The following is a 57671-nucleotide window of genomic DNA, read 5'->3' as shown; positions in this document are numbered from 1 at the left end:
CCGATGACTGGCCGGGCATCGAATGCGCGGTATCGAACCCTACCTTCGAGCTATGGCTGATTCTGCATCGTAAGCTTGAACGACGGGCATTGCTCAATGAGGAAGCCGAAGATGAGCGGCACCGGCTCGACGGCAGCAAAGGCAAAAGCCTTGACGGCGTGGCAGGGAAGACTCATTATGACGGTGATTGGTATGTCGAGCATGCGGAGACGGCATGCCGGCACGCCTTGAAGCTGGACCAACAGCATGAGGGTGTCAACCGTTTTCCTGAGAACAATCCCTCTTCGTCCATGGTGCATCTGATGCGCGCACTCGGTTTGGGCCACTGAAGACAGTGCAAGGCAACGGCGAAGCCGGGGACCGTTGGCTGGCGGGTGTGGTGGAGGAGCGGATGTGACGGGGGCGGGCATGACGGGGAGCGGGTAGCCCCCTTGCGATATAGTCGGAAACGGTTTGTGATGTCGCGTGCCCGTTTGGGCGCGTCCACAGGCAGGAGGAGCGAGTGAAGAGCAGTGGTCCGGGCTTCAGCGGCCGTCATGCCGGTTTCTTCACCGCGGCGTGAGTGTTTCCAAGGATTTCGGTATGCGAATTGCGATGATCGGCCATAAGCGCATCCCATCGCGCGAGGGTGGCATTGAGATCGTGGTGGACGAGCTGTCCACCCGTATGGCGGCACGCGGCGAACAGGTCGTCGTGTACAACCGCAAGGGCCACAACGTGGCCGGCGAGGAGTTCGACAACCAGTCGAACGAAAGCGACAAGCCGTATGTGTACAAGGGCGTGAAGGTCATCCCCGTCACGACGATCGACGCGAAGGGTCTGGCGGCGCTCACGTCGTCGTTCTTCGCCACGCTCAAGGCAATCAAGGCGCGCCCCGACGTGATTCACTACCATGCGGAGGGCCCGTGCGTGCCGCTGCGCCTCGCGCACTGGTTCGGCATCCGCACGGTCGCGACGATCCACGGCCTCGACTGGCAGCGTGCGAAGTGGGGCAAATTCGCATCCACGTATCTGAAGTTGGGCGAGCGCACGGCCGCGAAATGCGCCGATGAGGTGATCGTGCTCAGCCGCAACGTGCAACAGTACTTCAAGGACACGTACGGTCGCGACGTGCGGTTCGTGCCGAACGGCATCGAGCGCAACGAGCAGGTCCCGGCGGACGCGATCACGCGCAAGTACGGTCTCGAGAAGGACGGCTACGTGCTGTTCCTCGGCCGCATCGTGCCGGAGAAGGGCGTGCACTACCTGATCGACGCGTTCAGGCGCCTCGACACGGACAAGAAGCTGGTCATCGCCGGCGGCGCGTCCGATTCCGCCGAATACTACGAGTCCATCAAGGCCGCCGCTGCCGCCGATTCGCGCATCGTGCTCACCGGATTCACGCAGGGCGAGGAACTGGCGGAGCTCTACAGCAACGCCTACGTGTACGTGCTGCCCTCCGATCTGGAAGGCATGCCGATGAGCCTCCTCGAGGCGATGAGCTACGGCAACTGCTGCCTGACCTCCGACATCCCGGAGTGCGCGGAAGTGGTCGGCGACCATGCGGTGACGTTCCGCAAGGGCGACACGGACGATCTGGCCGACAAGCTCGGCGACCTCATCGCGCACCCGGATCGCGTGGTCGGGTTCAAGGCCGGCGCGGCCGACTACATCACCGGCAAGTACAGCTGGGACAAGGTGGTCGACCAGACCCTCGCCCTGTACCGTGGGGAGGAGAAGCGATGAGGATTCTGCTTGTCAACAAGTACTTCTACCGCAAGGGCGGTGCCGAAACGTACTTCTTCGCGCTCGCCGAAGGCCTGAAGGCGCTCGGCCACGAGGTCGCGTTCTTCTCCATGCGGCATCCGAACAACGAGCCGAGCTACTGGAGCAAGTACTTCGTCTCCGAGAAGGACTACGTGGGCAAGATCTCCGCGTTCCAGCAGGCGAAGGAGGCGGCCACGCTCGTCTACTCCTTCGAGTCGAAGCGCAAGTTCGAGGCGCTGCTCGAGGAGTTCAAGCCGGACGTCATCCACATGAACAACGTGCATCGCCAGCTGACGCTGTCCATCCTCGACGCCCCGTACCTGAAGAAGCACCATGTGCCGGTCGTGTACACGGCGCACGACTACATCCTGCTGTGCCCCGCCTACACGATGGTCGACGGCCACGGCAAGGTGTGCGACCGGTGCCTGGACCGCCGTTTCTTCCACGCGGTGGAGAACACGTGCGTGAAGGGCTCGAAGGCGAAGAGCGGCCTCGCGTTTCTCGAAGCCGAGTTCCTGAAGATGCACCACAGCTACGACAAGATCGACAAGATCATCGCGCCGAGCGAGTTCATGAAGAGCAAGCTTGACGAGGGCGGCTACGCCGGCCGCACCGTGGCCTTCCAGAACTTCCTGACCGAGAGCCGGATGGCGATGGCCCACAAGGTGACGAACACCGGCAAGTTCGACACGGTCGAACCGTACTTCCTGTTCTTCGGCCGCCTCTCCCAGGAGAAAGGCATCCTCACCTTGGTGAAGGCCTTCCTACAGGCAGCCGGCCTGCGCCCCCTGTCAGGGGGAGCTGTCCCGCAAAACGGGACTGAGGGGGTCCAGACCATCCCCGGGAACTGGAAACTCCACATCGTGGGCGACGGCCCCGAGCGCGCCACCATCGAGAACCTCGTCAGGCAGGCCGGACCGGAGGCGGAGAGCCGCATCAAGCTGCTCGGCTACAAGACCGGCGAGGACCTCCAGCGCGAGGTCGGCAACGCCCGCTTCAGCGTGCTGTGCTCCGAATGGCGCGAGAACATGCCGTACTCCGGCTTGGAATCGCTGGCCGCGCAGACTCCGGTGATCGGCGCGAACATCGGCGGCATCCCCGAGCTCGTCGTCGAAGGCGATACCGGATTCCGCTTCGAAAGCGGCGACCGCGACGACCTGAGCGCGGCGCTGGTGAAGTCCGCACAGGTGAATGCCGCACGATATCAGGATATGCAGCGAAAATGTGGTCAATACGTCGATGAGCGTTGTCAGCAGAATGATTACATCAGGACTCTTGTCCGCCTGTATAACGATATCAAGAGCGAATAAAATCTGGATTTGGTGACAAACATGACGATGTCGACTGTAGATTCAGCGTCAATACCTTCACAGCATGTGAAGGCGAAGCTGCGAAATGCGGATATTTTTGAGAAATCAACATTTGCGTTCTTTATCATTACCTTTGTGTTGAAAGCTCTTACTGACGGGTTTTTTGTCACACAGGGAATGAAGGGTGCGATTACTGATAGTAAGTACCTGACTATGGGAGCTACTATCTTTTTTGGTCTCATCTACATGATACAGCATAAAAAGAATCGTGTCTTTTGGAACGAATTCCGTAAGCTGATTACTGTTGCCCTATGTTTCATGATGGCCACGTTGGTCTTGGTTATTGCTAAAGACCATTTCGTTCAATGGCAAATAAGAGACATTCTCAATCTTATTACGCCTATGATATTCGCGTATATCGTATTGAATGTCTTATCGTTTGAACAGCTGTTTCATGGAATGAAGATTGCGTTGATTTTCTCTGTTATCGGATATATCACGCAGCTGGTATTGCGCGGCGTTACATTCAGCGATATTTTTGCTTCCAATTTCTCCGATTCCAGTTCCCCACTGGAATCTAATGATTTTTCCGCTATTGCAATCATGCTCTGCTTCTTTTTCTGCTATTACAGAAGTAGCCAGTGGATTACGGTGTTGTCTACACTGTTCGCCATTGCGACGTTTAAACGAACTGCCATCATTTTTGCGATAATAGCGTTTTTCTTTCCGGTACTATTTAATCGTGATGCGCGTCTGCCAAAGTGGTTTAGTCCGATTGCTAAAATAGTATTTTTCGCTATTGCAATGTTTTACTTTTATCTGATGCTTCCCACTTCAACGTCTTTGCAGTCAGCTTTGCACTTGGACATTTCGGAAATGACGATGGGGCGGTCGGACTTCCTTGCCAGCCTGCTGAATGACGGTTATCAAACCTTTGGATTTGGATCAGTAGAAGGAACATTGGGTCATAGTTTGGAAATGGCGTTTGTTCGTATGACTTTCGAGCTAAGCCCGATTGCAGTTCTTCTTTTCATTAATAATTATTGGAATATAACGGGCCGGAACCTGTATTGCTCGCTGTTAATGATTTTTAATTTTCTTAATCTTACTACGGCTGACTCCATCAGTGCAATGTTCGCTTGGGCTGTTTGCTACATTTTCATTGGAATGGTGCTATACGCCAGAGGAGAATCGGTTGAAGAAGCAAAACGGTCCAAATTGTTTGCACGATGGCAACGTGATTATTAATTACTGTGTGTTTCAAAGCATTCAACAACACAACGAGATAGGAAATTTGTTATGAATACAGGAGCAAGCAAGATTCAAAAGGCATTCATCACAATCTGTACGGATGATAAATATTTGCCGGGTGTGGTAGCGCTAAATCGATCATTGCAGTCGGTCAGGTCTGCATATCCCCTTATTGTGCTGACTACAGCTAACATGTCCGAATCAGGGGTCCAAGCGCTGCGAAGCGAGTCCATTCAGATATTGACGGCTAAAGATATTGTTCCAAGTGAGTATATTCGTGAGCTCAATATCAAGAATGGTTCTCCTAATTGGAGTAATACGTTCTTCAAGCTCAGGATTTTCGGTCTAACTCAATTTGATACTCTGGTGTATCTTGACTCGGATATGATTGTATTGAGGAATATCGATCATCTGTTCGATAAACCCCATATGAGCGCAGTGGCGGCGGGCCATCATTTCAATTCGTCATGGAATCAGTTGAACTCTGGCCTTATGGTATTCAAACCTTCTAGCTACTTGGAGCGTGATCTCGTAAATCTCATAGAAGGAAAGCCTTCTTCCGATATGCTCAATGGTCAGGGCATTGGTGATCAGGATATCATCAATCACTACTTCAAAGATTGGAAGAACCAGGATAATCTTCATCTTCCTGAAACGTACAATCAGTTCATTAGCCTTATTCCGGAGTATCTAAGGAAAGGATACCTAAAGTCCCCAAAGGAGATTTATGTTGTGCACTTTGTGGGTAAGGTGAAGCCTTGGAATTATACGACTAGCGATTACGTCCACATTCTGTTGCGGGCGATTCGTTGGTTCTCTTTTGCGGAGTTCTCTATTGTAAGAGAATTTAAGAAGCTTGAGCGGAATTAAGCATTTGAATGTGTGGTGGATTGAATTATGTTTTCTATGCAAAAAGTTCTGCCTCGTTTGCTTCCGCGTATTCCGGGAAATGGATTGTTGTATCGCATTATGAGGAACGGGGCGGCCCATTCCTCTCCTCTGTCTTATGATGCTGCGGTGCGCGAGAAGTTGTCGAGTATTCATCCACGTTCTTCGTATGTTCCCGACACTTCCGATCATGGAGATCGAACTGTAAGCTACGATGTGTCCTTAGTGGTGCCTTGCTACAACATTGGAAAGTATATTGATGAATGTTTGTCATCGGTTTTTAATCAAATTACGGATTATTCGGTAGAGGTTATTGCCGTTGATGATGGTTCCACTGATGATACTCATGAGAAATTGAATAATTGGAAAAATCTCCATGACAATCTTATCGTCATCAGCCAAATCAATGGTGGGGCGGCATCTGCACGAAATACGGGATTGAATCATATACATGGCCGTAATGTCATGTTCCTGGACCCGGACGATATGCTTGCGCCGAACGCTATTGATCTGTTGATGAAAGCCATTGATTCATCGGGAGCCGATTATGTGTCCGGGTCCTACATCAGGGTAAACGAATCGGGCAAGACGATTTCAAAGCCGTACCAAATTGGAAGTTGCGGCATGCCTTGGGGTCGTATGTATCGTGCCTCCGTATGGCGTAACCTTCGTTTTCTTGAGGGGTACTGGTTTGAAGATACGTTGCAGGCGTATTGCATAGTTCCCTTTTACTCTGAGCAACGACAGCCTCTCGCCCAGACACTCTATCGGATTCGGAAGGACTCCGCATCGCATGATACCGCGAAACAGAGTAAGTCGGCGGATGCCTATTGGGTGGTCGAAGCGACTCTAGAGCAATGTCGTATGTTGGGATTGCATATAGGTCAGACACTGTACGAGCAGACTATCGGGCAGTTTGGAGCCCTGGCGGCGAGCCGCATCACGGGATGGAGCGAAGCTGATCGTAGGACCTTCTTCCTTGCTTGCTCCAATCTTATCAATTCCGCTCCCGAGTTCTCCGGTTTATCCACAAAGAGATCTCTCGTATGGCAGGATATAGAGAAGGCTTTACGCACTCGTAATTATCGTCTTTGGAAGCTTGCTTGTTACTTTGCCTATATTGGAAGATAATTATCTAGGTAGTATATATACCAGATTATTTGACGGAGAAAGAGAAGAAAGATAATATTATGGCGAAACATGAACAGATGATTTCACCGCAAAAATCTGTGAGCAGACATTATAACGATTTGGACGGTTTCCGATCTATTGCCGCGTTCGCAATTGTCATCATGCATGTCATGCTTCGTGGACAGTACCGTATCGATTCCAGCAACGGAAACGATATTATGTCCGTCATCCAGGCTTTCGTGAATCCTCTGGGAACTTTTGTCACATTGTTCTTCATCATCAGCGGTTTTGGCCTATGCTGCGGATACTACAATCGAATCAAGAACGCTGAAATCACTCCTGAACGTTTCTATACTAAAAGAATAGCCAAGCTTTTACCGTTCTTTGCGCTTCTCGTGCTGCTGGATATCATTGGTACAGGCGGGAAAGACTCCCTCTGGGAAGCCTTCGCCGATGTGACCATGGTATTTAACCTGCTGCCCGATTTGAATATCGAAGTCATCGGTGTAGGCTGGGCGCTTGGTGTCATATTCCTTTTCTACTTCTTGTTCCCGTTCTTCGTATACACCATCAGCACCAAGCGACGTGCGTGGGCAACATTCGCCATCTCCATTGCGCTCAGTCTCTCCTGTGTGTTCTATTTCCACAAGACCAACGGCAATCTGGATGACCGCCGATTCATCTATCAAGCGATGTTCTTTGTCGCCGGTGGACTGCTGTTCCTCTACAAGGATCGTATCGAATCAATGAGCAGGCCGGCAAGAATCTTCACTCTGGTGATTGCTCTTGCCGCTTTGCCTCTGCTGTACGTCAGTGGTCCTGCGTGGACGTCCAATCTTAAGCAACTTGTACTGTGGGTTCCTTGGATGGTGTTCGCAATTGCATCCGACCATAAGATTTTCAGTAATCGGATTGCAAAATTCTTCAGTGGAATCAGCTTCGAAATCTATCTCTCGCACTTGTTTATCTTCCAAGTGCTCAATATGTTGCATCTTACACATCTCACGGGAAACCCAGCAATTGACTATCTTATGACCCTTGCTCTAGTAATCGTGGGTGTAACCTGTTTTGCACTTCTGGCAAAGAAAGCCATCGACTACGCTTGGTCTTTGTGGCGTAGGCGTTCTTAAGCCATCAAATCGTTGGTTAGAAGTATCAATATCAAGATAGCAGAAAGTAATGGTGTCCGATGAAAGTTCTGTTTGTCAATCCTATTGTTTACACGCCTGAGAATGCTTCTATTCCTAAGGTCGACACCATCACCAGCACAATGAGTTATGACCTCTGTCTCGCTTTCCAGCGTGCCGGAATAGATATGACTCTGGTCGCCGCCGATGAGTGGAAGCCGACTAAACAGACTATTTTCCCTTTTGATGTTGTATGGTTGAAGAGCTATTGGAAAAAGTTCTTTCCCATTCATCGTATTCCTGTCAATCTTGGCTTGATCCGCTATCTGAAGCATAGTGATGCCGATCTTGTCATCACTAGCGAAGTCTTTTCCATCGATTCATTGATTTGCTCGATTTTCGCGAAGAAAAAAACCATCATTTGGCATGAAATGGCCAAACATAACCGTATGGGTGGTGGCATGTTGTCTCGATTCTGGTACAACGTGATTCCCAAATTATTCATGCGCAAGGTACTGGTGGTTGGACGAAGCAAGGAAGCTCGGACTTTCATCTCCCGTTATTGTCGACGAGTCAGCGAGACCGTAATCGGACACGGCGTCAACCTTGACGTATTCCGTACGGCTTCGCGCAAGACGAATACGTTCTGTGTAGTCTCCCAGCTCATTGATCGCAAACGCATTGACGGCATCATCAGGGCTTTCGATGCTTATGTACGTCGCTATAATGCAGGTTGCAAGCTGTATATCATCGGTGACGGCAATCGTCGTGCGGACTTGGAGAAGCTGTCACGGTCGCTCGGATTGGATGACCATATCGAATTCATGGGGCAATTGGAACATGACAAGTTGCAACGTTACCTGAGCGAGGCTAAGGCAATGTTGGTCAATACCGCGAAAGACAACAGCATGCTGTCTATCGTGGAATCGATTGCCAGCGCCACCCCCGTGATCACTACCTCAGTGCCATTGAATGCTGAGGAAATACGCAGTCATGAACTCGGCATCGTCAAGGATGGGTGGAACGAGGATGATTTGGCAGCACTGGACGCCCATCTGGATGACTTCGTGGAGCGTTGCAAGACGTACCGCAAGACGTTGTCCACGGATTATAAGGTGCGACAGTTCATGAAACTGTATGACGAGAACATTCGGCCTCAGGGAAAGTAAGCATTCGGAAGCTGGATATCATGGTGGAATACGAAATCGGACGGAATGGAGATGAGTTGACCGGTCCAAGTAAACCTTTGGTGAGTGTGGTCATTCCTGTATACAACACCAGGCCGGATGACCTTCGTACTTGTTTCGACTCGTTGTCGCAGGCGAAAGATGCTCGCTTGGAAATCGTGGCAGTCGATGATGGTTCACATGTCAAAACGGCGAACCTATTGGATGAGATCGCCGCCGGATGCCCCAACGCGGTGCGTGTGATTCACAAGACCAACGGTGGACAAAGCTCGGCTCGTAACCGTGGAATAGCAGAGGCCCGGGGAGAGTACATCGAATTCGTCGATAGTGACGATTACGTGGACTGGGACGCTCAGCAACGGGTTCTGGAAGTATTGGGAGAGCATAAGCCCGATATCCTGCAGATCAACGTCGTGGGTATGACCGAAGCCGGTGTGTATTTTTGGCCGCCGAAGCACGGGACCGGTGAGTATCGGGAGATCGACAAACGTGAGATCATGACGGAATGCGCCGCAATGTGGGCGCAGCTGGTGAAACGTGAACTGTTCGAGACCAGCGGAATCGATCTGTGCGAAGGAATCCACATTGGCGAAGATTTCGCCTCCATTCTTTCTTTAACGGTGGCGGCGGAGAATGCTGCGGCGCTCGATGTGGATTTGTACTACTTCATCGACCATGATTCAAGCATCACGCATGTTCCACATCCGGAGATGTTGCTGGACATTACGGAGGCTATGGATTTTGTCCTGTTGCATGCTGGCGATTCGATATCGCAATATCATGATGAAATCGAATATCAGGCAATAAAACAGGTCAGGTACGCTGGAATCGTCCGAGCTCTGGATTGGGAAGGATTGCATTCTCCTGCGATACCGAAACTAATTGAATATATGAAGGAAAAATTCCCTTCATGGGAAGATAACCCATATTATCAGCGGGTAGCTGCTTCCCAGCTGAAGTACCGTCTTATTATTGATGGTCATTATATTCTTTATTCTATTCTTCATAGAGGGCTACATATGGTCACTCGTGTAAGAAGCATTATTCGATCCATTGTACGATAATGATTATTTGAGGTGTGTATGCAAAAGAAGACTGTATTCGTTGATTGTTTCCTCTCGCACAATCTAGGGGATGATTTATTTCTTTTTACTCTGTTATCGCGTTATCCTGATGTATGTTTTCAGGTTTATGCTGATTCGTCGTATCGGTATCTCATTGAACGCTTCCCTAATCTGAAATTGATTACTCCCGACAGTGCGGCCAACGGCCAGGGGGGCACTCTTGCGAAGGCTAAACTTGCGCGTGAGTCGATGAACAGGCGGCTTGGCCTGATTGCATCTGCCGATGCCATGGTAACTATTGGCGGATCCATTTATATGGAGTCGAGGCAGAAAGGGATTAAAGATGCCCTGCAGAGGCTGTACCGTTCGCATAAGGATATTTCTTATGCGAAAGCGGCCGGGCATTATTTTATTCTTGGCGCGAATTTTGGCCCCTATTATTCTCATCATTATTTAGATTCATATCGTAGGTTTTTTGACTCGTACTGCGATGATGTATGTTTCCGTGAAACTTATTCCGCGGCGTTGTTCCCGGACGTCAAGTGCGTGCGGAGCGCTCCGGATGTGTTGTTCACCGCAGCTCTTCCGGTTGCGACCAAGCACAAGCAGGTCCTCTTTTCGGTTGTCGACTTGGAGAATAAAGGTAAGTTCGGCGCATTATGTGGCCGTAAAGGCCAGTACGAGGATTGGTTGCTTCGCTCCATAAGAGAGTGTTCGCAGGCGGGCTATGATGTCGTCTTGGCCTCATTCTCCGCTCCTGAAGGGGACGACAATGCCGTGAGACGATTGGCTGAGGAATCCTCACGACGGGGCGTTAATGTGCGTTCATTGTTCTACACGGATAATATGAATGAGCTTCTTGCGGAACTGGCGGCCTCCGAGATCGTCGTCGGTACCCGCTTCCACGCCACGATCCTGGGACTCGTCGCCGGTGCGCGCGTGTTGCCCATCATGTACAGCGACAAGACGAAGCACGTCCTCACCGACATCGGTTTCGACATGGCCGACGCGGTCGACCTGAAGCGCACCACCGACGACGAACTCGCCGCCGTGTCACCCGTGCGCGACGCGGTCGCCTTCGACGTGCACGACGTGATCGCCGCCGCTCAGGGCCAGTTCGCCGCGCTAGACGCCTTCCTCAGCGAGCGTGGCGACCATCGGGCCTGAGCAGTGAAAGAGCAGCAAGAGACAGGAAACGGAAGATGAACGATAACGTGCAAGACCGGCCGTATGTGACGGTGATGGTCCCCGTGTACAACGGAGAGAACTTCCTCAAGCAGGCGGTGGACTCCGTCCTGAGCCAGCCGTGCCGCGACTTCGAGGTGCTGATCCTCGACGACGGCTCGAAGGACCGCACCCGCGAGATCGGCGAGGCGTACGCCGCACAGGACGACCGGGTGCGCTTCTTCACCCACGAGAACGTCGGACTCGGCCAGAACCGCAATCTCGGCTACCCTCATGTGCGAGGCAAGTGGATCATCTTCCTCGACCACGACGATGTGATGTTCCCCGGCGTGTACACCGAGGAGCTGCACCATGCCCTGGAACAGTGCGAATCCGCGGGCGTCGAGATGATCGTCAACTCCCGGGTGCGCGGCAACGAGCAGCTCGGCGACCTCCGTTTCGACCGCATCCCGACCAACGGCGTGTTCCCCACCCATGACCAGGTCTCCTGGAAAATCCCCTACGAGCTGGCGACCAACATCTATTCGGCCGATCTGGTGCTGCGCAACGACATCACCTTCGCCACCACGCGCCCGGAGATGGAATCGATCTTCCGCCACCAGTGCGCGTATCTGGCGAACCGCGTCATGTTCTGCAACCAGGGGTTCATCGAGATCCGCAGGGCCAGCGGCAGCCAGATCACCAACAACTGGAACCAGATGAAGATGCGCGCGGTCCGTCTCGCCGAATACTCCAAGCTGCCCGCATGGCACAAGGCCCACGGCGACGATCCCGCGGCCGTGAACAAGGCCTACGAGATGCTCAGCGGCACCATCGTCGATTTCTTCGACGCGGCCGCACGCGCGGGGATGTCCCGCGCGGACATCGACAAGACGCTCGCCGACAACGCGGTGCGCGATGACGTGCTGCAGCCTCGCGCGGAGTACACCAAGGCCGCCAACGGCGTGATTCACCATTACCGGGACGGAAACATCAGCCGTATTAAGGTGGATGCCATCCTCAGGGGCGTTGCCCGCGTTGCGAAAAGAAAGTTCGCGGCATCCGATACGGAGCGCGGCGCTGACCAGCAGTGGACCGACGCGCAATTCGACGAGGCAGTGAAACGATACCCCTCGGCCATCCTCGGCCTGCTGGGGGAGACAGAGGAAAGGAAGTAACATGTCCGTGCTTTCCGGAGCGAAATCACTGATCAAGCGATCACTCAACGCCGTGCAGGCGCCTCGCAACCGCAAGGAGTTCCTGTCCTCCCTGCACAACGACGAGAGCAAGCCGGCGATTCTCCTGGCGAACACCGCCGCATACAGGAACCTCGGCGACCACGCCATCACGATGGGAGAGTACGCGTTCTTCGACCACTACTTCCCCGGGTACCGGATCATCGAGATCACGGCGCCCCAGTGGCGCGACATGAACGGTCTGGACATCAAGGCCGCCATGCCGAACGTCGAAGCGGTGTTCCTCCACGGCGGCGGCTACATGGGAACCCTCTGGGGCGGCAACGAGGAGGACAACGCCATGAGCCAGATCGCCCATGCCGGAGACCTCCCGTGCGTCTACTTCCCCCAGACCGTGTTCTACGCGGGCGACTCGGCGGCCGCCAGCCTGAAGGGGCGGCAGGAGTTCTACCAGGCGCACGACAACACCTTCTTCTGCATGCGAGACCGTCGCAGCTACGATTTCATGCATAAGGAGTTCGGCTTCGCCGAGCGTCGGACGATCTACACGCCCGACATCGCGCTGTTCCTGGACGACCCCATCGAGCAGCGGGAACGCGACGGTGTGACCCTGTGCTTCCGCCACGACGAGGAGAAGGTCTCCGACGACGCCTCGCTGAAGCATATCGTCGCGCTTCTCGACGAACGGGGACTGTCCCACCACTACACGGACACGGTCGCCGACCACTCGTTCCCGCTCACGCAGCGCGAGGACGAGGTCCGCGACAAGCTCCGCGAGTTCAAGAGCTCGCAGCTCGTCATCACCGACCGTCTCCACGCGATGGTGTTCTGCGCGATCACGCACACGCCGTGCATCGCCTTCAACAACATCAACGGCAAGGTCGAAGGCGTGAACCAGTGGATCAAGGATCTGGACTACGTGAGGCTGACGGTCCCTGAGGCCGTCACTGGCGATCTCATCAGCGAGCTCGTCCGATTCGACACCTCGAGCTTCCCGACCAACCGACAGCTGCTGCAGCAAACCTATGACGACATGGCCCGGAGCATCGCCGAATTCACCGGGCTGCACATGCAGGCGCAGGGGGAGTGACGGTATTGAACAAGTACAAGAATCTCCTGCTCAACACCGGCCTGTTCGCGTTCAGCCAGTTCGCCACCAAGCTCATCACGTTCTTCCTGGTACCGCTGTACACGTACTACATGACGACGGAGCAGTTCGGTGTGACGGATATGTCGTCCACGGTCGTTGCGCTGCTGTTGCCATTGGCCACGCTGTCGGCCTCGGACGCGGTGCTTCGATTCGCAATCGATGACCGTCAGCATCAGGACCGATACATTTCCCTCGGCGTCGGGCTGATTATCCTCAGCGTCATCGTGGTGGCGGCATTGCTCCCGTTGCTCGACTTGCCGTTCTTCGGAGGCCTAGGCGACTACAAGCTTCTTTTCCTACTGTGCTACGTGGTAAGCGCCGCCCAGTACTTCTTCGGTCTGCTCGCCCGTGCGCTGAACGAACTGAAGCTCATCCCCGTCGCCTCGATCGTCTCGACGCTCGTCACCGGCGGCCTCGCCGTCCTGCTGATTGCGAAGATGGGCTACGCGACGGAAGGCTTCTTCTGGTCGCTGATCATCGGCAACTTGTGCGGTGCCTTGACCTTCATCCTGCTCGGCAGGCAGTTCAAGCACGTCCGGCTGATCTTCCATAAGGCGGACGTCGAACTGCTCAAGAAGATGCTCGCGTATTCGATCCCGATGATCCCCAATGCATTGTTCTGGTGGATCGGCGTCAGCATCAATCGATTCTTCATCACCGGCATGATCGGCATCGGCGCGTCGGGCCTGTTCGCCGCAGCGCAGAAGATCCCGAACCTGCTGAACACCTTCTCGGGCATCTTCCAGCAGGCGTGGCAGCTGTCGGCGTTCCAGGAGTTCAAGAAGAAGGACATCTCGGGCTTCTTCGCCACGGTGTTCAAGCTGTACCACAGCGGCATCGCCGTGGTCAGCACGGTCATCATCGTCCTCGCGCAGTGGTTCGCGTCCTTCATGCTGCAGAAGGACTTCTACTATGCGTGGCCGATGATTTCCATCATGATCCTCGCCTTCTACTTCAACATTCTCAACGCGTACTACGGCACGGTCTACACGTCCGCGATGAAGACGAAGCATCTGATGACCACCACCGTGGCCGGAGCCGTGAGCAGCGTGCTGTGCACATGGTTGCTGATCCCCGTCGCCGGCATCTACGGTGCCGGCGTCGCGATGGTCATCAGCAACGCGCTGGTCCTCGTGCTGCGCGTGATTACTGCGAAGAAGATCCTCGCCTTCAAGGTGGATTGGCCGGTGGTGATTCTGACGATGGTGTTGCTGATCGCGCAGTCGGTCGTCAGCGTCATCCATTGGGATTCGTATCTGGTCGTCTCCGCCGTGTTCACCGTCGTGATTTGCGGTCTGCAGGTCTTCGCATGCCGTTCGGTCTTCGGCAAGGTGAAATCGATGCTCGTCAAGCGCAAGTAACGCAAAGAGCCGGCGGCGACGGTGGCTGGATATGAGGAGCGGGCAGTTCGCCCGCTCCACTCATATCCAGCCACCTGAATCAGCCGATCGGATTCCATAAATTCGGTCACGTCTGATACGGTTCCGCGCGATCAGGGGCCCGGTGCTTCCTGAACTGACAGGAAGCACTTTGCTTTCCGGCAAAGGCCGGACCTTGCCGAATGCGCAGATCGAGCAAAGTGTGCGATAGACTCTGTACTATGCCGGAGCAGAAGAAAGAACCCCGGTTCGGGGCGGTAGAGCGGTACGTTATCACGCTGATGGCCGCTGCGTTGCATGAGCGCAGAGCCGACCCCAAACCGTCGGATGCACCATGGGAACAGATCTATCAATTAACGGTCCGGCACTCCATCCAATCATTGACATTCCCCGCCTTGTCCGAAGACATGCTGGATGACATGCCACATGATATTGCCGCACGGTGGCGTAACGACGCGGACATGTCTTTGTTCCAGCAGGTCAGCTATGACGTGGATCGAGAGGCAATCCTCGCCGATTTTGCTAAAGCAGGACTCTCTTGGATTCCACTTAAAGGCATCATCGTGACAAGGTACTATCCGCAACCGGGCATGAGATCGATGTCGGATCAGGATTTGCTAATCGGGTATGTTGAAACGGATGCCCATGGTGGCTGGACAGCTCGAGGGGAAACGGGGAAACAGCGTAAGCATTGGAGAGATAAAGCACAGGACGTTGCCGGTCGAATCATGTTCGACCATGGGTATCACACCATTCCGGATGGTTCATTCGCCAAAACGCCACTGCATTTCGAGTTGCATAGGACGTTGATTTCGGCTGCGGAAATGAGCTACGGCGCGCATGAGACAGAAATCAATCATTATGCCAATCCGTGGAGGTTGGTACAGCAGGTGAAGAACTCTCAAAACGAGTTCGTACTGACGCCCGATGAAGAGTATATTTTTCACTTGGAACACATGCTCAAGCATTATCGCAATTCGGGATTTGGATTACGATTTCTCGCGGACCAGTACCTTTACTGTGTGAAATTCGCAGAGGTTGTCAATTCGCCGAGAACGCATGACAAGTTGGCGGCTCTTGGACTGACTGATTTTGAGCGTGACGTTCGTGAGCTGTCCATCGCGCTTATGGACCAGCCTGATTCATGGGACCGGTTGGTCTCTGCTGATGGGCTGTCCTTGTTCGAGGACGTATTGGCTGGAGGCACTTACGGCTCATTCGAGCACCGATTCAGCCAGGCACTTAAACGTCAAGGGGAGAGAAAATCCTTGTTCCAATACTGGCGTGGACGATTGTTCCCATCCAAGGCATGGGTGGAAGAGTACTTTCCGCAATGGTCCCGTAATGTGCTCACTCGTACGATGCTTGTTTTCTATCGTATGTTCCGTGGCGTAATCAAATATCCACAAAGAACGTGGGAGGAGATTAAGACAACCGTACATGCGTGGAGTCTCCATTCGCGCCGATGATTCGCTACGAATTCGGAGAGTTGTGCGGTTTAGAACGGCGTCCTTGTGTGAATGAGTTCATAGACTCGCGACCCCTCCATAACACGATCTCCTGTGGCAACCCAGACGAGCAGGGGCAGGGCGTAGAACGCGTAGCCTTCGAATTGGATGTAGAGGTAGGCGGTCAGCACGAGCCAGCAGATCGTGGTCTTGCTCCAGACGTGGAGACGGGTGACGTGGCGGATGACGAGCCAGATGAGGGAGGCGAACCCGATGAGGCCGAATTCGGTGAGGAAACTCGTGTAGGCGCTCATCGTGGAGGTGTCGTTCGGGCTCCAGTTCTTCCACACCCACCAGGGGACCTTCGCGTCAGGACCGTTGAGCAACGCATACGAGGCGGTCACGCCCATGCGGCTCGCTTCGGCGATATTGCCCGCGCCGAAGCCGGTGAATAGATTGACAGGATGCTGGAGCAGCGCGATGAGCGGCGACAATGATTGCGACAGCCGGGCGGATGAGGAGGCGTCGCCGGCCACTGGGCCCTGCACGAGTATCGAACGGATGCGCCCGTTCGCCAGCGCTACCGTCATTCCCACGATGATTATCGCGGCAAACATGCCCCATGCGCGTCTGGCCTGCGTCTTGTCGCAGAAATCCGTGGATTCGACGATGGCGACGATCAGGGCCACGCCCGTGTCGATGATGATGCGCACGCCCGCGTGCATGAGGATGCTGCCGAGCGCGAACACGATGATGAGATCGCGCAGACGCGTGACATAGACGCGGTCACGGCCGCGCATCATCCACATGAGCGGCAGCAGCACGCCATACAGGTGCATGCCGATATAGCTCGGCTCGGCGAACAGGAACTGCGGGCGGTTCCCTCCCCACGGCGAATCGGCGGTGATATACTGCCGCGCCATCACATGGCTGAACAGCGCGCGGGCGGGCGTGACGTCCAACTGGATGGCGAGGAACTGCACGACTCCCACGGCGAACGCCACCCAGTAGGCGGCGATGAGCAGATGGATCATCGGCCGCCAGTCCAGCCGTTTGACGCGCACGGCGATCTCCAGCGACGTCAGACAAGCCAACGCGCCGCAGACGCCGAGCAGCGACCACGCCGTCGGCAACGGATGGAACGCAATCGTCAGCCACCCCACCAGCGACAGGACGATCAGGAACAGCGGGAACAGGAAGAACACGCGGAACCTGCGGTACGCCTGCGGAATCAGCTTCCAGTTCAACGCCGCATACAGCAGGAACAGCCACGGGCTGATCGGCGTCCAGAACGGCATATAGCCGCCGACCACCGTGCCATCCACCGGCAGCAGCGCGATCGCCGCATAGAACACGTAATCGGAACGGTCGGCCACATCGAGCCGGCGGACGAAGGCCGGGAGTTTCAGATTGATGCCATGACTGTCAAACACACCCGCCATCATGCGACGGTCCCAAGACGGAGGGGAGTCTTGGCTTCGCTAGGATGGAACCAGATCCGTGATGAATGGAGGCGCAGCATGGCGGACAGGTATCGGGTGCTGATGTGCCGCGACCATCCGGTCCTGGAATACGAGTATTTCGAGACCGGCGGCTACGCGCTGCGTGCGGTGGAGGTGTTCGACGAGCGACGCGTCCCCTTGGGCATGTACGTCGACGGCAGGCCGGAGCCGGACGGCGAATCGATCACCTCGTGGTGGCGGGGACGCGGCATTCCCGTGACGCGTGACGGTCTTCGCTCCCTGCTGGCCGTCGGCGGCATCGAGCCCACGGGTGACATGCTGGACCGTTCGATGGGACTGAGTCTGTCCGACCAATACTGGGTAAGGCCCGACGGACGTGACGATCTCGCATGGTCGGACGTGAACTTCTTCCACAACGATTTTGACGAACGGCTCGGCAAAGCCCTGTTTCTCGGCCATTCGTCGCGCATCGGCGACGTGAACACGCCGGACATCACCAGCGCCGGCGACCTGCCGAAACGATGGGTCATCGGCGACGACGGTGTCAGGCAGCTGGTCAAGGCGGGGCGTACCGGGCAGGAGCCGGACAACGAACGCATCGCATACGAGGTGGCGTCGCTGCTGGGCATCGACCACATCGAATACCGCGTCGGACGAGCGGAGGGCAGACGCGTATCGGTCTGCGACGAAATGCTCTCCGACAGCGAGGAGCTTATCGCCGGCGGACAGATCAGGAATATCTTCCGTGAGGGGCGCAATGACGAGCGGAAGACCATCTGGCTTGACACATGCGAGCGGCTTGGAGTATCGCGTGAGACCGAAGAGCATGCCACCGACGATTTCCTGTTCCTCGATTTTCTGTTGCGCAACACTGACCGGCATTACAACAATTTCGGCCTCATCCGCGACGTCGAGACGTTCGCGATACGGCCGGCCCCCATCTTCGACAGTGGGGATAGCCTCTGGAATGGCATGGAGCCTGAGTCGATGTCGAACGACGACTACGTCGCGAAACCATTCTGGATCGACGATTGGGGTGACAGACCCAACGCATACCGGCAATTGGAATCGATCCGCAATTGGGATAGATACGATCTGACCGCGCTGGACACGGTGCCGGACCTCATCCGTGACCAGCTCGCCACGAACGTGAGAATGTCACCGGTCGTCATCGACGCGATCTGCAAGGCGATGGTGGAGAGGATCCGGCTCATCCGTAATGTCCCGTTGGGACAATAGACGGCGTTTCCGACGCGGATTCCGGAGGGCTATTGTCCCAAAACGCGGTTTTGGGACAATAGCACAGGTTTACCGGACCTGCACAGTCGCTCAGGCGGCCTTTTTGCGGCCGCGGCGCTTCATCGTGCCGGCGACGGCCTTGGCGGCGTCGAAGACGGCGGCCTTGTCGTTCGGGTAGAACTCGCCGACGACCTGCTGGTAGGCGACCTCGCCTTCTGGGGCCTCGGGCAGTTCGAAGAACGCGGAGACCGCGGCGAGCGGGGCCTTGTCCTTCACGTTCACGGACGCGGTCTGCTTGCCTTCCGGCTTGCTGAACTTCACCGCGTTGTCCGCCTTGGCGGTGGTGGGGACGATCGCCACCTGCTTCGTCTTCTCGTTGACGAGCACCTTGACGTGCGCCGGGAAGCCGAGCACCTGGGCAGTGGCCTTGTTGAAGCGCACCGCATTGGCGGTGACCGTCATCGTGATCTTGCCGACCGGCTTGACCAGCTGGACTTCCTCAAAACCCTGAAGAACGGATGCCATATGATCTCCTTAATTCATTCAGATAAAAACCGATGATGATTTGGTTATCGTCTCATATTGTAGCGAATAAGAATGGGATTAATCACCTATTTCCTGATAATTCATATAGCAATGTTGCAGGTGAATTGCAGATCGCCGATATGCCGGAAAACACGAATCAGCAGCACGACGAGGTGAGACGATACGTCGTTGCATTGATGGCGGCAGCACTGCATGGGCCCACGCCGATGCGAAACCCGATACGGTACCGTGATTTGACGTGTACCGGCTGGTCGTGCGCCATTCGGTGCAGGCCATGACCTTCCAGGCGCTGACCGAGGAAGCGCTATCCGCGATGCCGAAACGGATTGACCGGATTCCTGCCGGTGTTCCATCGCCTGCGCAAGAACCTGCGCGGGCATCCGGGAAGCCTGCGGCGTGAACTGGGCGCGATATGGCGCAGGAAGGATTAGCGTTCGCCCCTGCGGTTATACTGCCTTGAAGGTTCACATGAATGCGACGTCAATCCGCGCTTACGGTCTCTGTGGCCGTCTGGAAGCGGGACAATAGGAAGTACGAAGTAGGAGAGACCGTGACATCGGATACCCTCGAACAGAATGAAGTGGCCGTGGCGGAACAGCGCCCGGCCGTGGACAACACCGCCGGTCACGGAAGCACGATCCAGAACTCCGGCATGACCATCCTCGACCTCTTGCGGGCGATCCGCAAGCACTGGTTCGTCGCCGTGCTCGTCTTCGTGATCACCGTGGGCGCCGTCGCGGGCTACACGTTCACCCGCACGAAGATGTACACGGCCACCGCCCAGCTGTTCGCCAGCTACAACAGCATCGCCGCGGACGCCAACCTCAACAACGTGGGCGTGCAGTCCACGGCCGGCACCTATATTGCCAGCCAGCTCAAGAGCTACCCGAACCTCGTGAAGACCGGTGCGGTGCTGCAGCCGGTCGTCGACGCGCAGCATGACGATTCACTGAGCGTCGGTCGTCTGTCCGGCATGGTGTCCGCCAACAACCCGGAGGACACCTACATGCTGAGTGTGTCCGTCACCAGTGCCGATCCGCAGCAGGCCGCCACTCTCGCCAACGGCGTGGCCAAATCCCTGTCCGATGTGGTCGCCTCCGAGCTGTACTCCTCCGGCGACAATTCCATCGTCAAATTGTCGGTCGTGCAGCGTGCCAACGTGCCGGGCGCTCCGAGTTCGCCGAACACCAAGCTGAACCTCGCCGCCGGTGCCGTCATCGGTCTGGTGCTCGCCCTCATCGCCGCCGTGCTGCGTGACCTGCTCGCCCGCCGCATCCAGGACATCTCCGATCTCCAGGCCGTCGCGCAGGACGCGACCGTCGTCGGCGTGATTCCGAAGGACGAATCCCTCAACGAGACGAAGCCGATCGTCGTGACCAAGCCGGACGGCGCGATCGCCGAGGAGTTCCGCCGCATCCGCACCAATCTCTCGTTCACCACGTCGAAGTCCGGCGACAAGGGCCGCCTCATCGTCGTCACCTCGTCCATGCCGTCCGAAGGCAAGACGACCGTCTCGTGCAACCTCGCCGCCACGCTCGCTGAGAACGGCGCCGCCGTGCTGCTCATCGACGCCGACCTGCGACGCCCGACCGTCGCCAAGCGACTCGGTCTCGAAGGCAACGTGGGCCTCGCCCACGTGCTGTCCAACCAGGCGACCGTCAGGGACGTGGTCCAGCGCTACTGGAAGCCGAACCTGCACGTCCTGCCCGCCGGCCCGCGTATCCAGAACGCCTCCGTGCTGCTCAACTCCGCCATCATGCACGATCTCATCAAGCAGGCCGTGCAGCAGTACGATTACGTGATCATCGACACCTCGCCGATGAGCGTCGCCAACGACGCCGCCGTGTTCGGCCAGCAGGGCAATGGCGTCGTGCTTGTCTCCGGCAAGGGCGTCGCCGTCAAGCGAGCCCTGCGCGGCACCATCACCGAGCTCGGCGAACTCGACGTGCCGATCCTCGGCTTCGTGTTCAACCTCGCCGACCGCAAGAAGAACGGCGGCTACGGCACGTACTACTACTACGGCTCCTACTACCGCTACGGCCAGTACGGCTACGGCTATGGCGACGACGGGAAGAAGGGCAAGAAGCGCAGGAAGGGCAAGAAGGAGTCGGCCGAATCCAAGCCGATTCTCGTGCAGCCGCTGTCCGAGCCGCTCGCCGACCAGCAGCCGGCTTCGCCCGCCAAGCAGGCCCACGACAGGCAGGCGCGCCAGCCGAAGCGCAAGTGAGCGGTTCGCGCCGATAATGGCTGATGACGACTGAGGGGTTGGAATCCGAACCAGGATTCCAACCCCTCAGTCATATTCATATTCGGACCGCGCGGCCACGTGGGATGGCCTGATGATGATCAATCCAACGCGGCGGCGATGCGCTTCAACAGGCGCACAATCATGTTGTGCGCCTCCACGAACGCCGCAAGGCCCTGTCCCTGCGGATCGGCGACGTCGCCGGCCTTCGGCAGCTGCGGACGCAGCAGGCCCGCGTTGGCGACCACCGACTCGGCCCGCTCCTCGAACGTCCCGCCTTCGATCCAGCCTTCTTTTTGGGCCGCCTCGCACAGGTTCGCGAAATCGGTGATCAGGAACGTGCGGCGCGCCTTCACCGGCGCCTCCAGCGCGATGTCGCCGCGTTGGCGTTCCTCGAAGCACAGGATCAGGTCGGCGGCACCCGCGATCTGCGGCGAGATGCGGCGGGAACGGAACGTGGCGATCCGATCCTCGTCGATATGGTCGCGACGCATCAGATCGGCCGCATCACGCGACAACACGTGATCGTGCAGACCACGCGTGCCGGCCGATGCGAATTCGAGCGAAGGGTCGGTGAGGAAATGCGGCGCGAGCAGTTCGGCCATCGCCGAACGCGAGACATTGCCGGTGCAGACGAACAGAATACGCATGGAATCCATCGTAGGAGCGTAGTCGGGACAATACCGTGGCAATGAGCACGTACCCGCCACGGGTGAGCCTCACGATACAGTGGCGTTGTGACTGAAATCGACGAACTGAGCATCGACCCGGAGCATGGGCGCGACGATGAGGCGCGCGACGCCGAACACCATAATCCCCGCTATCTGAAGCACCGCGAGAAGCGTGTCCTGCGTGACACACTGCTCGTCATCGTGGCGGTCGTGCTGTCCGCGATCATCCTCGTCGGCGCGTATTTCGCCGTCTCCGCGGCCATCGTCGCCAAGGAAGTGAAATCGGCCGCCGCCAGCGTGTCCGACGTGCGCGGCCTGAACATCGCCGAGGATGGCGCCGCGTCGAAGCTCGACGGCGCCGTCGACGAACTGCAACGGCACGTGGACGCCGCCTACGCGCACACGTCGAACCCGATCTGGGCGATGATGGCGCACCTGCCGCGTTACGGCGGCGACGTCCAGGCCATCCGCTCCACCGTGGACGCGCTGCACACCGTCGCCGACGACGCGCTGCCGCTCCTCGCCGACGCGGCGGACGACGTGAACCCGGGCACGGTCAGCGTGGCCGACGGCAAGATCAGCGTGCCCGGGCTCGACACGGCCGCGCCGAAGCTCGCCAAGGCGAACGGCTACGTGCTCAAAGCGAACAGCGAGCTCCAGTCCATCGACGGCGTGACGCTGGGCGCGCTGCAACACCAGCTGGACCCGGCGCGCGAATCGTTCCTCTCGTTCGCGAAAATCAGCGATTCCCTGGCGCGCGGCGCGCAGGTCCTGTCCGGCATGCTGGGTTCCGGCGACTCCGGCTCCGGTTCCGGCGATGGCGGCTCGCGCAACTATCTGATTCTCGCGCAGAACAACGCGGAGATCCGCGCCACCGGTGGCATCGCCGGCTCGCTGGGACTCGTGACCGTGCGCGACGGCGCCATCACGATGCACGACTTCGTGCCCGCCTCCGAATTCGACTCGCGCAAGGACCCGATCGTGAGCCTCACCGACGACGAGAAGAGGGTCTACGGCGACCGTCTCGGCGAGTTCATGCAGGACGTGAACTTCACCCCCGACTTCGCGCGTGTGGGCGAACTTTCGGCCGCCATGTGGAAGGACAAGTACGGCGACCAGGTGGACGGCGTCATCGCCGTCGATCCGGTGCTCCTGCAGAAACTGCTCTCCGTCACCGGTTCGGTGGAGGTCTCGCGCGGCGACTACAAGGCCACGCTCGACGGGACGCACACCGTGTCCATCCTCCTGAGCGACGTCTACCGCAATCTGCACGATGGCGACGACCAGGACGCGTTCTTCTCCGACGCCGCCAAAGCGGCGTTCGGCAAGGTGATGCACTCGTCCGGCACGAACGCCGTCGCGCTCGCCAAGCAGGCCGTCACGGCGGCGAACGACGGGCATCTGTACGTGTGGAGCGCGGACAAGGACGAACAGAAGCTGCTCGCCGGGACCACGGTGGGCGGCACGCTCGTCACCAAGGACTCCGGTTCGTACCTCGACATCGAGGGCGCGGCGCCGAAGCAGGTGATCGGCGTGTACTACAACGACGCGATGGCCTCGAAGATGGACTGGTACCTCCGTCGCGACGTGAAGGACAAGCTCGTCAAGACCTATGAGAACGGCAGCGAGGAGCATGAGATCACAATCACGATGACCAACACGCTCGACGCCTCGCAGGTGGATTCGCTGCCCTCCTATGTGATCGGCTCGCTGGAGAACGGCGCCGAGAAGGGGCACATCCAGTTCATCACCTACCTGTACGCGCCTGCCGGCGGCGGCATCCCCTCCTATGCGGCCGGCTCCGACAAGGCCAAGGGCGACGTCTACGCGCTGCACGACGGGCTCACCGTGATCGGCAAGCAGGTGAGTCTCGCGCCGGGGGAGAGCACCACGATCACCGCGACCGTGGTGACCGCGCCGGGTTCGGTCTCCGGCCAGACCGTGGTGCGGCAGACGCCGCTGGTGAAGTAGGGGAGTACCGGCGCGGGCCGGCTTCCGGCTGGCTGCCTACTGGAGGGCCTCCAGGGCGAGGAGCGTACCCGCGCCGCCGAGGCAGACGATGATGAGCAGGACCATGTCCAGACGGAACAGGAACCGTTCGCGACGGTGACGGCGCCTGATCCGCTGGATATGCTCCTTGCTCATGCGCTTGCCGTGATGATGCTCCTTCGGGGCTTCGACGGCCGTCAGCGGCACACTCTCGTCGATGGCCTCGAGGTCGATGATGCTGGTGTCTGGGGTGTCTGTGCGGTCCGTCACATTCGCGGCTGATTTCGTCTCGTCGGACATCGATGCTCCTTGCCGAATTATCGGTGGTTCCGGTCTCCGTTTCGGCATCGGCTGAAACCGGTATCAAAAATCTCATTATTCGAAAACCCTGTGCAGGCGTTGTGCTGACGCGCCTGCGGGGTTCGCTTCCATCATGTTACCCGGTTGTTAACCTGAACCCATACCGTTTTGTCAACCCGCGTGCTAGGGTGGCAACCAGTGGGAGAAGGAACGAGACGATCTCCCATCCGATAACAGAAGACTTGAAGATGTAATGCGCAAAGGGGATTTGCGCACTGGAAGGAAAACAGAGATGAAGAAGATTACCGCCATCGTCACGGCGTTCGCCGCAATGCTGCTCTCCGTGTTCGCCCTCGCACCGACCGCCATGGCCGCCGACTACTCCGCGACCATCACTCCGGGCACCTCCGAAGGCGTCGCCACCATCACCGTGACCATCGACGAGGCCACCGCGCAGAAGTACCCGTACGTCGCCATCGCCTACGACAACACGCAGATCTCCTCCGTGACCGCGGCCGCCTACGTGCACACGAACTGGGAAGAGGTCACGTCCACGTTCTCGAAGGACGGCTCCAACTTCGTCAAGACCTACAAGGTCGCCACGCTGAACTGCAAGGACGCCAAGATTTCCGTGCTTGGCTCCAAGGATGCTTCGGACGGCGATGACGTCACGCTCCAGACCAAGACCGTGTCCTTCGCGAACACCTGCACCACCGGTTCCAACAAGAACGTCGCCGTCTCCGGCACCGCCGGCTCCTCCCGTCGCACCACCGCCCAGACCGGCACCGTCGTCATGCCGTACATCATCGCCCTCGGCCTGATGGTCGCCGCCGGCGTCGCCCTGTTCGCCGTGCGCAAGGGCAACGCCCGCTGAATCGGGTAGATGGATGGACGGGCTGCGGCCCGCCGCAATCATTGAGAATCCTCCGCTCCTCACGGGGCGGGGGATTTTTCGTATAATGAGGGCGTTGCACTACGGGTGTCAGGCGTCGAAAGGAACAAATCATATGCGCATCAAACAAGGATTCGTCATGCGTGACGTGGCCGGACAGACCGTCATCATCGCGACGGGGGAGGCCTCGAAGACGTTCCAGGGCATGATCCGCGTGAATGGGACCGGCAAGACCGTCTGGCAGGGGCTCGCGGACGGACTCGACGTCGCCGGCATCGTCGACAAGGTGACCGGCGAATACGCAATTGACCGCGAGACCGCCACCGCCGACGTGAACGCGTTCGTCGACCAGATGCGCGCCAACGGCTTCCTCGACGAGTGATGCGGATGACGGATATGGCGGGCGTGGCCGTCGATACGGACATTGAAGGCGTATTGCGGCGCGAGGTCGTGTTCGTGAGCACCACGGTGGGCGTGAGCATGCTGCCGATGCTGCGCAACCGGCGCGACACCATCGTCGTGCGGCCCTTGGCGGCCGGCGAGCGGCTGCGCGTCGGCGACGTGCCGCTCTACCGGGCCGGCGGACGGTACGTGCTGCACCGCGTGATCGGCGTGCACGACGGCTGGTACGCGATTCGCGGCGACAACTGCATCACCACCGAACACGTGCGCGACGAGCAGGTGCTCGGGCGGCTGGAGGAGTTCTACAGGGGCGCACGGCACGTGGTGTGCGATGGTGCTCGCGGGTCGCGCTGGTATGGCGTGTATTGGCGCACGTGGCTGGCCCTGTGGCCGCTACGGCACTGCTGGAAGGCGCTGCGCTGGCGCGCAGGACGCGTGGCGCGTGCGCTCGGGTGGAAGAAGGCGTAACGTAATAGGCCCCCTCGTCAGAGGGGGCCAAGGCGCTTGCGCGATCAGTAGCTGTGGTGGGACTGCCAGTAGGTGTAGGCGCCGGTGATGCCGCCGTAGCGGCCGTTGCAGTAGCTCACGAACCACTTGAACTGGGTCTGGTAGTTGTCGGCCCAGTCGGAGCCGGCGGAGGCCATCTTCGAGCCGGGCAGGGCCTGCGGCAGGCCGTACGCGCCGGAGGAGGCGTTCGTGGCGTGCGGGTTCCAGCCGGACTCGTGGTTGATGATGTACACGGCGGCCGTGAAGTCGGCCTCGGTGTAGCCGTTCGACAGCAGCCAGTCATGCGCCCAAGTCTGCATCTCCGAAGCGGGCACGGTGGTGCCGAGCGAGTTGGAGGAGGAATCGCCGGAGCTCGACGAGGAGCCGGTGCTGGTGGAGCCGGTGCCGACGAGCACGATCTTGTCGGTCGGGGCCTCCTTCACATAGGAGGCGAACACGTTCGAGGAGACGATCTTGCCGCCCGCGCGGGTGACGAGGCTCGTGGTCTCCATCGTGCCGACCTTGCCTTCCTGCTGGACCTTCTCCTGGCCCTTCGGCAGCGCGTCGGTCTCCTTCTTCACCGTGTTGAACGCGATGTCGCTGTCGCTGGTCTCCAGCGTGGCGCCCGCGCGTTCGATGGTGATGACGGTGGATTCGGTGACCTTCGTGTTCAGCGAGGGGGAGACCGTGTCATCCGGGTCGAGCACGATGTCGCCAGCTTCGAGCACGGACTTCACGTCGGTGAAATCGTCGCCGAGGACGGTGCGCGACTTGCCGTTGATCTTGACGGTCACATAGGACGTGTTGCCGTTGAGGTCGCCACGCGCGCCTCCACGGGACACGCCGAGCGCGTTGCTGTCCGTGGCGGAGAATTCGGTGACGGCGGCGGGCTTGTTCGCCTGCTGGTAGAAGTTCCTGGACACGACGCCGGCACCCGCAAGCATGCCCACCGCCGCGACGATGGCCGCGATACGCGTCCACTGGCGCTTGCTCAGGGACTTCAGGGTGGGCGTCTTCTTGCGATGATTCGCCATATTGCTCCTTAAATATTCGAGGCGCCACGCGGTGGTCGGCACAGCGTGCGCGGCGCTCACTAATCCACCAGTCTAGCGTCCAATCCGAACATTGGACAGTGGTCGGGTGAACGGCCGGTGGCGTCGCGGCGTTTTTATTAGGCAACATGACCAATTGTGATGGTGGTGGGAATTAGACAGATTGTCTAGCATAAAGTCAGCGTCATCGCAAGGAGGTCATCATGACGAACGACAACCGGAATCCGGATCCGAACGCGAATGTGAACGCGGGCGACGGCCCCTACGGCGCGCCGCGCGCGGGACAGGGCGGCGACCCGTACGCCAATCCGTATGCGGACCAGTCGAACAATCCCTATGCGGGGCAGGGCGGACCAGCCGGTGGCACAGGCTCGGCTGGCGGCTGGAACGCCGACCCGGCTGGCGGCTGGAACGGGCGGCCGGTCGATCCGTTCAAACTCATCGAAACCATGCTGCCGCAGCACGCGAAGAACTGGGTGCGCGGATTCTACGGCGTGATCGGCGTGGCCGCCATTGTGCTCGGCGCGGCCCTGCTGCTCTGGCCCGGCATCACGTTGAAGGTCGCGGCCGTCCTGCTCGGCGTCTACCTCGTGGTCTCCGGACTCGTGCGCGTCGTCGTCGCCATCGTCGAACTCGGACTACCGAGCGGATGGCGCGTGCTCGACATCCTCGTCGGCGTGCTGCTCACCATCGGCGGCCTGCTCATGCTCAAGAACGCGGCCGTCTCCGGACAGGCGCTCGCCCTGCTCGCCACGATGACCGTCGGCATCGGCTGGATGCTCGAAGGCTTCATGGCGCTCGTCGAATCGTGGAGGCTGCCCAGCTCCGGATGGGCCGTGCTCTACGCGATCGTCTCCATCATCGCCGGCTTCGTCGTGCTCATGTCCCCGGTGAGCTCCACCGTCTGGCTCGTCGTCTTCGCCGGCTGCGCCCTGGTGGTCATGGGCATCTCCGCCCTGGTGCGCGCCTTCACCTTCGGCCGCCTCCCGAAGCGGTGAGGTGATAGTTCGATGACTCCCGTAGTCTTGGCCATGCTTTGTACGGCCAAGACTACGCGATCGCGAGTTGCTTGTGGGCGATTGTTTCCAGATGGTCCGTCAACGCCCGGACGTCATCGGCGGAGCACCCCCATTGACGGACCAAGGCAAATGGTTCGCAGTCGAACAACGCTGTGGCGAGGTCCGTTCTCCTTTCGGCGATGATTCTGCGGTTGCATGGATTGAACAGCAGTGTATAGCCGCGATAGTCGCCGATATTTCGCAATTCAGTCATGGAATCGGACATATCCGAACATCTCCTGCCAAGCTACGATGATTTCCGGAGCGACCGATTCAAGGAACTCGATGATTCCCTGCTGCTCCTTCGTCGTCATATCAGGACTTTGCTTGGCGATTCGTACCGTGCCGTCCTGCAGAATCCAGAATTTCGCGGATGATGGCGACTGCTTGCCTCTGGCGACGTGGACGTGAATCGGCTCGTTGCTTTCATTCGCCCAGAAGTAGACAAGGAATCCTCGGATTCTATACAGCCCAGGCATGTTGGATACCGCCTTCGCGTGCATAGCGCATGATTGATTTCATGCCGCGGACGGTGCTGACGAGAAATCCGTTGGTCTCCCGCTGACTGAATCCCGTATTGGCTGGAATCGTGCCGTCCGGAATCTTGATTTCGGCGTGCTTGTCCCCGTTGTCGAAGAATACGAGCACGCTGCCGTCGGGCTGGACATCGGAATGTGTGACGCGCGTGCCATCGCCCGTCTCATAATAATCGTATATCCGCATGATGAGCTCCCGTCTTTCTTCATTGTAAATCGTGTGCTGGGTAATGGGGAGGCGCGTGAACCCCCTCAGTCGCGCTTTGCGCGACAGCTCCCCCTGAAGGGGGAGCAGAGGGAGAGGGGTGTGAACAGCTCCCCTGAAGGGGGCGCGAAGGGGAAGGGGTGTGGGCGGTTCGCCTGCGGGGTACAAGAGGGTTGTGGATTGACGAGGCGGCGCACTATCGTGAGGAACAGTCTCGACAGGGCGTTCCCGCCCATCGGAACCTAGGTAGAAAGATTCTGGAAGTCTCATGATCGAACTGAAGACCCCTCGCGAAATCGAGGAGATGAAGCCCGCCGGCCGCTTCGTCGGCTCCATCCTGCGCGAACTCAAGGAATACACGAAGGTCGGCACCAACCTGCTCGACATCGACGAATTCGTGCACAAGAAGATCGTCGACCGCAAGGGCGCCGAATCCTGCTACGTGGACTACGCGCCCGACTTCGGCACCGGCCCGTTCGCCCACTACATCTGCACCTCCGTCAACGACGCGGTGCTCCACGGCGTGCCCTACGACTACAACCTCAAGGACGGCGACCTCGTCTCCCTCGACCTCGCGATCAGCGTCGACGGCTGGGTGGGCGACTCGGCCATCAGCTTCGTGGTCGGCAAGGACAAGGACCCGGAGGACCTGCGCCTCATCAAGTGCACCGAGGAGGCGCTCGCCGCCGGCATCGAAGCGGCCCAGCCGGGCAATCGCCTCGGCGACGTGTCCAGCACGATCGGCGACATCGCGCGCGAATACGGCTACCCGATCAACCTCGAGTTCGGCGGCCACGGCGTCGGGCACATCATGCACGGCGATCCGCACGTGCCGAACGACGGCAAGGCGCGCCACGGCTACAAGCTGCGTCCGGGCCTCGTCATCGCCATCGAGCCGTGGTTCCTCAAGACCACCGACGAGATCTACCAGGATCCGAAGGACGGCTGGACCCTGCGCTCCGAGGACGGCTCCCGCGGCGCCCACAGCGAGCACACCATCGCCATCACCGAAAACGGCCCGGTGATCCTCACCACGAGGGAGTAGGGCGATACGGGTCTTCCGCGGCATGCGCCCCCTTTAGGGGGGAGCTGGTCCGCGGAGCGGGCCTGAGGGGGGGTGCTGCGTCTGGTTGTGGACGGGGTACCTCCTCAGTCGGCTTTTGGCCGACAGCTCCCCCTGAGAGGGGGGAGCGAGGGAAGTGGTATGCGCGAGGAGTGCGCATACCGTTTTGCGGGGCGCATTCCTTTTGTGTTCCGGGTATTGGGCAATGGGGCCTTGTGGAAACATGGGGCGGCTATGGTGGCCGGCAACATCGAACAGGAAGGGTCACCCATGGCAACAGCACAGCTGAACGTCGACGATAGCAAGTACACGCTGCCGGTCGTCGAGGCCACCGCCGGGCCGGACGGCATCGTCGTGTCCAAACTGCGCAACGACGGCTGGGTGACGCTCGACCCCGGCTTCCTCACCACCGCGCAATGCGAATCGAAGATCACGTACATCGACGGGCAGCACTCGATCCTGCGCTACCGCGGCTACCCGATCGAGCAACTGTGCGAGAACTCCGACTTCCTCGAGGTCGCGTGGCTGCTGCGCCACGGCGAACTGCCCAACAAGGAGCAGTACGAGAAGTTCGTCTCCGCGATCAACCATCGCACGATGGTGGGTGAGGACTTCCGCACGTTCATGGGCTCGTTCCCGCGCACCGCGCATCCGATGAGCGTGCTCGCCTCCGCGATCAACGCGCTCGCCACGTTCTACCCGGACACGACCGACATCACCGACTCCGACCAGCTCGACGAGTCGGCGATCATCATCATGGCGAAGGTGCGCACCATCGTGTCGTACATCTTCCGCCGCCGCCGTGACGAGCCGATGCTGTACCCGGACTACGCGCGCGGCTACGTGGACGACTTCCTGCGCATGTGCTTCGCCGTGCCGTACGAGCCGTTCGAATCCGACCCGCTGTACGTGCACGCGCTCGGCCGCCTGCTCATCATCCACGCCGACCACGAGCAGAACTGCTCCACGTCGGTCGTGCGCATCGCCGGCAGCGCGCACGCCAACCTGTATTCGGCGGTCGCGGCCGGTGTCAACGCGCTGTCCGGACCGTTGCATGGCGGTGCGAACGAGGCCGTCCTGCGCCAGCTGAAGGCGATCCGCGATTCCGGCAAGTCGGTGCGCGAGTTCGTCGAGGACGCCAAGCGCGACGGCCACCGCATCTCCGGACTCGGCCACCGCGTCTACAAGTCGTACGATCCGCGCGCGGCCATCGCCAAGACGTATCTCGAGAAGATCATGGACCGCGAGGACACGTCGAAGCTGCCGGCCGACGAACGCGCCCTGTTCGACGTGGCCACCGAGCTCGAGGACATCGCGCTGCACGACAACTACTTCGTCTCGCGCCATCTCTACCCGAACGTCGACTTCTACACGGGACTGATCTACCGGGCGATCGGATTCGACCCGGCCATGTTCACCACGCTGTTCGCGCTGGGCCGCATCCCCGGATGGATCGCCCAGTACCGCGAGATGCTCGCCGACCCGGCCACCAAGATCGGCCGCCCGCGCCAGGTGTACACCGGCGCCGTCAAGCGTGATTACATTCCGCTGGAAGAGCGGTAGGCGACGCGGTTTGCCTCCCTCTGACGGGACATCGTCTACAAACGCCGGAGGCGTTTGTAGACGATGTGCGAGCCGACAGGCGAGCTGATAGAAGGTCAGCCGCAGGCTGTCCGTGATTGCGGACGAGGTGTCATCGCGAAGCGATGACGGAGGGAGAGAATGAAGAGCGGCCGTAGGCCGCGGGAAAATCGCATCGGCCGAAGGCCGATTCCGTTTCCTCGCGGCCTGCGGCCGCTGTCTCTCCCCCCAGTCCGCTGACGCGGACAGCCCGACCGCAATCAAGGACAGCCTTCGGCTGACCTCACATAAGCTCGCTGTCGCTCGCCTTCGCCTACGGAGAGCCCACCGGGCTCTCCGCTTCACGGCTCAGCCCGTCAGAGGGGGCCGAGCAAGGCGTCAGTTCTTATGCAACTTGGCGTTGAGTTCGATGCCGGTCTTGCGGTAGCGCGCCTCGATGCGGCCGTTCACCGAGTTGCGGATGAACAGGATGTTGTCCTTGCCGGACAGGTCCGCGCCCTTGACGACCTCGAGCGGTTCGCCGGCGGCGGCCTTCGCCTTGTCCCAGATGGTGACCTTGGTGCCGGCGGTCACGTACAGGCCCGCCTCGACGACGCAGTTGTCGCCCAGGGAGATGCCGATGCCCGCGTTCGCGCCGAGCAGCGAGTGCTCGCCGATCGAATTGCGCAGCTTGCCGCCGCCGGACAGGGTGCCCATGATCGAGGCACCGCCGCCGATGTCGGAGCCGTTTCCGACGACCACGCCCTGCGAGACGCGGCCCTCGACCATCGAGACGCCGAGCGTGCCGGCGTTGAAGTTCACGAAGCCGGCGTGCATGACGGTGGTGCCCTCGGACAGGTGGGCGCCCAGGCGCACGCGGTCGGCGTCGCCGATGCGCACGCCGGACGGCACGACGTAGTCGATCATGCGCGGGAACTTGTCGACGCCCAGCACGTTGACCGAGGCGGCCGGGGCGGCGGCCGGCAGACCGGCGTTCGCGGCGAACGACTGGGCGGCCGCGGTGGCGGCGGCCTCGACGTCGGCCTTGCGGGCGTTGAAGTCCTCGACGGCGAACGGGCCGTAGTTGGTCCACACGACGTTGTTGAGCGCGCCGAAGATGCCGTCCAGGTTGAGTGTGTTCGGCTTGGCGAGGCGCATGCTCAGCAGGTGCAGCTTCAGGTAGGCGTCCTCGGCGTTGGCGATCGGGGCGTCCAGGTCGCTCACGGTGAACACCGGCACGCGGCGCACGCCGCGCGCGTCGGCCTCGTCGTGGGCGAGCACGCCGAAATCATGGTTCGGACGGTCCGCCTCGGCGGGGGCGGCACCGAGCGCGAGGCTCGGATACCACACGTCCAGGGTGTTGCCGGCGGCGTCGATGCTCGCCAGGCCCCAGCCGTACGCGGTGCGTTCATCAGTCATCTGCAATGCTCCTTACATACATCGGGATACAGGTTGCTTCCATGTCCACCTTAGCCTGCGCGCTCGTCGGGCGCGTGCCGTGCCCACGTGATGTTCCACGGGGTGTTTCACGCGCGCGCCGCATCCCGTTACGCCCGCGGCCGAGCGTGCCCCGCCGTTGACCAAGCGGTAGGGTACAATCGCGCACCGTGAATGACTATCGGCAGGATGAACGCGGCGATCGCGAGCGCCGCCGCCGCACCATGGTGCGCGCGGTGTGCATCGTCATAGCCGCGGCCATGCTGATCTCCTTGGTGGTTCCCGCCATCTACGCCGGTCTTTGACGTCCCGTCACGCGTGTTCCCCGCGTGACGTCCAGCCTCGCACGCCCTCGGCAGGTTCGCGGCCGCGGGGCATGCGGCGAAAGGCGCGTCGCGCATCCGCCGGACGGGGGAGGGGAGCACGAGGCCCGAGGACGGGCGGCACCCCAAGGTTTTTCAAAGGTACGAAACATAAGGTAGACAACGATGGCTGAATTTGACTATTCCCAGGCGATCGCCGACGTGCGCGCCAAGTACGACTCCATCGCCAAGGCGCTGGACGTGGACCGCATGAAGGCGGACATCGCCGAGCTCGAGCAGCAGGCGGCCGCCCCCGGTCTGTGGGACGATCCCGAGAACGCGCAGAAGGTGACGAGCAAGCTCTCCGCCGCCGAATCGCAGCTGAAGCGCCTCACCTCCGCCGGCTCGCGCATCGACGACGTGGAGACGCTCGTCGAGCTCGGCCGCGAGGAGGAGGACCAGGAGTCGCTCGACGAGGCGAAGACCGAGCTCGGCTCGATCGCCGACGACCTCGCCGCGATGGAGATCCAGACCCTGCTCGACGGCGAATACGACGAGCGTTCCGCCGTGGTGACGATCCGCTCCGGCGCGGGCGGCGTGGACGCGGCCGACTTCGCGCAGATGCTGCTGCGCATGTACCTGCGCTACTGCGAGCGCATGGGCTTCAAGGCGAAGGTGATGGACACCTCGTACGCCGAGGAGGCGGGCATCAAGTCCGCGACCTTCCAGGTGGACGCGCCGTACGCGTACGGCCGTCTGAGCGTCGAGGGCGGCACGCACCGCCTCGTGCGCATCTCCCCGTTCGACAACCAGGGCCGTCGCCAGACCAGCTTCGCCGCCGTCGAGGTGGTGCCGCTCGTCGAGGCGACCGACCACATCGACATCCCGGACACCGACATCCGCGTCGACACGTACTGCTCCTCCGGCCCCGGCGGCCAGGGCGTGAACACGACCTACTCGGCCGTGCGCATCACCCACCTTCCCACCGGCCTCGTCGTGACGATGCAGGACGAGCGCTCGCAGATCCAGAACCGCGCCGCCGCCATGGCCGTGCTTCAGTCCCGACTGCTCGTGCTGCGCCACGAGGAGGAGGCGAAGAAGAAGAAGGAGCTCGCCGGCGACATCAAGGCCAGCTGGGGCGACCAGATGCGCTCCTACGTGCTGCACCCGTACCAGATGGTCAAGGACCTGCGCACCGGCTACGAGACCAGCCAGACCCAGGCCGTCTTCGACGGCGATCTCGACGGCTTCATCCAGGCGGGCATCCGCTGGCGCCACGAGCAGCGCCGCGCCGCCAAGGAGGAGGCCGAGGCCTAACCCGGCCCCGGCCCCGCAAGGCCGCACCGGCCATACAGGCCGTACAAGGCTTACCAGGCTTCACAAGGAAAGCGAATCAATGGCACTCATCTCATTGGAGCATGTCAGCAAGATCTACCCGAAGGGCACCCGTCCCGCGCTCGACGACATCAACCTCGACATAGACCGCGGCGACTTCGTGTTCCTCGTGGGCGCGTCCGGCTCCGGCAAGACCACGCTGCTGAGCCTGCTGCTGCGCGAGGAGGAGGCCACGGACGGCGAGATCCGCGTGGCCGGCAACGACCTGCGCCGCATCTCCGACCGTCAGGTTCCGCAGTACCGTCGTTCGATCGGCTTCGTGTTCCAGGACTACAAGCTGCTCAACAACAAGACCGTGTGGCAGAACGTGGCGTTCGCGCTCGAGGTGATCGGCACGCGCCGGTCCGCCATCAAGTCGATGGTGCCGAAGGTGCTGGAGACCGTCGGCCTCACCGGCAAGGAGCAGAACTACCCGCACGAGCTGTCCGGCGGCGAGCAGCAGCGCGTGGCCATCGCCCGCGCCTACGTGAACCATCCGCAGATCCTGCTCGCCGACGAGCCGACCGGCAACCTCGATCCGACCACGTCGCTCGGCATCATGGAGGTGCTCGACGCGATCAACCGCACCGGCACCACCGTCGTCATGGCGACGCACAACGAGGAAATCGTCAACTCGATGCGCAAGCGCGTCGTCGAACTGCACACCGGTCACATCGTGCGCGACGAGGAACACGGATCATACGATTCGTCCACCTACTTCCCCGACGCGGAAGTCACGTCGAAGGCGCATCGCGCCATCGGCGCGGACGAACGGTTCCGCGCGGACAGCACGGACGCGACCGAACGCATGGACGCACACGCCGCCATCGAGGCGGGCGCGCTCGCGGCCGGCGCGATGGACGGCGACGAGGGCATCGCCCGTCTCGCCCAGTCCGTGCATTCCGGCCGCACCGGACGTTACGGCGAGGCGTTCGCCCCCGTCGAGACGACGCTCACGTGGGGCAAGGGACTGAATCTCGAGGAGGAGGCCGAGCGGGAACGCCGCGAGCGGGAGGCGGAGAAACCCGCCCCCGCCGCGCAGGCCGCCGCGGCCACGCCGGCGGACGACGCGGCGACCGCGGTGGTCGCGCCCGTCGACGCGACCGACGACGTGACGGACGATCCGGACGCGAAGTTCAAACCCAAGGCGGCCACGGCGCAGGCCGGCGGCAGCCTGCTGACGCCGCCCGCGCCGCCCGCCGCGAAGGCCGGGCACGGGCGTGCGGAACAGGCGGAGGCGACGGACCGGACCGGACAGACCGAGCCGCCGGCGCCGCCCGCCGGATCCGCGCCGCTGACGCCGCCCGCGCCGCCGGTCCCGCCGACGGCGCAGGCCGCGGCGGACGCGACGGCGGGGAACGGCGACGACGCGACCGGTGACGTGACCGACGACGCCGGAACCGCGGCCGACGGCCGAAACGATGACGACGAGAAGACGAACGAGGAGGAGACCCGATGAGGGCGCGATTCATCCTTTCCGAGACTTGGACGAGCCTCAAGCGCAACGTGCCGATGATCGTCTCGGTCATGCTCGTCACCTTCATCTCCTTCGTGTTCATCGGCGCGTCCGCGCTCATGCAGGCGCAGGTGACGCGCGCGAAGGGCGAATGGTACGACAAGGTCGAGGTGATCGTGTGGCTCTGCCCGGACGGCACCAGCCAGGCGGCCAGCTGCGCGACCGGCAAGGCCCCCACGCAGCAGGAGATCGTCGAACTGGAGGACTTCATCCACCAGGAGCTGCGCGACAACGTCTCGAAGATCTCCTACGTGAGCCGTGAGGACTTCTTCAAGAACACGTTCCTCAAGCAGTACCCGAACGGCGAATACCAGGGCCGCACGCTCACCGCCGCCGACATGCAGGACTCGCTGCAGCTGAAGCTCAAGGACCCGACCAAGTACAAGATGGTCGCCGAGGTGCTCAACGGCAAGACCGGCGTGGAGGAGGTCGTCGACCAGAAGCAGATCTTCGACCCCGTGTTCGCCGTGCTCAACCGGGCGACCGTCGTCACCGTGGTGCTCGCCGTCGTGATGGTCGTCGTCGCGATCCTGCTGACCGGCACGACGATCCGCATGTCCGCCGCGTCGCGCAAGAACGAGACGGAGATCATGCGACTGGTCGGCGCGTCCAACTGGACGATCCGGCTGCCGTTCATCCTCGAAGGCGTGATCGCCTCGCTCGTCGGCTCGCTGCTCGCCGCCGGCGCGCTCGCCGCGATCGTGCAGGTGTTCATCACCGACGGGGTCGCCAAGTCCGTCAGCTGGATGCCGTTCGTCACGCAGGGCACCGTGTGGCTAGTCGCGCCCGCGCTCGTCGCCGGCGCCGTGCTGCTGTCCGTCGTGGCCTCGGCGGTCTCGCTGAGCCGTTATCTCAAGGCGTAGGCGGGCATAGGCTCAAAGCATAGGCGGGTTGCCGTCTCAGCAACCTCCGTTACAATGTGCGGAAGCAATCCGGAAGGAAGGACCGAAGTGTCGAAGCGTTCCAAGACGTTGCAAGCAGGACTCGGACTCATCGTGTCGGCCGCGATGACCGCGGTGTGCGGCATCGCCATGACCGCGGCGTACGCGCCCGAGGCGAAGGCCGTTTCCGTCCAGGAGTACCAGCAGAAGGTCGCCAGCCACGCGGACATCAAATCCAAGCTCGCCGGCGTGAACGCCGACCTCGCCAACCAGATTCTCGAACTGGACTCGCTCGCCAACGACCAGATTCCGGCCGCCCAGGAGGCGGCCACGAAGGCGCAGCAGGCCGCGCAGCAGGCGCAGGACCTCGCCGACGCCACCACCGAGCGCCTCAACGCGGCCAAGAAGGACAAGGCCGACCTCGAGCAGAAGATCAAGGACACCGGCATCGAATACGACGATGCGAAGGACTCCGTCGCCGAATCGGCGCGCGACAGCTTCCACGGCTCGCAGGCCTCCACGGTGATGAGCGTCGTCACCAACGCGACCACCACCGACGATTTCGTCAACCAGATGCAGTCCGACGCGGCGGCCACGCGTTCCGCGGCCAACGCCGCCAACGACGCCGCCGTCTCGATGAACACGTCGATGAACCGCAAGGAGCGTCTGGCCGCCATCGAGGACCAGATCAGCCAGCTCAAGGACCAGGCCGACAAGCAGGCCGCCAGCGCCCAGTCCGCCGCCAAGGACGCCGCCGCCAAGCAGGCGTCGCTCGAGGCGCTGCAGGAGAAGGGCACGGCAGCCCGCAAGTCCCTGGAGGAGCAGAAGAGCAGCCTGACCACGCAGGAGGCCAAGGAGGCGGCCGACATCGTCTCCATGCAGGCCGACCTCGCCGCGCAGGCCGCGGCCAACGCCGCCGCCAGCAACAACAGCAGCAACGCGGGCTACACGCCGGGCACCGGCTCGCAGCAGCAGACCGGCGGTTCGACCGGCGGCACCACGACCGGCGGCACCACCAACAACGGCGGCGGCTCAAGCAACAGCGGCTCCAACTCCGGCGGCGGCACCGCCAACGGCATGGACTACGCCGTGCCCGGCAGCTGCCCCGAAGGCTCCAGCTACTGCTACGGCCACAACACCGGCAACACGGTGGGCGGCTCCGCCTACCCGGCCCGCCAGTGCACGCTGTGGGCGTACATCCGCCGTTCGCAGCTGAGCCTGCCGGTCGGCTCGTACATGGGCAACGGCGGCCAGTGGGCGGCCACCGGCGCGAGCCTCGGCTACTACGTGAACAACACGCCGCACGTCGGCGCCGCGATGGTGTTCCTGCCCGGCCAGAGCGTCGGCGGCCACTGGACGGCCGACTGGCAGTACGGCCACGTCGCCGTCGTCGAACGCGTCAACTCCGACGGCTCCGTGCTCATCTCCGAAGGCGGCACCGGCTTTGCCACCTTCCCCGCATGGGAGACCATCTCCAATGCGGGCGCCTACCAGTACGTGCACTACTGATTGGTGGGCTCGTATCGCATCCGCGCGCATGCGGGGAGCGAACGGGCTACGCGCTGCGCGATGGGGAAGCGCCGCCAGGCTTCGGCCGGCGGCGCTTCGTGCTATCGTGTTGTGGTTCGCGGGGCAACGACGACAAGGAAGGGAGGTCCCCGATGGCCAAGGAGGAAGGGACGAAGCTCATCGTCCAGAACAAGAAGGCGCGTCACGACTACGTCATCGAGGACAAATACGAGGCGGGTCTCGTGCTCACCGGCACCGAGGTGAAGTCGCTGCGCGAGGGACGCGCCTCGCTCGCCGAGGCGTTCGTCAGCATCGACCGGCGCAACGAGATCTGGCTGGAAGGCGCGAACATCCCCGAATACCTGAACGGCACGTGGAACAACCACGCGCCCAAGCGCAAGCGCAAACTGCTGCTGCACGAACGCGAGATCCTGAAACTCGCCCGCCAGATCGAGGCGAAGGGCTACACGATCGTGCCGATCAGCCTGTACTTCAAGGACGGACGCGTCAAGGCGGAGATCGCGCTGGCGCGAGGCAAGCGCGAATTCGACAAGCGCCAGGCGCTGCGCGAGGCGCAGGACAAGCGCGAGGCCCTGCGCGCCATGCGCTACGCCAACAAGCGCTCCCACTGAGCCCGCATGTCCACGTTGTGGGACGTGGGGGTGAGATTTACGGGTTCGTAGCATGGGGGACCTACTCTCGCGAATCAGTCGGGAAACATACCCGCCCGACCGACATTCTCTGAGAGAGGAAATCCAATGTCATCCAGCATGGGAATCAAGACCTTCACGGCCGCCGCGTTGTGCGCGGCGATGCTGTTCGCCACCGCCGCCTGCGGCACCTCCGACGCGTCCGACTCGTCCGCGTCCGGCTCCGGCTCGTCCGATTCGTCGTCCAAGATCGAAAGCTTCGACGTCTCCGGCATCCAGAAGGACGAGGCGATCGCCAAGCTGCTGCCCGAATCCGTCACCAAGGACGGCGTGCTCACCGTCGGCACCGACACCTCCTACGCCCCGGCCGAGTTCCTCGCCGAGGACGGCAAGACCCCGGTCGGCTACGACGTCGACCTCACCAAGGCCCTGGGCAAGGTCTTCGGCCTCAAGACCGAGAACGTGACCAGCACGTTCGACTCGATCATCCCGTCCGTCGGCTCCAAGTACGACCTCGGCATCAGTTCGTTCACGATCACGCCGGAACGCGCCCAGGCCGTCGACTTCGTCAGCTACTACAAGGCTGGCTCCACGTGGGTCGTCAAGAAGGGCAACCCCGAGAAGTTCGACTCCTCGAACCTGTGCGGCCTCAAGATCGCCGTCCAGACCGGCACCACCCAGGAGGAGGAGGTCACCGCCGCCGACAAGAAGTGCCCGGCCGACAAGAAGATCGACATCCTCTCCAACAAGCTGCAGACCGACGTGACCACCAACGTCGTCACCGGCAAGGCCGTCGCCTTCTACGCCGACTCGCCCGTCGCCGGCTACGCGATCAGCCAGACCGGCGACCAGCTGGAATCCTACGGCGAGGACGTCGGCGTCGCCAAGCAGGGCGTCGCCATCAGGAAGGGCGACGCCGCCACGGCCGAAGCCGTGCAGAAGGCCATCCAGAAGCTGATGGACGACGGCACGTATGAGAAGCTGCTCGACCACTGGGGCGTCAAGTCCGGCGCCATCGACAAGGCCGAGATCAACCCGACCGACGTGGAGGGCTGATCCCGCCGTTGAGTCCCCGCCGTTAACCGGTTCGTAGTAGCCGCCCGGTATCATCGCGACTCAGCGAGACGACATCATATTGCATATCTATACGCGATTATGTATACTTATGCATATGTGGCGGGGCGGAGAGTGGCCGCCGTGATGAACGCATCATCGCGGCGGCCACCGTTTTTCCGTTCCGAGGACCGAAACGCCAGAAGAAGTACCAAGAGAAGAAGGACATCATGTCGTTCACCACCAGGATGAAGACCATCACGGCCGCCGCGCTCGGCGTCGCCATGCTGCTGCCGCTCGCCGCATGCGGCACCACCGACGAAGGCGACGGCTCGACCGGCGGCTCCAGCTCCGCCGCCATCGGCAGCTACGACGTCTCCGGCGTCAAGAAGGACGAGGCGATCGCCAAGCTGCTGCCCGAATCCGTCACCAAGGACGGCGTGCTCACCATCGGCACCAACCCGTCCTACGCCCCGGCCGAGTTCCTCGACGCCGACGGCAAGACGCAGATCGGCTACGACATGGACCTCGCCCGCGCGCTCGGCAACGTCTTCGGCCTCAAGACCGAGGTCGTCTCCTCCAACTTCGACACGATCATCCCCGCCATCGGCTCCAAGTACGATCTCGGCATGGCCGCGTTCACCATCACCCCCGAGCGCATGAAGTCCGTCGACTTCGTCTCCTACTTCACCTCCGGCATGGCCTACGCCGTCAAGACCGGCAACCCGAACAAGGTCGACGAGAAGGACCTGTGTGGCCTCAAGGTCGCCGTCGAGACCGGCACCGTCGAGGAGACCGCCATCAACGAGACCGCCAAGCAGTGCAAGGCCGACGGCAAGAAGGACATCGAGATCCAGTCCTCCAAGCAGCAGACCGATGCCACCACCGCCGTCGTCACCGGCAAGGCCGACGTGTTCTTCGCCGACTCCCCGGTCGTCGGCTACGCGATCGCCCAGACCGACGGCCAGCTCGAGCAGCTCGGCAAGGACTTCGACTCCGTGCCGAACGCCATCGCCATCAAGAAGGGCGACACGGGCACCGTCGAAGCCGTGCAGAAGGCCATGCAGAAGCTGATGGACGACGGCACCTACGACAAGATCCTCAAGCACTGGGGCGTCGAATCCGGCGCACTGAAGACCGCCGAGGTCAACCCGGACGTCGAAGGCTGAGCGAAGCACCACTAAGGAGCCGAACATGGCAAAGAAACAAGTCGATGGCGAAGGACTGAACATCCCGAACCGCATCAAGGCGCTGCCCGTCAAGAGCCCGGGGCCCGTCGTGGCCGCCGTGATCGTCGTGCTGCTCGCCGCGATGCTCATCCAAGGACTCGTCACCAATCCGCGACTGGACTGGCCGACCGTCTGGAAGTACCTGTTCAACGAGAACGTGCTCGAAGGCATCGGCTACACGCTGATCCTCACCGTGCTCTCGATGGTCGTCGCGATCATCCTCTCGGTGATCCTCGCGATCATGCGCAAATCCATCAACCCGGTGCTGCGCGGCGTGAGCTGGTTCTTCATCTGGTTCTTCCGCGGCACCCCTGTGTACACGCAGCTCGTGTTCTGGGGCCTGTTCTCCGTGCTCATCCCGAAGATCAGCCTCGGCGTGCCCTTCACCGACATCTCGTTCTGGAGCATCGACTCCTCGGTGGTCATCACCGCGTTCAACGCCGCATGGATCGGCCTCGCCCTCAACGAGGCCGCCTACCTGTCCGAGATCGTGCGCGCCGGCCTCGAAGCCGTCGACCCCGGCCAGACCGAGGCGGCGCAGGCGCTCGGCATGAACCGCACGCTCATCATGCGCCGCATCATCCTGCCACAGGCCATGCGCATCATCATCCCGCCCACCGGCAACGAGACCATCGGCATGCTCAAGACCACGTCCCTCGTGCTCGCCGTGCCGTTCACGCTGGAACTGCAGTTCGCGACCAACGCGATCGCCAACCGCATCTACAAGCCGATCCCGCTGCTCATCGTGGCCTGCATCTGGTACCTGCTCATCACGTCCATCCTGATGGTCATCCAGTCCCGTCTCGAAAAGCACTTCGGCAAGGGGTTCGACGCCCGCCCGGCCGGCGCGCGCGGCAAGCAGCCGCCGCTGCCCGGCAAGACCGAAGGCGAGCCGAAGGACAATGTCGACAAGCTCAACGACGCCACGTTCAGCGGGCTCACGGCGTGAGCGGGAAGGAAGAGACACGATGACACAGACCAGCATCCCCGCGAACATCCCCGCCACGCCGACCGCCGCCGTGCCGGCCGTCAAGGCCACGCAGGTGCACAAGGCGTTCGGCTCGCTGCACGTGCTCAAAGGCATCGACCTGACCGTCCAGCCCGGCACCGTGACCGTGATCCTCGGCCCCTCCGGCTCCGGCAAGTCCACGTTCCTGCGTCTCATCAACCAGCTCGAGACGATCACCGGCGGCTCCATCGAGGTCGACGGCGAGCTCATCGGCTACAAGCACGTGACCAGGAACGGCCAGGACATGCTCCAGACCCTCAACGACAAGGAGATCGCCGCACAGCGCTCCAAGCTCGGCATGGTCTTCCAGCGCTTCAACCTGTTCCCGCACATGACCGCGCTGGAGAACGTGATGGAGGCGCCCGTCCACGTCAAGCATATGAACAAGGCGCAGGCCAAGCAGCTCGCCATCCAGGAGCTGGAGCGCGTCGGACTCGGCGAACGCCTCAACTACTATCCGGCGGAACTGTCCGGCGGTCAGCAGCAGCGCGTCGCCATCGCGCGCGCCCTCGCCATGCAGCCGGAGATCATGCTGTTCGACGAGCCCACGTCCGCGCTCGACCCCGAGCTCGTCGGCGAGGTCCTCAACGTCATGCTTTCGCTCGCCAAGGCGGGCATGACGATGGTCGTCGTCACGCACGAGATCGGATTCGCGCGCGAGGTCGCCGACCAGGTCGTGTTCATGGACGGCGGCGTGGTCGTCGAGGCCGGAGGCCCCGAGATCATCGACCATCCGACCGAACCGAGGTTCAAGGACTTCCTCCAGCACGTGCTGTAGTTGTAAGCATTCCGTGCAGTTCAGGTGTCCGCGATGGGCGCCGATATCCGCTTAGTGACACGCTCCGGGCCGCTCTGGCCAAGTCTTTACGGTCATACAGCGGATATCGGCGCCCATCGCTCGTTTCGCGGCTGCCTTGCGTTATGCGCGAAGTGGTCCGTCGCGTTGCCGTCTCTTGGTAAGGTAGAGAGCTATGTGTGGAATCGTTGGATATGCAGGACATGTCGAAACCGCGTGCGGCAAACCGCTGGAGGTCTGCCTCCAAGGTCTGAAGCGACTCGAATACCGTGGCTATGATTCGGCCGGCGTGGCCCTGACCGCGCCCGGCATGGACCACGTCGAGGTGCGCAAGAAGGCGGGCCGCCTCGCCAACCTCGTCGAAAGCATCGAGAAGAAGCCGATGCCGCTGGCGACCGTCGGCATCGGACACACGCGCTGGGCCACGAACGGCGTGCCGAGCGACGTGAACGCCCACCCGCACACCAGCATGGACGGCAAGGTCGCCATCATCCACAACGGCATCATCGAGAACGCCTCCCAGCTGCGCCTCGACCTGCAGGCCGAAGGTTACCGTTTCGCCTCCGCCACCGACACCGAGGTCGCCGCCAAGCTGCTCGGCAAGATCGTCGACACCATCATCCGCGAGGAAGGCAAGCCGGACCTGTTCAAGGCGGTGCGCCGCATGGCGCGCATGCTCAAGGGCGCGTTCACGATCCTCGCCACCGACTGCCGCCAGCCGGACATCGTCGTCGGCGCACGCCACGACTCCCCGCTCGTCGTCGGCCTCGGCGACGGCGAGAACTTCCTCGGCTCCGACGTGGCCGCGTTCGTCGCGTACACGAAGCGCGCCATGGAGGTCGACCAGGATCAGGCCGTGTGCGTGAGCGCCGACAAGGTCATCGTCACCGACTTCATGGGCAACGTGGTCGAGAACCCGAAGACCTACACCATCGACTGGGACGCCTCCGCCGCCGAGAAGGGCGGATGGGACTCGTTCATGGACAAGGAGATCCACGAGGATCCCGCCGCCGTGCAGCGCACGCTCCTCGGCCGCTACGACAAGAACGGCGATGTCACGCTCGACGAGATCCACATCGACGAACACGACTTCAAGGCCATCGACAAGATCATCGTCATCGCATGCGGCACCGCCGCCTACGCGGGCATGGTCGCCAAGTACGCGATCGAGCATTGGGTGCGCATCCCCGTCGAAGTGGAGCTCGCGCACGAGTTCCGCTACCGCGACCCAATTCTCACCCCGCGCACGCTCGTCGTCGCCATCTCCCAGTCCGGCGAGACGATGGACACGCTCATGGCGCTGCGCCACGCGCGCGAACAGGGCTCCAAGGTGCTCGCCATCTGCAACACGCAGGGCGCGTCCATCCCGCGCGAATCCGATGCCGTGCTGTACACGCACGCCGGCCCGGAGGTCGCCGTCGCCTCCACCAAGGCGTTCGTCGCGCAGATCACCGCCGCCTACGTGCTCGGCCTGTACCTCGCGCAGGTGAAGGGCGCGATGTTCCGCGATGAGATCCAGCAGACCATCGACTCGCTCAAGGACATGCCGCGCAAGATCCAGTGGGTGCTCGACACGCAGACCGGCGCGATCGAGAAGGCCGCGAAGCAGATGCTGAACGCGCAGTCGTTCCTGTTCCTCGGCCGCCACGTCGGCTACCCGGTCGCCATGGAAGGCGCGTTGAAGCTCAAGGAGATCGCGTACACGTTCACCGAGGGCTTCGCCGCCGGCGAGCTCAAGCACGGCCCGATTGCGCTCGTCGACGAAGGCGAGCCGGTCGTGTTCATCGTGCCGCCGGAACGCGGCCGCAACGTGCTGCACGCCAAGGTGCTCTCCGGCATCGAAGAGGTGAAGGCGCGCGGCGCGTACATCATCGCCGTGGCCGAAGAGGGCGACAAGGACGTCGAGCATTATGCGGACGTCGTGTTCTGGCGTCCGAAGTGCCCGACGCTGATGAGCCCGCTCGTCGACGTGGTCCCGCTGCAGCTGTTCGCCATGGACATGGCCAAGCTCAAGGGCTACGACGTCGACAAGCCGCGCAACCTCGCCAAGTCCGTCACCGTGGAGTGATGACGAAGCGACATCGGTATGTGATCGAGGAGCCGCGGATTCCGTTCGAACTGGACGTGGTGTATGAGGATGCGGGGATCGTCGTCGTCGACAAGCCGCATTTCCTCGCCACCACGCCACGCGGCATGTGGTATCGCGAGACCGCGCTGATGCGCCTGCGCGAAGCGTACGGCGACGACGCGATCGTGCCGGCGCACCGTCTTGACCGGATGACCGCCGGCATCGTCGTGTTCGTAAGGGACCCTGCGTTGCGCGGCGCATACCAGATGCTGTTCCAGGAGCGGCGCGCGGAGAAGACGTATGAATGTCTCGCGCCGTGCGCGCCGATCGCGCGGCCGCAGTACGGGACGATTGAACGGTTGGAGCCGCCGCGCGTGTTCCCGCTGCGGCGGCGCTCCCGCATCGTCAAGGACCGCGGGGTGCTGCAGGCGTACGAGACGCCAGGCGCGGTGAACGCGGAGACCGTGGTGGAGCTGGGGGTGTCGGGGGCGCGCTCACGGAGCACGTCGTCGGCGCGCCCTGCGTTGCGCGCGTATACGCTGCATCCGCGGACCGGCAAGACGCATCAGCTGCGCGTGCACATGAATTCGATCGGATTGCCGATCGCCGGCGACGATTTCTACCCGCGCATCCGCCAACGCGCCTACGATGATTTCAGCGAGCCGCTCGCGCTCGTGGCGAGACGCCTCGCATTCACGGACCCGGTCACAGGGGAGCGGCGCGAATTCGTCTCCCGCGTGCCGCTATGGGAAGGTCGGTATTAGGCCCCCTCTGACGAGGGGGCTCCCGGCGAAGCCGGGTGAGGGAGAGACAGGAGCGGCCGTAAGGCCGCGGGAGATGTGGCATCGGCCGAAGGCCGATTCGATTTCTCCGCGTCCTTACGGCCGCTCCTCTTCTCTCCCTCCGTCATCGCTTCGCGATGACACCTCCCTCGTCAGAGGGAGGGCTGTATATGGATTCAGTCGAGTTCGATGAACTTGTCGAAACGGTAGTAGGTCTTCTTATAGCCGTTCTCCTCGTAGAAGCGGTGGCTGTCCGTGTGCTCGACGCGCGAGCACATCGTGATCTTGCCGCAGCCGAACTCGCGGGCCACCTTCTCCGCCCAGGCGAGCAGCTGGTCGCGGATGTCCTTGTCCTGATGCGCCTTCGCGACGACGAGCTCCTTCGTCTCGGCGACGCGTTCGCCCGCATGCAGCTGCCAGGTGCACAGGATGCCCACGAAGCCCATGACCACGCCGTCCTCCTCGTAGACGCCGAGGCGGCGGTCGAGTGAGGAGAGCTGGTCCACGTATGTCTGCGCGAACATCTGGAAGTTGAGATCGCAGGGGCTGGACTCGTTGACGATGTTGAACACCGCCGTGAGATCCGCGCTGGTGGCCGGTCTGATCATGGTCGTGAGCCTTTCATCGGGGTTGGAATGCCAAGGGAATCGTGTCATGCGACCATCATCGCATCATTGGGTGACGGGCGCATCGGTCGCATCGAACTGATGGTCGCTCCCCATCGTAACGGCGTACGCGCGAGGCGCGGAATGTCCCGCATACCATGTTTCGCCTTCCGTGCGTCCGCAGCGATGTTCCCCGTGCCTTTGAGACCGGCGTGACGGAACGGCATCCTGATAGGTAGGAAACGTTGCACGCACTCGGCCCCCATCCCGACGACGGAACGGCGGGCCGCGACCATCAGACGAACGGCGACGGCCTCGTGGACGAGACCGCCCGCCACCCCACAATGGAGGAGCTACCGTGAACATCCCTCTGGCGATACTCGGCTTCGCGACGATGATCATCATCACCGTCGTGCTGTTGAAGAAGAAGATGAGCATCCTGCTCGCCTTCACCGTGATCCCGCTCGTCGCCGGCATCATCGCCCTGTGCATCACAGGCGGCGGCATCGCCGACATCGGCAAGTGGATCGAGACCGGCATCGGCAAGACCTCGGACATCACGCTGATGATGCTGTTCTCCCTGCCGTACTTCATGCTCATCGCCGACACCGGCATGTTCGACGACATCGTCAAGGGCATCATGAAGCGCGTGCACATCACCGCGCCGATCATCTGCGCCCTGACCGTACTTGTCGCCTGCATCGTCGAGCTCGACGGCTCGATCACCTCCGTGTTCCTCATCACCGTGCCGCTCATGCTGCCGCTGTACGAGAAGTTCCACGTCGACAAGCGCGCCCTGCCGTTCCTCATCTGCGTGGCCATCCTCATCATGTGCAACACGCCGTGGAACCCGAAGATCCTGCGCGCCGCCAGCCTCGTCGACGACCCGAACGCCTCCACCAACCTGTTCCTGAAGCTCGTGCCCATCCAGCTGTTCATGCTCGCGCTGCTCATCGCCCTCGCCGTGTTCTTCGGCGTCCAGTCGCGCAAGCACCGCAAGGCCGGCGAGAAGATCGACTTCAGCCGCGAGGAGCTGCTCGCCCAGTTCAAGGACACCGAGCTCACCCGCCACGACCGCTTCTGGGTGAACCTGCTGTTCACCGCGTTCCTCATCTTCGTGCTCATCGTCTTCCAGTCGATCCCGCAGTACTACGTGTTCGCGTTCGGTCTGGTCGTCGCGCTCGCCGTCAACTTCCCCGACCTCGGCCAGCAAGGCAAGCTGCTCAAGAAGTACGCGGCCTCCCTGTTCCCGGTCGCGCCGGCCGTGCTCCTGTCCGGCGTGGTCGTCGGCGTGATGCAGGAGTCCGGCATGCTCGAGGCGATGGTCCAGGCGATGGTCGCCGTCGTGCCGCCCGCCATCGGCCCGTACTTCTACATCATCGTGGCCCTGTTCTCCACGCCGCTCATGCTGCTGTTCACCAACGACACGTGGTTCTACGCGCTGATGCCGCTCGTCTCCGCCTTCTCCGCGAAGTACGGCGTGCCCGCGGACGTGGTCATCGTCACCCTGTTCATGAACTTCGGTTCGATGATCTCCGTGATCGCCCAGCCGCAGCTGTACATCGCCACCGACCTGACCGGCATCACGCTCGACGAGCACATCAAGTTCTCGTTCCTCAAGCTGTGGGCCATCAACGTGGTGGTCGTCGCGTTCGGCGTGCTCACCGGCGTGTTCCTGCCGTGAGCGCGGGATACGGAAGATAGGGGAATGAATGAAGGGGACGTGCCTGCGGGCGCGTCCCCTTCATTGCGTGGGTGGGAGTCTCCCTTTCGTGGGTGGTCTACCCCTCAGTCGGCTTCGCCGACAGCTCCCCTGTCAAGGGGAGCCGGAATTGTCCCCTCAGTCATGCGAAGCATGGCATCTCCTCTGTCAAGGGGAGCCGGGATCACCCCCTCGGTCGCGCGAGGCGCGACAGCTCCCCCCCCCCCCCCCCCCCCCCAAGGGGCGCAGGAATCGTATGCGCCGGGAACCGCATTCCGTGGTCAGGTGCGGAAGCGGCGGTAGGCTCGGAGGCGGAAGGCGAGGGCGAGGATCGCGTAGTCGGCGAGTTCGCGCGGATTGTAGCCGGTGTCGCGGGCGATGCGGTTGAGCCGGTTCTGCAGCGTGTTCTTGTGCAGGAACAGCTCCTCGGCCGCGTGCACGATGCTGCCGTTGTGCCGCGTGTACGCGTCGAACGTCGTCTGGAAGTCATCGATCCGCGCCTCGTCGAGTCCGGCGAAGACGCGTCCGATGAACTGGTCGGCCGCCGCCGGAGGCGTCGCCGAGACCAGCACGCCCAGATCGAGGTCCTCGTAGCGGCCGATGCCGTCGCCGCCGGTGAACCGCTGCCAGTCGACGCTGGTGCGCGCTTGGTCGTAGCTCACGTGGTAGTCGTCGCCGTGCGCCGCGACGGCGCCGACGCCGAACCGCATCCGCCGGTGCAGCGTGCGCGCGATATCCGCCTGCAACGCCTCGAGCGTCGGCGCGGGATCGGCGGCGTCCTCCACGTCGACGAACAGGCAGCATTCCCGCGTACTCACCGAGACCAGCGTGCGGGGGAGCGCCGCCATATGTCGTTGGACGGTCAGATACAGCGTGTCGTACGCGGGCGTTCCGGCGCTCCCCGCGCCGCCGCCCGCATCGTCCACGCCCTCCATGCGCCCGACCACGGCGCGTCGGGGGCGTTTCAGGTCAAGTCCCAGCGTCGAGGCGAGATAGGCGACCATGCCTTCGTCGCGCCGTTGCTGGGTGAGCATCGTGACGAGGTTCGTCATCATGAGCCGCTGGTCGAAACGCGTCATCTGCTCGAGATTCTCGCGGATGAGGATCTCCGTCATCTTCTTGATGACGTTGCCGAACGGCTCCACCTCGGCGCGCTCGCCGGTGATGCCGATCACCGCCACCACCGAATCGTCGAACAGCACGGGCACGTTGATACCCTTGCGTGCGCCCTCGAACTGATGGTCGTCGTCGATGGAGACGGTCTGTTTGATCTGCACGGCGAGGCGTGCTCCGTCATGGCCGGTGCCGATGCGCGACGTGTCCGTGCTGGCGATGATCACGCCGTTCGTGTCGAACAGGTTGATCTCGTGACGGATCACGTCCTTGAGGTTCGCGACGATGGACTGCGCCGTCCGCGCATCGATCTCCATATGTCTCTCCTTTGCGCCTCGATGTGCAGGTCGATACCGGACATAGTACGCGGAACAATGTCGAAGCGGAAAAGACCGGTGTTCCGGGTGCCTGGACTATGGCCGATAACAGCCATCCCTCGCCATAATGGTGTCAACAACGTTTTCCGCAACACGCAACATCGAAGTCCAATGGAGGAGATGCGATGCTTCCCGTCATCGAGAAAATGGAGGTCGTGCCGGTCGCAGGCCACGACAGCATGCTGCTCAATCTGGCCGGCGCGCACGAGCCGTTCTTCACCCGCAACATCGTCGTCATGACCGACGCGGACGGCGTCGTCGGCGTCGGCGAGGTGCCGGGAGGCGAGGTCATCACCCGTCGTCTCGAATCGTGCATCCCGCTGGTCGAAGGCCGTTCCGTCAGCGAATACAAGGACATCGTCCTCACCTGCCAGCGCATGCTCAACGAACAGATCGCCGGCGCGGGCGCGGCAGGCGGCGCCGAGACCGCCCACGCGCAGATCTTCAAGAAGGTCACCAACGTGCTCACCGGCGTCGAGACCCCGCTGCTCGACATCCTCGGCAAGCGGCTCGGCGTGCCGGTCGCCGCGCTCCTCGGCGACGGCCAGGTGCGCGACAAGGTGCCGTTCCTCGGCTACCTGTTCTACGTGGGTGACTACCGCAGGACCGACCTGCCGTACCTGCACGACGACGATGACTCCGACGAGTGGGGCCGCATCCGCCGCGAGCCCGCCATGGACGCCGAGGCGGTGGTCCGTCAGGCCGAGGCCGCGCAGGCCCGGTTCGGCTTCCACGACTTCAAGCTCAAGGGCGGCGTGTTCGAGCCGGCCAAGGAGATCGAGACCGTCAAGGCGCTGAAGAAGCGTTTCCCGGACGCGCGCATCACCATCGACCCGAACGCCGCATGGTCGCTCGACGAGTCGGTGCGCCTGTGCCGCGGCATGGAGGGCACGCTCACCTACGTGGAGGACCCGTGCGGCGCCGAGGGACGGTTCTCCTCACGCGAGACGATGGCCGAGTTCCACCGTCAGACGGGTCTCGCCACCGCGACCAACATGTGCGACACCGACTGGCGCGAGATGAAGGCCGCGATCCGCCTCGACTCGGTGACGATCCCGCTCGCCGACCCGCATTTCTGGACGATGACCGGCTGCGTGCGCGTCGCCCAGCTGTGCCACGACATGGACCTCACGTGGGGCGTGCATTCGAACAACCACTTCGACATCTCCCTGGCGATGGTCGCGCAGGCCGCCGCCGCGGCACCCGGCTTCATCAACGCCTGCGACACCCACTACATGTGGCAGGACGGCCAGCACCTCGGCAAGGAGGCGCCGAAGTTCGAGGACGGTTGCCTGACCGTGCGCCGCGACGTGCCCGGCCTCGGCATCGACCTCGACCGGGAGAAGCTGGACGCCGCCCACGAGCTCTACGTGGCCAACGGCTGCGGCACCCGCGACGACGCGCGCGGCATGCAGTACTACATCCCCGGATGGGAGTACGACCCGCATCGCCCGGCCATGGTCCGCTGAGACCGCCCGGTGCCGTTCCAGCCAACCCGAACCACCCCGAACCAACCCGAATCGTAACCACCGAAATTCCCCAATGAAGGAGACCCCCATGGCAGTGCCCACGATCGAGAAGATGGAAGTCTACCCCGTCGCAGGCTACGACAGCATGCTGCTCAACCTGTCCGGCGCGCACGGCCCGTTCTTCACCCGCAACATCGTCATCCTCACCGACTCCGAAGGCGTCGAAGGCGTGGGCGAGGTGCCCGGCTCGAAGAAGATCACCGAAGTCCTCGAAGAGGTCAAGCCGATGGTCGTCGGCAAGTCGATCTTCGAATACAAGAACATCGTCAGGTCCATCCACGACAAGTACGCGGGCCTCGACGCGGGCGGCCGCGGCGACCAGACCTTCGACCTGCGCACCACCGTGCACGTGCAGACCGCCGTCGAGACCCCGCTGCTCGACATCCTCGGCAAGCACATGAACGTGCCGGTCGCCGCGCTCCTCGGCGACGGCCAGGTGCGCGACCGCGTACGCTTCCTGTGCTACCTGTTCTACGTGGCCGACCGCACCAAGACCGACCTGCCGTACATCCACGATGATGACGACTCCGACGCCTGGGGCCGCATCCGCCGCGAGCCGGCGCTCGACGCCGACGCGATCGTCGAACAGGCGAAGGCCGCCTACGAGCGCTACGGCTTCAAAGACTTCAAGCTCAAGGGCGGCGTGTTCGAAGGCGCGAAGGAGATCGAGGCCATCAAGGCACTGAAGCGCGAATTCCCGAACAGCCGCATGGATCTCGACCCGAACGGCGCCTGGTCGCTCGAGGAGGCCGTCGCCCTGTGTAAGGACATGACCGGCATCCTCAGCTACTGCGAGGACCCGTGCGGCGCCGAAGGCCGCTTCTCCGCTCGCGAGGTCATGGCCGAATTCCACCGCCGCACCGGACTCGCCACCGCGACCAACATGTGCGACACCGACTGGCGCGAGATGAAGAACGCCGTGCGCCTCGACTCGGTGACCATCCCGCTCGCCGACCCTCACTTCTGGACCATGCAGGGCTGCGTGCGCGTCGCCCAGCTGTGCCACGACTTCGACCTGACCTGGGGCGTGCACTCCAACAACCACTTCGACATCTCCCTGGCGATGGTCGCGCAGGCTGCGGCCGCCGTGCCCGGCGAATACAACGCCTGCGACACTCACTGGATCTGGCAGGACGGCCAGCATCTGACCAAGAACCCGCCGAAGATCGAAGGCGGCGAGGTCGCCGTGCCGCGCGACGTGCCCGGTCTCGGCGTCGAGGTCGACCGCGAGGCCGTGCTCAAGGCCCACCAGCTGTACAAGGACAACGACTGCGGCACCCGCGACGACTCCGTCGGCATGCAGTACCTGATCCCCGGCTGGAAGTTCGACGGCAAGCGCCCGGCCCTCGTGCGCTGAACCCATGCGCTGAAAGGAACCGCATCCCATGTCCAAGCCCATCGACATCGAACGCTTCAACGGCATCTTCGTGCCGATCCTCATGCCCGTCGTCAACGAGCGCGACGGCGCGATCGACATCCCGCGCCTGCGCCGCCAGGTCGACCACGTGATCGAACACGGCGTCGACGGCATCCTCGCCTTCGGCTCCAACTCGGAGTTCTACATGTTCTCCGACGACGAGATGCTCGAAGCCACCCAAGCGATCATCGAGCAGGCCGCCGGCCGCGTGCCGATCATGTTCGGCGTCGGCCACATCCGCACCAGCCAGTGCGTCGAGCTCGCCCGCCGCGCCGCCGAACTCGACATCGACGCGATCAGCGTCCTCCAGCCGATGTTCATCACGCCCACGCAGCCGGCACTCGAACACCACTTCACCGCCATCGCCGAAGCCGTGCCGGACACCGCCGTACTCATCTACAACAACCCGGGCCTCGCCGGCTATCCGATCGCGCTCGACACGATCGTGCGGCTCGCGCACGACGTCGACAACATCGTCGGCATCAAGGACTCGTCCGGCAACATCACCAACCTGCAGGAGCTGGTGCGCCGCACCGCGGACATCGACTTCAAGGTGTTCGCCGGCAAGGACACCATCGTCTACGCGGGCTTCTGCTGCGGCGCGCACGGCGCGGTCTGCTCGACCGCCAACATCTACCCGGAGCTCGTGTGCGGCATCTACGACAAGTTCGTCGCCGGCGACCTCAAGGGCGCGCTCGCGGACCAGTTCACGCTCAACCCGATCCGCCTCTCCCAGGACGCGGCCAGCTTCCCGGCCGCCACCAAGGACATGGCGAACCTGCTCGGCATGGACGTCGGCCCCTCCGTACTGCCGACCGAGCCGACCGGGGGCGCCGCCCTCGAAGGCATGAAGCGCGCGATGCGCGACGCGGGCTACCTGGACTGATCGTCCGGCCCGACATCAACGAGAACGAACACCGAACCCGGAAAACCCAAGGAAAGGAGACGACCATGACGACGACACGCGTGCTGCTGGCATCCGACTCGTTCAAGGGTTCGGCGTCGAGCCTTGAGGTCGAGACGCTGCTCGAGGAGGGCGTGCGCCGCGTCATGCCGGACTGCGATGTCGTGAAATACCCGATCGCCGACGGCGGCGAAGGCACGGTGGACGCCGTGATCGCCGGCCGCGGCGGCGAGATCCGCGAGGTGCGCGTCTCCGGGCCGCTCGGCGACCCGGTCACCGCCCGCTACGGGCTGTTCGACTCCGGTCGCTCCGCCATCATCGAAATGGCCGAATCGAGCGGCATCACCCTGATCGAACAGAACATGCCGAACGCGCTCGGCGCATGCACGGAAGGCGTCGGACAGCTCATGCTCGACGCGCTCGACGCCGGTGCGCGACGTCTCGTCATCGGCCTCGGCGGCTCCGCCACCAGCGACGGCGGCGCCGGCATGGCGCGTGCGCTCGGCGCGCGCCTGCTCGACGCCGACGGCGCGCCGGTGCCGTGCGGACTCGCCGGACTGCGCCGACTGAAGACCATCGACGTGACCGGCATGGACCCGCGTCTCGCGCACGTCGAGATCGTCGCGCTCACCGACGTGACGAACCCGCTTACCGGACCCGACGGCGCCGTGCGCGTCTACGGGCGGCAGAAGGGCATCGACGAGGCGCGCATGCCGGAACTCGACGGATGGATGCACGACTACGCGCGGCTGCTCGCCGACGCGACAGGGCGCGACGCGGAGCGCGTGCCCGGCGCGGGCGCGGCCGGCGGGCTCGGCGCGGCGCTCGTCGCCTTCTGCTCGGCGCGCATCGTCAGCGGCATCGACGCGGTGCTCGACATCATCGGCCTCGACGACGTGCTCGACGGCGTCGACCTCGTCATCACCGGCGAGGGGCGCATGGACTCCCAGTCCGCGAACGGCAAGGCGCCGATCGGCGTCGCGCGGCTCGCCAAACGGCACGGCAAACCCGTCGTCGCCGTGGTCGGCTCGCGCGCAGACGACCTGGGACGCGTCTACGAGATGGGCGTCGACCTGGTCGTGCCCGCCGTGACCGCGCCCGCCACGCTCGGCGAGTGCATCGCACGCACCCGGGTCTCCCTCCCGATCGCCGGCGAAAGCGCGATGCGCGCCTTCCTGCTCGGCGCGGGACGGGCATAACATTTCCCATAGGAAGTTTTTCATACCGGATACGGCCGCGCACCGCGGCCAGAACGAAAGGAACACATCATGAAGGTCGGATTCGTCGGACTCGGAATCATGGGCAAGCCGATGGCGCTCAACGTCATCAAGGCGGGCTACGAGGTGACCGCCTACGACTTCAACAAGGCCCCGCTCGAGGCGATCGAGGCCGCCGGCGGCAAGGCCGCGGCCAACGGCAAGGAGGTTGCCGAAGCCTCCGACGTGGTCATCACCATGCTGCCGAACTCCCCGCACGTGGAGAACGCGCTGTTCTCCGAGAACGGCATCGCCGAAGGCCTGACCGAAGGCAAGGCCGTGATCGACATGAGCTCGATCGCCCCGCTCGCCAGCCGCGACTTCGCCGAGCGTCTCGCCAAGCTCGACGTCGACTTCCTCGACGCGCCGGTCTCCGGCGGCGAGCCGAAGGCCATCGACGGCACCATCGCCGTGATGGTCGGCGGCGAGCAGAGCGTGTTCGACAAGTACGAGCCGCTGCTCAAGACCATGGCCTCCACCGTCACGCTCGTCGGCGGCGTCGGCGCGGGCAACATCACCAAGCTCGCCAACCAGATGATCGTCGCCGTGAACATCGCCGCCGTCTCCGAGGCGTACTCGCTCGCCAAGAAGGCCGGCGTCTCTCCGGAGAACGTGTACAAGGCGATCCGCTCCGGCCTGGCCGGCAGCGTGGTCATGGACCAGAAGTCGCAGAAGATCTTCGACGGCGACTTCACCCCGGGCTTCCGCATCGACCTGCACATCAAGGACCTGCAGAACGCGCTCGACACCTCGCACGGTGTCAACGTGTCCGCACCGTTCACCTCGCTGGCCATGGAGATCCTCCAGTCGCTCAAGGTGCACGGCCACGGTTCCGACGACCACAGCGGCATCGCCGAGTGGTACGAGATGGTGAACAACTTCAAGCTGCAGAGCGGGGAGTGAGGGGATGACGCGCTTCGCGTGACATCCTGATGCTGTGAGGGGCCTGCGCTGGTTCGGATGGACGGTGCAGGCCCCTTGCCGTGCTCGTGTGGTGTGACGATGGCTTGCGCCCCCTGAAGGGGGGGGCGCAAGGAGGACGCCGCGCCGCAGGAGTGCGGCCTATTCGGTGAGGTCGCGGACGGAGCCGCGTTCGACGAGTTCGGTGGGGATGACGGTCTTCACGCCGGCGGGGACGCGACCGCCCTCGCACTGGCGCTTGAGCATCGAGAACGCCTCCAGGCCGATCTCGTCGAACTTCATGCGCATCGTGGTCAGGTCGAGGCGCGGCACCATGCCGTCCAGCGAATCGTCGACGCCGACGACGCTCACGTCCTCCGGGACGCGGCGGCCGCCCGCGCGCAGGCCGAGGATCGCGCCGTACGCCATCTGGTCGTTCGCCGCGTAGATGGCCGTGCACTCGGGGTCGTGGGAGAGGGCGAGTCCGGCCTGATAGCCGCTGTCCGCATCCCAGTCGCCCACATAGGTGGGCGGGATGCGCAGGCCCATCTGCTCGAGCGCGTCGCGCCACCCCTGCGCACGGCTCTGCGCCGCACGGGAGGCGGAGGGGCCGGCGATGTGGTAGACGGTCTTGTGTCCCTTGCTCAGCAGGTAGTCGACGATGGCGGTCGAGCAGCCATGCTGGTCGGCGTCGATTGTGGCGCAGGTGTCCGAGGGGTCCTCGCTGATGAGCACGACCGGCAGGTCTCGCGGCGGCGTGAACGAGTTGAAGTCGGGCAGGTTCTCCTCCATGACGATGATCACGCCGTCCACCGGCAGCTGCTTCATGCGCTCCACCGCCGCGGTGAGCGTGCGTTCCTTGTCCTTGCCCAGCATGTGGATGGTGACCGCGTAGCCGCTGGCGTCCGCGGCCATCGCGATGCCCTTGAGGATGCGGGAGTTGCCGAAGCTCGCGATGTTGAACATGACGACGCCGATATCCTGGAAACGCCCGTGCTTCAGGGCGCGGGCCGCGTAGTTCGGGCGGTAGCCGAGCTTGGTCATCGCGGCTTCGACGCGTCGGCGCGTCTCGGGCTTCACGGCGTCGCTGCCGTTGGCCACGCGGGATACGGTCTGCGGTGAGACGCCGGCTTCCTTGGCGACATCCTGCATCGACACCGTTGATGTGCGTTCCATTGCGCTTCTTCTCCATGACAGTTTTATGTTTTCGTTATCAATATAACATAGCGGCTGTGAGCTAAGGCGCGCCGGCGATTGGCGGAAGTCGGATGTGGTGATAACATGATTGCGTAAACATTTTACAGGGTGTTCGGTTCCTCCGATGGGACCGGTCGCTCGGACGATCCTTCGAAGGAGAGGGTTGGCATGGCCTCTAGTGATGTGACCGCCGCCACGGCTGCGCGTCATTCTGCTGTTGCCCGGGAGAACCGGCATAAGGCGGATTGGCGTGGTTGGAAGTTCATGGGTCCGTTTGCGGTGGTGTTCGTGTTCGTGTTCATCATCCCGATCGTGTA

Annotated in this window: 53 protein-coding genes and 1 pseudogene (1 of these 54 running past the window's edge); 42 read left to right on the top strand and 12 right to left on the bottom strand. The window is 62.1% G+C overall.

Annotated elements, in window-relative coordinates; all coding sequences use genetic code 11:
* From AC1AYX_RS05010 to AC1AYX_RS04945, 14 genes are all read left to right on the top strand, one after another.
* A protein-coding gene (locus tag AC1AYX_RS05010) for an RloB family protein (RefSeq protein WP_476502472.1) crosses the window boundary here: on the top strand, window positions 1-329 show its 3' portion. The gene continues 322 nt to the left of window position 1, outside the view; the window shows 329 of its 651 coding nt (coding positions 323-651); the start codon falls outside the window, past its left edge; the stop codon is at window positions 327-329.
* Between the two features lie 253 nt (window positions 330-582).
* Window positions 583-1725: a glycosyltransferase family 4 protein gene (locus AC1AYX_RS05005; RefSeq protein ID WP_476502471.1), complete on the top strand. Its 1143-nt coding sequence runs from the start codon at window positions 583-585 to the stop codon at window positions 1723-1725.
* Window positions 1722-3056 carry a glycosyltransferase gene (locus tag AC1AYX_RS05000; RefSeq protein ID WP_476502470.1) on the top strand — a complete coding sequence of 445 codons (1335 nt, stop codon included), beginning with the start codon at window positions 1722-1724 and terminating at the stop codon, window positions 3054-3056. Before AC1AYX_RS05005 ends, AC1AYX_RS05000 begins: the two co-directional genes overlap by 4 nt.
* A 21-nt stretch (window positions 3057-3077) precedes the next feature.
* The gene (locus AC1AYX_RS04995) at window positions 3078-4304 is read left to right on the top strand and encodes a hypothetical protein (RefSeq protein WP_476502469.1); all 1227 of its coding nucleotides are present in this window, start codon (window positions 3078-3080) and stop codon (window positions 4302-4304) included.
* Window positions 4305-4355: 51 nt separating this feature from the next.
* Window positions 4356-5177 (top strand): glycosyltransferase family 8 protein, encoded by an 822-nt coding sequence (locus AC1AYX_RS04990; RefSeq protein ID WP_476502468.1) that lies wholly within the window; start codon window positions 4356-4358, stop codon window positions 5175-5177.
* A gap of 27 nt (window positions 5178-5204) precedes the next feature.
* Window positions 5205-6326 carry a glycosyltransferase family 2 protein gene (locus tag AC1AYX_RS04985; RefSeq protein WP_476502467.1) on the top strand — a complete coding sequence of 374 codons (1122 nt, stop codon included), beginning with the start codon at window positions 5205-5207 and terminating at the stop codon, window positions 6324-6326.
* A gap of 59 nt (window positions 6327-6385) precedes the next feature.
* Window positions 6386-7456, top strand: coding sequence for an acyltransferase family protein (locus AC1AYX_RS04980; RefSeq protein WP_476502466.1), 1071 nt, complete (start codon window positions 6386-6388; stop codon window positions 7454-7456).
* A 59-nt stretch (window positions 7457-7515) separates the two neighbouring features.
* Entirely contained in the window at window positions 7516-8622 is a 1107-nt protein-coding gene (locus AC1AYX_RS04975; protein ID WP_476502465.1) for a glycosyltransferase family 4 protein, read from the top strand.
* A gap of 20 nt (window positions 8623-8642) precedes the next feature.
* The gene (locus AC1AYX_RS04970; RefSeq protein WP_476502464.1) at window positions 8643-9704 is read left to right on the top strand and encodes a glycosyltransferase family 2 protein; all 1062 of its coding nucleotides are present in this window, start codon (window positions 8643-8645) and stop codon (window positions 9702-9704) included.
* An 18-nt stretch (window positions 9705-9722) separates the two neighbouring features.
* Entirely contained in the window at window positions 9723-10871 is a 1149-nt protein-coding gene (locus AC1AYX_RS04965) for a polysaccharide pyruvyl transferase family protein (protein ID WP_476502463.1), read from the top strand.
* 35 nt (window positions 10872-10906) lie between these two features.
* Window positions 10907-12046, top strand: a complete 1140-nt coding sequence (locus AC1AYX_RS04960) for a glycosyltransferase family 2 protein (protein WP_476502462.1) — start codon at window positions 10907-10909, stop codon at window positions 12044-12046.
* Window position 12047: 1 nt separating this feature from the next.
* Window positions 12048-13154, top strand: coding sequence for a polysaccharide pyruvyl transferase family protein (locus tag AC1AYX_RS04955; RefSeq protein WP_476502461.1), 1107 nt, complete (start codon window positions 12048-12050; stop codon window positions 13152-13154).
* Window positions 13151-14575 (top strand): oligosaccharide flippase family protein, encoded by a 1425-nt coding sequence (locus AC1AYX_RS04950; protein WP_476502460.1) that lies wholly within the window; start codon window positions 13151-13153, stop codon window positions 14573-14575. Before AC1AYX_RS04955 ends, AC1AYX_RS04950 begins: the two co-directional genes overlap by 4 nt.
* 239 nt (window positions 14576-14814) lie before the next feature.
* Window positions 14815-16062: a nucleotidyltransferase family protein gene (locus tag AC1AYX_RS04945; protein WP_476502459.1), complete on the top strand. Its 1248-nt coding sequence runs from the start codon at window positions 14815-14817 to the stop codon at window positions 16060-16062.
* A gap of 29 nt (window positions 16063-16091) precedes the next feature.
* Here AC1AYX_RS04945 and AC1AYX_RS04940 read toward each other — a convergent pair whose 3' ends face one another.
* Entirely contained in the window at window positions 16092-17474 is a 1383-nt protein-coding gene (locus AC1AYX_RS04940; RefSeq protein WP_476502458.1) for a hypothetical protein, read from the bottom strand.
* Window positions 17475-17561: 87 nt separating this feature from the next.
* Between AC1AYX_RS04940 and AC1AYX_RS04935 the strand changes: the two genes are divergently transcribed.
* Window positions 17562-18743: a hypothetical protein gene (locus AC1AYX_RS04935; protein ID WP_476502457.1), complete on the top strand. Its 1182-nt coding sequence runs from the start codon at window positions 17562-17564 to the stop codon at window positions 18741-18743.
* Window positions 18744-18833: 90 nt separating this feature from the next.
* Here AC1AYX_RS04935 and AC1AYX_RS04930 read toward each other — a convergent pair whose 3' ends face one another.
* The gene (locus AC1AYX_RS04930) at window positions 18834-19268 is read right to left on the bottom strand and encodes a hypothetical protein (protein WP_476502456.1); all 435 of its coding nucleotides are present in this window, start codon (window positions 19266-19268) and stop codon (window positions 18834-18836) included.
* A gap of 571 nt (window positions 19269-19839) precedes the next feature.
* On the opposite strand from AC1AYX_RS04930, the gene AC1AYX_RS04925 reads away from it, so the two are divergent.
* Window positions 19840-21516: a tyrosine-protein kinase domain-containing protein gene (locus tag AC1AYX_RS04925; protein WP_476502455.1), complete on the top strand. Its 1677-nt coding sequence runs from the start codon at window positions 19840-19842 to the stop codon at window positions 21514-21516.
* A 119-nt stretch (window positions 21517-21635) separates the two neighbouring features.
* On the opposite strand, the gene AC1AYX_RS04920 is transcribed toward AC1AYX_RS04925, so the two are convergent.
* The gene (locus tag AC1AYX_RS04920) at window positions 21636-22184 is read right to left on the bottom strand and encodes an arsenate reductase/protein-tyrosine-phosphatase family protein (protein WP_476502454.1); all 549 of its coding nucleotides are present in this window, start codon (window positions 22182-22184) and stop codon (window positions 21636-21638) included.
* Window positions 22185-22271: 87 nt separating this feature from the next.
* Here AC1AYX_RS04920 and AC1AYX_RS04915 point away from each other — a divergent pair, with 87 nt between their 5' ends.
* Window positions 22272-24176 (top strand): DUF4012 domain-containing protein, encoded by a 1905-nt coding sequence (locus AC1AYX_RS04915; RefSeq protein WP_476502453.1) that lies wholly within the window; start codon window positions 22272-22274, stop codon window positions 24174-24176.
* 36 nt (window positions 24177-24212) lie between these two features.
* Here AC1AYX_RS04915 and AC1AYX_RS04910 read toward each other — a convergent pair whose 3' ends face one another.
* Window positions 24213-24494, bottom strand: a complete 282-nt coding sequence (locus tag AC1AYX_RS04910; RefSeq protein ID WP_476502452.1) for a hypothetical protein — start codon at window positions 24492-24494, stop codon at window positions 24213-24215.
* Window positions 24495-24786: 292 nt separating this feature from the next.
* On the opposite strand from AC1AYX_RS04910, the gene AC1AYX_RS04905 reads away from it, so the two are divergent.
* From AC1AYX_RS04905 to AC1AYX_RS04895, 3 genes are all read left to right on the top strand, one after another.
* Complete coding sequence (locus AC1AYX_RS04905; protein ID WP_476502451.1) at window positions 24787-25368, top strand: hypothetical protein; 582 nt, start codon at window positions 24787-24789, stop codon at window positions 25366-25368.
* 133 nt (window positions 25369-25501) lie between these two features.
* The gene (locus tag AC1AYX_RS04900; protein WP_476502450.1) at window positions 25502-25768 is read left to right on the top strand and encodes a PqqD family protein; all 267 of its coding nucleotides are present in this window, start codon (window positions 25502-25504) and stop codon (window positions 25766-25768) included.
* A 5-nt stretch (window positions 25769-25773) separates the two neighbouring features.
* Entirely contained in the window at window positions 25774-26256 is a 483-nt protein-coding gene (locus tag AC1AYX_RS04895) for a S24/S26 family peptidase (RefSeq protein WP_476502449.1), read from the top strand.
* Window positions 26257-26300: 44 nt separating this feature from the next.
* On the opposite strand, the gene AC1AYX_RS04890 is transcribed toward AC1AYX_RS04895, so the two are convergent.
* A complete protein-coding gene (locus AC1AYX_RS04890) occupies window positions 26301-27308 on the bottom strand; it encodes an aggregation-promoting factor C-terminal-like domain-containing protein (RefSeq protein ID WP_476502448.1) in 1008 nt (335 codons plus the stop codon).
* 221 nt (window positions 27309-27529) lie between these two features.
* Between AC1AYX_RS04890 and AC1AYX_RS04885 the strand changes: the two genes are divergently transcribed.
* Window positions 27530-28324: an HdeD family acid-resistance protein gene (locus tag AC1AYX_RS04885; protein ID WP_476502447.1), complete on the top strand. Its 795-nt coding sequence runs from the start codon at window positions 27530-27532 to the stop codon at window positions 28322-28324.
* 52 nt (window positions 28325-28376) lie between these two features.
* Here AC1AYX_RS04885 and AC1AYX_RS04880 read toward each other — a convergent pair whose 3' ends face one another.
* Genes AC1AYX_RS04880 through AC1AYX_RS04870 form a run of 3 tightly spaced genes read right to left on the bottom strand, consistent with a single transcriptional unit; the run spans window position 28377 to window position 29107 of the window.
* Window positions 28377-28610 (bottom strand): hypothetical protein, encoded by a 234-nt coding sequence (locus AC1AYX_RS04880; RefSeq protein WP_476502446.1) that lies wholly within the window; start codon window positions 28608-28610, stop codon window positions 28377-28379.
* Entirely contained in the window at window positions 28591-28863 is a 273-nt protein-coding gene (locus AC1AYX_RS04875) for a DUF4160 domain-containing protein (protein ID WP_476502445.1), read from the bottom strand. The genes AC1AYX_RS04880 and AC1AYX_RS04875 overlap by 20 nt, the downstream gene beginning before the upstream one ends.
* On the bottom strand, window positions 28847-29107 hold the full coding sequence (locus tag AC1AYX_RS04870; protein ID WP_476502444.1) for a hypothetical protein: 261 nt from the start codon (window positions 29105-29107) through the stop codon (window positions 28847-28849). The genes AC1AYX_RS04875 and AC1AYX_RS04870 overlap by 17 nt, the downstream gene beginning before the upstream one ends.
* A gap of 286 nt (window positions 29108-29393) precedes the next feature.
* On the opposite strand from AC1AYX_RS04870, the gene map reads away from it, so the two are divergent.
* Both map and AC1AYX_RS04860 read left to right on the top strand, forming a co-directional pair.
* Entirely contained in the window at window positions 29394-30170 is a 777-nt protein-coding gene (gene map, locus AC1AYX_RS04865; RefSeq protein ID WP_476502443.1) for a type I methionyl aminopeptidase, read from the top strand.
* A gap of 288 nt (window positions 30171-30458) precedes the next feature.
* Window positions 30459-31751, top strand: coding sequence for a citrate synthase (locus tag AC1AYX_RS04860; RefSeq protein ID WP_476502442.1), 1293 nt, complete (start codon window positions 30459-30461; stop codon window positions 31749-31751).
* Window positions 31752-32147: 396 nt separating this feature from the next.
* Here AC1AYX_RS04860 and dapD read toward each other — a convergent pair whose 3' ends face one another.
* Window positions 32148-33167 carry a 2,3,4,5-tetrahydropyridine-2,6-dicarboxylate N-succinyltransferase gene (gene dapD / locus AC1AYX_RS04855; protein WP_476502441.1) on the bottom strand — a complete coding sequence of 340 codons (1020 nt, stop codon included), beginning with the start codon at window positions 33165-33167 and terminating at the stop codon, window positions 32148-32150.
* A gap of 188 nt (window positions 33168-33355) precedes the next feature.
* Here dapD and AC1AYX_RS04850 point away from each other — a divergent pair, with 188 nt between their 5' ends.
* The 12 genes from AC1AYX_RS04850 (at window position 33356) to AC1AYX_RS04795 (ending at window position 46336) form a co-directional block, all read left to right on the top strand.
* Complete coding sequence (locus AC1AYX_RS04850) at window positions 33356-33490, top strand: hypothetical protein (protein ID WP_476502440.1); 135 nt, start codon at window positions 33356-33358, stop codon at window positions 33488-33490.
* Window positions 33491-33673: 183 nt separating this feature from the next.
* Window positions 33674-34804: a peptide chain release factor 2 gene (prfB, locus tag AC1AYX_RS04845; protein ID WP_476502439.1), complete on the top strand. Its 1131-nt coding sequence runs from the start codon at window positions 33674-33676 to the stop codon at window positions 34802-34804.
* A 79-nt stretch (window positions 34805-34883) separates the two neighbouring features.
* Entirely contained in the window at window positions 34884-36320 is a 1437-nt protein-coding gene (gene ftsE, locus AC1AYX_RS04840) for a cell division ATP-binding protein FtsE (RefSeq protein WP_476502438.1), read from the top strand.
* Window positions 36317-37240, top strand: coding sequence for a permease-like cell division protein FtsX (gene ftsX, locus AC1AYX_RS04835; protein WP_476502437.1), 924 nt, complete (start codon window positions 36317-36319; stop codon window positions 37238-37240). Before ftsE ends, ftsX begins: the two co-directional genes overlap by 4 nt.
* 144 nt (window positions 37241-37384) lie before the next feature.
* Window positions 37385-38767: a CHAP domain-containing protein gene (locus AC1AYX_RS04830; RefSeq protein WP_476502536.1), complete on the top strand. Its 1383-nt coding sequence runs from the start codon at window positions 37385-37387 to the stop codon at window positions 38765-38767.
* Window positions 38768-38919: 152 nt separating this feature from the next.
* Window positions 38920-39399 carry an SsrA-binding protein SmpB gene (gene smpB, locus AC1AYX_RS04825; RefSeq protein ID WP_476502436.1) on the top strand — a complete coding sequence of 160 codons (480 nt, stop codon included), beginning with the start codon at window positions 38920-38922 and terminating at the stop codon, window positions 39397-39399.
* Between the two features lie 126 nt (window positions 39400-39525).
* Entirely contained in the window at window positions 39526-40473 is a 948-nt protein-coding gene (locus AC1AYX_RS04820) for an ABC transporter substrate-binding protein (RefSeq protein WP_476502435.1), read from the top strand.
* A gap of 227 nt (window positions 40474-40700) precedes the next feature.
* Window positions 40701-41639 (top strand): ABC transporter substrate-binding protein, encoded by a 939-nt coding sequence (locus AC1AYX_RS04815; protein WP_476502434.1) that lies wholly within the window; start codon window positions 40701-40703, stop codon window positions 41637-41639.
* A gap of 25 nt (window positions 41640-41664) precedes the next feature.
* Complete coding sequence (locus AC1AYX_RS04810; RefSeq protein ID WP_476502433.1) at window positions 41665-42648, top strand: amino acid ABC transporter permease; 984 nt, start codon at window positions 41665-41667, stop codon at window positions 42646-42648.
* Between the two features lie 19 nt (window positions 42649-42667).
* Window positions 42668-43486: an amino acid ABC transporter ATP-binding protein gene (locus AC1AYX_RS04805; RefSeq protein ID WP_476502432.1), complete on the top strand. Its 819-nt coding sequence runs from the start codon at window positions 42668-42670 to the stop codon at window positions 43484-43486.
* Between the two features lie 193 nt (window positions 43487-43679).
* On the top strand, window positions 43680-45572 hold the full coding sequence (gene glmS, locus AC1AYX_RS04800) for a glutamine--fructose-6-phosphate transaminase (isomerizing) (RefSeq protein ID WP_476502431.1): 1893 nt from the start codon (window positions 43680-43682) through the stop codon (window positions 45570-45572).
* Complete coding sequence (locus AC1AYX_RS04795; RefSeq protein WP_476502430.1) at window positions 45572-46336, top strand: pseudouridine synthase; 765 nt, start codon at window positions 45572-45574, stop codon at window positions 46334-46336. The genes glmS and AC1AYX_RS04795 overlap by 1 nt, the downstream gene beginning before the upstream one ends.
* Window positions 46337-46530: 194 nt before the next feature.
* Here the strand turns inward: AC1AYX_RS04795 and AC1AYX_RS04790 are convergent, their stop codons facing one another.
* Window positions 46531-46962: a GNAT family N-acetyltransferase gene (locus AC1AYX_RS04790; protein ID WP_476502429.1), complete on the bottom strand. Its 432-nt coding sequence runs from the start codon at window positions 46960-46962 to the stop codon at window positions 46531-46533.
* Window positions 46963-47317: 355 nt separating this feature from the next.
* Here AC1AYX_RS04790 and AC1AYX_RS04785 point away from each other — a divergent pair, with 355 nt between their 5' ends.
* Window positions 47318-48643 carry an SLC13 family permease gene (locus AC1AYX_RS04785; protein WP_476502428.1) on the top strand — a complete coding sequence of 442 codons (1326 nt, stop codon included), beginning with the start codon at window positions 47318-47320 and terminating at the stop codon, window positions 48641-48643.
* Window positions 48644-48942: 299 nt separating this feature from the next.
* On the opposite strand, the gene AC1AYX_RS04780 is transcribed toward AC1AYX_RS04785, so the two are convergent.
* On the bottom strand, window positions 48943-50091 hold the full coding sequence (locus tag AC1AYX_RS04780) for a CdaR family transcriptional regulator (protein WP_476502427.1): 1149 nt from the start codon (window positions 50089-50091) through the stop codon (window positions 48943-48945).
* A 185-nt stretch (window positions 50092-50276) separates the two neighbouring features.
* Here AC1AYX_RS04780 and AC1AYX_RS04775 point away from each other — a divergent pair, with 185 nt between their 5' ends.
* The 5 genes from AC1AYX_RS04775 to garR all read left to right on the top strand — a co-directional run bounded on the left by AC1AYX_RS04775 (window position 50277) and on the right by garR (window position 56160).
* A complete protein-coding gene (locus tag AC1AYX_RS04775; RefSeq protein WP_476502426.1) occupies window positions 50277-51620 on the top strand; it encodes an enolase C-terminal domain-like protein in 1344 nt (447 codons plus the stop codon).
* Window positions 51621-51708: 88 nt separating this feature from the next.
* Window positions 51709-53037, top strand: coding sequence for an enolase C-terminal domain-like protein (locus tag AC1AYX_RS04770; protein WP_476502425.1), 1329 nt, complete (start codon window positions 51709-51711; stop codon window positions 53035-53037).
* A gap of 28 nt (window positions 53038-53065) precedes the next feature.
* Window positions 53066-53983 (top strand): dihydrodipicolinate synthase family protein, encoded by a 918-nt coding sequence (locus AC1AYX_RS04765; RefSeq protein ID WP_476502424.1) that lies wholly within the window; start codon window positions 53066-53068, stop codon window positions 53981-53983.
* Between the two features lie 65 nt (window positions 53984-54048).
* Window positions 54049-55200, top strand: coding sequence for a glycerate kinase (locus AC1AYX_RS04760; protein ID WP_476502423.1), 1152 nt, complete (start codon window positions 54049-54051; stop codon window positions 55198-55200).
* Between the two features lie 69 nt (window positions 55201-55269).
* Window positions 55270-56160 (top strand): 2-hydroxy-3-oxopropionate reductase, encoded by an 891-nt coding sequence (gene garR / locus AC1AYX_RS04755; RefSeq protein WP_476502422.1) that lies wholly within the window; start codon window positions 55270-55272, stop codon window positions 56158-56160.
* A 159-nt stretch (window positions 56161-56319) separates the two neighbouring features.
* Here the strand turns inward: garR and AC1AYX_RS04750 are convergent, their stop codons facing one another.
* Window positions 56320-57309 (bottom strand): LacI family DNA-binding transcriptional regulator, encoded by a 990-nt coding sequence (locus AC1AYX_RS04750; protein WP_476502535.1) that lies wholly within the window; start codon window positions 57307-57309, stop codon window positions 56320-56322.
* Window positions 57310-57522: 213 nt separating this feature from the next.
* Between AC1AYX_RS04750 and AC1AYX_RS04745 the strand changes: the two are divergent.
* Window positions 57523-57671, top strand: a pseudogene (locus tag AC1AYX_RS04745) (carbohydrate ABC transporter permease); the annotation flags it as partial.

The organism is Bifidobacterium sp. LH_419, assembly GCF_056356955.1.
This window is presented reverse-complemented; position numbering and strand designations above follow the sequence as displayed.

Excerpts from the sequence above, each read along its gene's own strand:
- AC1AYX_RS05005 (WP_476502471.1), top strand. The coding sequence starts at position 583 with ATGCGAATTGCGATGATCGGCCATAAGCGCATCCCATCGCGCGAGGGT.
- AC1AYX_RS05000 (WP_476502470.1), top strand. The coding sequence starts at position 1,722 with ATGAGGATTCTGCTTGTCAACAAGTACTTCTACCGCAAGGGCGGTGCC.
- AC1AYX_RS04995 (WP_476502469.1), top strand. The coding sequence starts at position 3,078 with ATGACGATGTCGACTGTAGATTCAGCGTCAATACCTTCACAGCATGTG.
- AC1AYX_RS04990 (WP_476502468.1), top strand. The coding sequence starts at position 4,356 with ATGAATACAGGAGCAAGCAAGATTCAAAAGGCATTCATCACAATCTGT.
- AC1AYX_RS04985 (WP_476502467.1), top strand. The coding sequence starts at position 5,205 with ATGTTTTCTATGCAAAAAGTTCTGCCTCGTTTGCTTCCGCGTATTCCG.
- AC1AYX_RS04980 (WP_476502466.1), top strand. The coding sequence starts at position 6,386 with ATGGCGAAACATGAACAGATGATTTCACCGCAAAAATCTGTGAGCAGA.
- AC1AYX_RS04975 (WP_476502465.1), top strand. The coding sequence starts at position 7,516 with ATGAAAGTTCTGTTTGTCAATCCTATTGTTTACACGCCTGAGAATGCT.
- AC1AYX_RS04970 (WP_476502464.1), top strand. The coding sequence starts at position 8,643 with ATGGTGGAATACGAAATCGGACGGAATGGAGATGAGTTGACCGGTCCA.
- AC1AYX_RS04965 (WP_476502463.1), top strand. The coding sequence starts at position 9,723 with ATGCAAAAGAAGACTGTATTCGTTGATTGTTTCCTCTCGCACAATCTA.
- AC1AYX_RS04960 (WP_476502462.1), top strand. The coding sequence starts at position 10,907 with ATGAACGATAACGTGCAAGACCGGCCGTATGTGACGGTGATGGTCCCC.
- AC1AYX_RS04955 (WP_476502461.1), top strand. The coding sequence starts at position 12,048 with ATGTCCGTGCTTTCCGGAGCGAAATCACTGATCAAGCGATCACTCAAC.
- AC1AYX_RS04945 (WP_476502459.1), top strand. The coding sequence starts at position 14,815 with ATGCCGGAGCAGAAGAAAGAACCCCGGTTCGGGGCGGTAGAGCGGTAC.
- AC1AYX_RS04935 (WP_476502457.1), top strand. The coding sequence starts at position 17,562 with ATGGCGGACAGGTATCGGGTGCTGATGTGCCGCGACCATCCGGTCCTG.
- AC1AYX_RS04930 (WP_476502456.1), bottom strand. The coding sequence starts at position 19,268 with ATGGCATCCGTTCTTCAGGGTTTTGAGGAAGTCCAGCTGGTCAAGCCG.
- AC1AYX_RS04920 (WP_476502454.1), bottom strand. The coding sequence starts at position 22,184 with ATGCGTATTCTGTTCGTCTGCACCGGCAATGTCTCGCGTTCGGCGATG.
- AC1AYX_RS04910 (WP_476502452.1), bottom strand. The coding sequence starts at position 24,494 with ATGTCCGACGAGACGAAATCAGCCGCGAATGTGACGGACCGCACAGAC.
- AC1AYX_RS04905 (WP_476502451.1), top strand. The coding sequence starts at position 24,787 with ATGAAGAAGATTACCGCCATCGTCACGGCGTTCGCCGCAATGCTGCTC.
- AC1AYX_RS04900 (WP_476502450.1), top strand. The coding sequence starts at position 25,502 with ATGCGCATCAAACAAGGATTCGTCATGCGTGACGTGGCCGGACAGACC.
- AC1AYX_RS04895 (WP_476502449.1), top strand. The coding sequence starts at position 25,774 with ATGACGGATATGGCGGGCGTGGCCGTCGATACGGACATTGAAGGCGTA.
- AC1AYX_RS04890 (WP_476502448.1), bottom strand. The coding sequence starts at position 27,308 with ATGGCGAATCATCGCAAGAAGACGCCCACCCTGAAGTCCCTGAGCAAG.
- AC1AYX_RS04885 (WP_476502447.1), top strand. The coding sequence starts at position 27,530 with ATGACGAACGACAACCGGAATCCGGATCCGAACGCGAATGTGAACGCG.
- AC1AYX_RS04880 (WP_476502446.1), bottom strand. The coding sequence starts at position 28,610 with ATGTCCGATTCCATGACTGAATTGCGAAATATCGGCGACTATCGCGGC.
- AC1AYX_RS04875 (WP_476502445.1), bottom strand. The coding sequence starts at position 28,863 with ATGCCTGGGCTGTATAGAATCCGAGGATTCCTTGTCTACTTCTGGGCG.
- AC1AYX_RS04870 (WP_476502444.1), bottom strand. The coding sequence starts at position 29,107 with ATGCGGATATACGATTATTATGAGACGGGCGATGGCACGCGCGTCACA.
- map (WP_476502443.1), top strand. The coding sequence starts at position 29,394 with ATGATCGAACTGAAGACCCCTCGCGAAATCGAGGAGATGAAGCCCGCC.
- AC1AYX_RS04860 (WP_476502442.1), top strand. The coding sequence starts at position 30,459 with ATGGCAACAGCACAGCTGAACGTCGACGATAGCAAGTACACGCTGCCG.
- dapD (WP_476502441.1), bottom strand. The coding sequence starts at position 33,167 with ATGACTGATGAACGCACCGCGTACGGCTGGGGCCTGGCGAGCATCGAC.
- prfB (WP_476502439.1), top strand. The coding sequence starts at position 33,674 with ATGGCTGAATTTGACTATTCCCAGGCGATCGCCGACGTGCGCGCCAAG.
- ftsE (WP_476502438.1), top strand. The coding sequence starts at position 34,884 with ATGGCACTCATCTCATTGGAGCATGTCAGCAAGATCTACCCGAAGGGC.
- ftsX (WP_476502437.1), top strand. The coding sequence starts at position 36,317 with ATGAGGGCGCGATTCATCCTTTCCGAGACTTGGACGAGCCTCAAGCGC.
- AC1AYX_RS04830 (WP_476502536.1), top strand. The coding sequence starts at position 37,385 with ATGACCGCGGTGTGCGGCATCGCCATGACCGCGGCGTACGCGCCCGAG.
- smpB (WP_476502436.1), top strand. The coding sequence starts at position 38,920 with ATGGCCAAGGAGGAAGGGACGAAGCTCATCGTCCAGAACAAGAAGGCG.
- AC1AYX_RS04820 (WP_476502435.1), top strand. The coding sequence starts at position 39,526 with ATGTCATCCAGCATGGGAATCAAGACCTTCACGGCCGCCGCGTTGTGC.
- AC1AYX_RS04815 (WP_476502434.1), top strand. The coding sequence starts at position 40,701 with ATGTCGTTCACCACCAGGATGAAGACCATCACGGCCGCCGCGCTCGGC.
- AC1AYX_RS04810 (WP_476502433.1), top strand. The coding sequence starts at position 41,665 with ATGGCAAAGAAACAAGTCGATGGCGAAGGACTGAACATCCCGAACCGC.
- AC1AYX_RS04805 (WP_476502432.1), top strand. The coding sequence starts at position 42,668 with ATGACACAGACCAGCATCCCCGCGAACATCCCCGCCACGCCGACCGCC.
- glmS (WP_476502431.1), top strand. The coding sequence starts at position 43,680 with ATGTGTGGAATCGTTGGATATGCAGGACATGTCGAAACCGCGTGCGGC.
- AC1AYX_RS04795 (WP_476502430.1), top strand. The coding sequence starts at position 45,572 with ATGACGAAGCGACATCGGTATGTGATCGAGGAGCCGCGGATTCCGTTC.
- AC1AYX_RS04790 (WP_476502429.1), bottom strand. The coding sequence starts at position 46,962 with ATGATCAGACCGGCCACCAGCGCGGATCTCACGGCGGTGTTCAACATC.
- AC1AYX_RS04780 (WP_476502427.1), bottom strand. The coding sequence starts at position 50,091 with ATGGAGATCGATGCGCGGACGGCGCAGTCCATCGTCGCGAACCTCAAG.
- AC1AYX_RS04775 (WP_476502426.1), top strand. The coding sequence starts at position 50,277 with ATGCTTCCCGTCATCGAGAAAATGGAGGTCGTGCCGGTCGCAGGCCAC.
- AC1AYX_RS04770 (WP_476502425.1), top strand. The coding sequence starts at position 51,709 with ATGGCAGTGCCCACGATCGAGAAGATGGAAGTCTACCCCGTCGCAGGC.
- AC1AYX_RS04765 (WP_476502424.1), top strand. The coding sequence starts at position 53,066 with ATGTCCAAGCCCATCGACATCGAACGCTTCAACGGCATCTTCGTGCCG.
- AC1AYX_RS04760 (WP_476502423.1), top strand. The coding sequence starts at position 54,049 with ATGACGACGACACGCGTGCTGCTGGCATCCGACTCGTTCAAGGGTTCG.
- garR (WP_476502422.1), top strand. The coding sequence starts at position 55,270 with ATGAAGGTCGGATTCGTCGGACTCGGAATCATGGGCAAGCCGATGGCG.
- AC1AYX_RS04750 (WP_476502535.1), bottom strand. The coding sequence starts at position 57,309 with ATGCAGGATGTCGCCAAGGAAGCCGGCGTCTCACCGCAGACCGTATCC.